Genomic DNA, 41,879 nt, shown 5'->3' with positions numbered 1-41,879 from the left:
TTTCGGCGTCTTTCATAGTAGCCTCAAAACGGGTTTCCTTGCCATCAGGTAGAATTGCTTTACCTGAAATGTTCCTGGAGTTTGTTGGGACATTGGCCACCAGCCTAATGAATTCGGTCTTAGTAGTGTCTGGAGAAGAGATCAAAAGATTCATCCAGTTTTCTGAAATGCTCAATTTTGATCCAATTTTGGTCTCATTTAAAGTCACCTCAGCATTTGGCTTAGCCGGTTCTCCAGTGATGGCCAGCGTATAGGTTTTTCCGTCCAGTTTCAGGTCGTATTTCCCGGTTATATCGGTAACGTCCATACTATTCAGGACCTTCTTCTCTCCCTGAATCCAGTTCTCAAATAAGGTCGTTTCCTTATCAAAAAAGTCTCCGGAAGTGATGAGGAAGTTTGCCCAGGCACCTTCTTTAATAGTACCAATCTTCCCTTCCTGTCCCAGTGTTCTGGCAGGAATAGTAGTAAGAGCGGCTAAAGATGCTTCTTTGCTTAATCCAAATTCCATCGCTTTCATCAAATTAGACTTGAAGTCTTTGGCGGGATCGATGTCATGTGTAGTGATCGTAAATGGAATTTTCTGGTCTTCCAACATGGCTAGGTTTGAAGGAGCCTGGTTCCATTCCCTCATTTCTTCCAGACCAAGATGCTTAGCAAGATATGGATCTTCCACATCGAAAGCTGCAGGGAATTTTAGCGGAATTATATACGTAGCATTGGAGCTTTTTACTTTATCCAGTCGCTGGTATTCTTTCCCACTTCCCAGGAGTACGTATTGGATACCAAATTCGTCACCTACTTTATCTGCTCTAAATTCGTTCAGCAAATTATCTGTAGCAAAGATCTGAACTAGATCCTTATTGTTGTTCAAAGCTTCCAGAGCAAGGTCTTTATTCTTCGCATTTCCTTTTGCATACCAGTCGGCATCAATATAAGTTTGTCTTATAAGTGAAGTGGCACCCATTAGAGAAGTAGGGTAGGACTGTCTTGATAAGACGCTTTTGTCAAAAGAAAGGTACTGCGCAGACCTGTCATCGAGAATTCGGTCACCTTCGCTAACTTCAGGAGTCAACGCAACCAGCATTCCAGTGCCACGTACAATACCATCTGGAACATGAGTATTTACAGCACCAAAACCAGCTTCGAGAAGTTTATTGGCTTCATCAGAATCATACTTGAAATGAGCCACCGCATTAGTTTCAGGGCGAATATGATCGTTCCAGTAGAAACCTTCACGATTAGCGTCATATTGCGGACCATTTCCACCTTCTACGCGTTTTGGTTTACCTATTCCAAAACTGGAATAAAGGTCAATGAAAGAAGGATATACTTCTTTTCCTGTAAGGTCAACAACAATACTGTTTTTTGGAATAGAAATATTCTTTCCAACGGCAGTTATCTTTCCATCCTGAACGGCAAACATTCCATTCTCGATGGTCGTCTTTGGATCCACATGAATCCTGGCGTTTTTAAAAACGGTGTAATTGGTGTTTTCTGTTTTAACACCATCGTTCTTTGGGAAATAATCCTGTGCATAAGCAGAGCTAACACTCAGGACTATTCCCAAAAGCAGAAATTTTAATTTCATAAAAGTGGGTAGTTTTTGAAAATATAGATTGATTAAAATTTTAAGAGCCTTAAAGTACTAAAAATAGCAGAACTGTTAATCTTCCTACAGGTCGTTTCTTGCATCTTTATAGTAATTAACGAGCAAAGCCACCACATAACTGTAACTTTTCATGCCTCCAGCCTGATTATTGGCGATTAAGTAGCGGTTATAGGTCGCAGCGAAGATAGGTTCCAATGGATTCTCATGTTCAAGCCAGAATTCCTGTACTTCCCGGTAATTTTCAATGATTCCAGGGTTCATACTCTCCAGTAATCGTTCTCCTTCCTCTTTATCTCTTCTGAAGATTTCACTTAAACAATAACTCAAAGCAAAAGTATAACCGGAATATCTAAAATGAGGATCTGTATGGTTCATGGTGACCAGGCAGGCGATAAAATTTGCTTCATTTTCCTTGGCGAAACCCAGTTGGTGCCCTATTTCATGGCTGGCTGTAGTTGGGATTTTGTAAGGAACAATAATACTGTTCACCTGTGCTTCGTTGGTCAAAGGATTTAAATAACCGTTAAAACCCATATAGCTTAGAGGGATACTGTATATCGATCTCTTTAGTGAATTACCTTTATAGTTTAATTCAGGATAATTCAGAGCGATATGATCATAACCTTCAATGGTTCTTCGGAAGAGCTCTTTTTTTGAGAGTTCAAACTTTACGGAAGCCGAATCATTTTCAGCTAAATCATCATGCAGTTCATTGGATCTGCTGATGAGTATTTCTGAAAGTGTTACTAATTCTTCAGTAGTATATTCATTATCAATTTCAAGAGTTTTGTGTAATGGCTGGCGGTAATAATTCAAGCCCCAGAAAAGATGAAAGCAAAAATAAATGATGGACAGTGCAGCAAGCGAATCGGGGATCCATTGTTTCGGATTCTTGAATTTCTGACTAAATCTTCTCCAGATCCATTTCAGGAGTAAAATCACCAGGAGTGCGTACATAAGATCACCTAGTGAAAATGGTAGAATCCCAATGCTATATCTCAGAATACTGGAGATCACCGGGTAGATTCCGTTGGAATAATAGGTTTCGATAAAGAGAGATCCTCTATTGAGCAGGCTCAATAACATGACCTGGACAGGTAATAGGATGGCAAGAATGAGGGTCGTTTTCTTATTCACATTTTAAAAGTACAAATAATTCAAATCTGGCCTAACTTCAGTAATGATGAAAGCGCGTAAATTATACAGAATGTCAATGAATTTTTGTTTCAGCAGCTTAAAAGGTATCTTTGAAAACAATTGAAGAATTATAGATATGAACGAAGAAATAAGAGCATTAGAACCAAAAATATTATGGAATAAATTCGCCGATCTTAACGCGGTGCCACGGCCTTCCAAAAAAGAAGAGAGGGTTATTGAATTTATCAAAAAATTTGGAAACGATCTTGACCTTAAGACCGAAGTTGATTCTGTAGGAAATGTAGTGATCTGCAAACCAGCTACGACAGGATTGGAAAACAGGAAAAAGATCGTGCTGCAGGCTCACCTTGACATGGTGCACCAGAAAAATAATGATACAGACTTCAATTTTGATACACAGGGAATCGAGATGTATGTAGATGGAGACTGGGTTAGAGCTAAGGGAACTACCTTAGGAGCCGATAATGGTCTGGGCGTGGCTACCATGATGGCGATTCTGGAAAGCGACTCTATAGAGCACCCTGCGATCGAAGCTTTGTTTACAATAGATGAAGAAACGGGAATGACCGGTGCGAAAGGTTTAAGTCCTGATCTTCTGGAAGGTGATATTTTATTGAACCTTGATACAGAAGAGGATGACGAAATTGGTATAGGTTGTGCCGGTGGTGTGGATATCACAGCGAGCAGAACTTACAAAGTAGAAAGTACTCCAGATTCCTATCGTGCCTTTGCTATCAAGGTAAAAGGACTTATGGGTGGACATTCCGGAATGGACATCATTAAAGGCCTGGCAAATGCTAATAAATTACTGAACCGCCTGCTTATTAATACTACGGAAGAATATAAGCTTAGACTCTCTTCTATTAATGGTGGCGGATTAAGAAATGCGATTCCAAGAGAAAGTGAAGCGATCATTGCTTTGCCCGAAACTGAAGAAGAAAGTTTTAAAAAAGAACTTGATAAGAGGATCAATCTTATTAAAGCTGAATTTTCTTCTCTGGAACCTAATATGAAAATTGAAATTCAAAAAGTTCCTTCTGAAGTTGAGGTTATGGATATTGATTCTCAGGAAAAGCTATTACTGGCACTTGCAGCGGCCCACAACGGAGTTTATAGAATGAGTCCGGAGATCGAAGATCTTGTGGAAGCTTCAAATAATGTTGCGAAAGTTAGTGTAGAGGGTGGAAAGATCGAGATCAAATGTTTGACAAGAAGCTCTGTTGAATCCAGTCGTGATGATCTGGCTGATTCTCTAAAATCTGTCTTTAAACTGGCAGGTTTTGATGTAAAACTGTCTGGAGAATACCCTGGATGGGCTCCAAATAGTGATTCAGATATTCTAAAGACTCTGGATGAGATCTACGAAAGGATGAATGGTGAAAAGGCTAATATCGCAGCATGCCATGCAGGTCTTGAATGTGGTATCATTGGAAGCCATTATCCTGAAATGGATATGATCTCTTTTGGACCAACTATACGCGGAGCTCACTCACCAGATGAACGCGCTAGTATTAGCTCTGCTCAGAAATACTGGAAATTTTTATTAGAGGTTTTAAAGAATATTCCAGAGAACTAGGAATGTTTTCTATAAACAATAAGCCCCGTGCAGATGCACGGGGCTTTTTTTATGACTGATTTTACTTACTATTGCTGATCTTCTCCTGCAATTCCAACTACAGAGATCTTAAATACAAGATCTGAGTTTGGCGGGATTGCTCTGCCATAGCCTCTTTCTCCATAACCTAAATGGCTTGGGATAAAAGCTACAATTTCGTCACCAACCTGCATCTGCTGGATTGCTTCTTTAAATCCAGGGATCATTGGAGCGTCCGGTCCATAAACCACATCCATTGGCTGGTAACCCATAGCCTGGTCTCTTCTATGGTCATAAATTCCAAATTCCTCGGCAAGTTCTTTCTTGTTCGTATCAAAGATCTTCCCGTCTGCGAAATAACCTTCATAGTTCACTTTTACCGTTTGTCCCTGCTTAGGCTGAGTTCCATCACCTTCAGTAATAAAATGTAATTTTAATCCGCTTTCCAGAGAATCTGCTTTGGCTTCAAGAGCAGCGAACTCTTCAATTCTTTTGGATCTTACTTCTTGTAGCTCTTTTTCTTTAGCTTCATTTTCAGCTTCAAGATCGGCAAGTTCCTGTTCAAAAACTTTTGGAGCCTCAAAATTCTTAGCAGCTTTTCCCTTTCTAATGATATTCACCTCATTCATGGTAATATCTTTCACAGGACGATCTCTAGGACCAGTCTCGGTCTTTCCAATCGCTTCAACGACATCCATACCTTTTACTACTTTTCCAAAGACCGTATGTTTACCATCAAGCTGCATTACCGGTTCCAGAGTGATAAAAAACTGACTCCCATTGGTTCCAGGACCTGCATTGGCCATAGATAAAATTCCTTTTTCGTCATGACTCAAAGAATCCTTAAATTCATCAGGGAATTTATAACCCGGTCCACCGCTACCGGTTCCCATAGGATCTCCACCTTGGATCATGAATCCATCGATCACACGGTGAAATACAATACCGTCGTAATATTTTTTGCCTTTAAAAGTACTGTCTACCATAGTGCTGCTTCCTTCAGAAAGCGATACGAAATTAGCAACGGTCATAGGAGTTTCCTCGTGATAAAGCTCAGCGATTATAGGCCCCATAGAGGTGTTAAACTCAACATACATCCCGTCTTCAAGTTCCGGGTATTCTTCTTTACATGAAAATAAGCTAATCGCAACGGCGAAAAGCACAAATAAACTTTTTGTCTTCATTATTGTTCCTTGGTTTCTGTGTTTGATTGTTCTTCTTCCTTTATAGAGTGTAAGGTCACTTTAGCGCTAATAGGTTTATTGCTTCCAATACGTTCCTGATCCCCATAATAGCCGAATGCTTTATGCGAAGGGAATAGGAATGTAACTGTTTCGCCTTCTTTCATTAATTTGAGACCCTGGCGAAGACCGGTAAATAATTTTTCACGATCTATAGCATATTCCCGTGTAGGTTTGTCACCTTCAGCATAAATAGCTTCACCTTCAATTGTAGAGATACTATAATCGAAAGTTACGATATCACCAAATTCGGGCGTTTCAGTATTGAGGCTGTCCAGTGTCTTGTTATTGTAGTAATACCAGAATCCATCTGCTGAGGTTATATATTCCGTACTGGTATTTTCTCCCATTACCTGTTTGATATAATTTTCTTCCTGCGCGATCATTTCCCTGTTCTTTTCTACAGATTGATCGATATACGAGCCACTGCTTTGGGAAACCGGATAACGTGCTTCAGGAGATTTACAGGAAACTATGGCAATCGCCATTACTATTAGAAATAGAAACTTTTTCATTGAGTTAATTCTTGCTCATATTCAGGCAGGATCTTATTGAAACGTAAGATTGTATCATTCATGGAAAGATCACTTTTTCCTCCGGCCGCATTAATATGTCCGCCACCTTCAAAATGTGCACGGGCAAACTTGTTCACATCGAAAGTTCCTTTAGACCTGAAACTAATTTTTATGATCTTCTCACTCTCATTCTCAATAAAAATGACTGCAAATTTAATTCCATCCAGACTTAAACCATAATTTACAAAACCTTCGGTATCACCTTTCTTAAAATTTTGACGGTCTAACTCTTCCTGAGTAAGGCTGATGTAAGCGGTATTAAATTCTGAAATCACTTTTAAATTCTGAAGTGCTGTCCCAAGCAACTGCAGTTTATTTCCAGAATTGGTATCGTAGATATTATTATGGATCTCAGAATTTTTCGCTCCCTTGTCCATCAGGTCTGCGATAACACGATGCGTATCACTGGAAGTAGAGCTAAATCTGAAACTTCCGGTATCTGTCATGATTCCGGTGTATAAACAGGTGGCAATTTCTGGAGTGATCTGTTTGCCAGCGCGTAGCTTTTCAATGAATTTATGTACCATCTCGCAGGTAGAACTCATCGTGGAATCACTATAAGTATAATGAGCGTAATCTGAAGGTTCCTGGTGGTGATCTATCATGACGAAAACAGCATCGGAAGCTCTAAGGGATTCTACCATTCCGCCACATCGGGATAGGTCATTAAAATCAAGTGTAAAAACGATCTGAGCTTCAGCGATCAATTGATCTGAAACTTCTTTTTGCTGCTCATATATATAAACTTCCTCACTACCTGGAAGCCACTTTAAAAAATGTGGATAATCGTTAGGAGCAATAACATTCGCTTTATGACCTTTATCTCTTAAAAAATGCATTAATCCAAGAGTAGAGCCCATCGCATCACCATCAGGTCCTTTGTGCGGGACGATCACGATATTATCTGCCTTTGCCAGTTCTGCCGTGATTTCGAGTATTCTTGTGTCTATCATAATCGAGGTTAAATATACAATATAATAACACTATAGAAACAGTGGAAGCCTTAAATTTGAGCTTGTAAATTACAACTATGAAACAAAGATTACTGGTATTCCTTTTTATATCCATCCTCGTGTCCTGCGGGTCTACCGAAGATATTAAGCTGGAGAAAGAGCCGGATTATATCATTGCTTTTGGAAGCTGTAACCGGGAAGATGCACCCCAGCCTTTATGGAGCGAAATTCTCAAAAATGAACCTGATGTTTTCTTATGGGGAGGTGACAATGTATATGCAGATACAGATGTTCCTGAAGTTTTAGGAGAAGCTTATGCTGTTCAGAAAAGTAATGAAGGATATCAAAAGTTACTTAGCAGCGTGCCAGTCTATGGGGTTTGGGATGATCACGATTACGGCCAGAACGATGGAGGTAGGGATTATGAGATTAAAGAAGAAAGTCAGCAGTATTTCCTTGACTTCATGGGTGTTGCGAAAAATGATCCAAGAAGAGACCGGGAAGGAATCTATAGTTCAGAGATTCTGGAGACGCCCAAAGGCTCAATAAAAGTGATCATGTTAGATACCCGTTATTTTCGAGATGATCTCCTTAGGAATAGTGATGCTAACAGGCGCTATGAGCCTTCGAGCGGCAGCATACTTGGCGAACAGCAGTGGAGCTGGTTGCGAAATGAATTAGAAACTTCGAATGCGCAGTTCAATATTATTCTTTCCAGTATCCAGATACTTTCAGATGAACACGGATTTGAAACCTGGGGTAATTTCCCTTCGGAAGCACAAAGATTAAAAGATCTTATTGTTGCTTCGGAAGCAAAAAATGTCATCCTGTTAAGTGGAGACCGCCATATCTCTGAATTTTCCGAAGAAAGAATCAACGGTCTTAGCTATCCTCTGGTAGATTTTACAAGTAGCGGACTCACCCATACTTATGAAGCTTTTGATGGTGAGCCCAATGAGCACAGAGTAGGAGAGGTAGTGAGCAAAAAGAGTTTTGGCTTATTGAAATTCGACTTTGAGAATTCTAGAGTAAGCATGGAAATGCGCGGACTTAATAACCGTAAGCAGCAGGATTATATCGTTGAATTCCAGTAAGTCAACATATTGGAAGAAAGCACTTGTTTATGCCCATAAATAATTTATTTTTGCACCAAATTTAAAAACCAGATAATGGCAGATAATAGAACATTCACCATGATTAAGCCAGATGCAGTTGAAAACGGGCATATTGGTGGAATATTAGATCAAATCACCGCTTCAGGATTTAGAATCGTAGCGATGAAACTTACTCAAATGACCAAGAGAGATGCTGAAACTTTTTATGCTGTGCATAACGAGCGTCCATTTTTCGGGGAATTAGTTGAATTCATGACTCGCGGACCTATTGTTGCTGCGATCCTTGAGAAGGACAATGCTGTTGAAGATTTCAGAACATTGATTGGTGCTACAAACCCAGAAGATGCTGCTGAAGGAACTATCAGAAAAAAATATGCTACCAGTATTGGTGAGAACGCTGTTCACGGAAGTGATAGCGACGAGAATGCACAAATCGAAGGTGCTTTCCATTTTGCAGGTAGAGAGATGTTCTAATTAGAACTCATCCAAAACAAAAAAAACCCGGACTGAAAAGTCCGGGTTTTTTTTGTTTTATCAAATTTCTAAATCTCAATTGGTTTGGTAAACCAAGACCATTTAAAAATGTAGCTATCGCCCTCCTTTGCGGGGTGTAGCCGTGGAGAAATACATACCGTGATAAGAGCTGTAATTAAAGTATTTGATATGCCGTCCAACTCAAAGAAATATCTTAGAAATTCACTGATCGCCATCATAAGTCCGGTGAAAACCAGCAAAAACGCCAGAAAATATTTCAGTCTCTTATTCATACTGCCAAATTAACGTAAAACCAGCTTTTTAACCAATTCCTGGTTCATTTCCTCGTTAAGGTTTTTAATGATCTTTTCCTTTCCATAACTTAATTCCTCTCTTAGTACAGAAGAACTCAATTGCACGAACAGCGTGTCATGCTTCAGTTTAAGTCCGGTAGTGTATTTTGCAATCGCAGGCCCCATCTGGTTATTCCATACTTCCCGTATCTGTACCTGATTCAATCCCTTTGTGTCAAGCTTGTTCTCGCCTACAAAACTTTTCAGCAGATCACCGAGGACCATTTCTTCATTCTTTCGTCTCTTCTTCATTTGTGCTAATTAAAGGTTCGTATTTTTTATAATAATATTTTTTATCATCGCGATTTTTGATGACCAGTTCATCTTCCGTAGCTACCACAACCGTTTCCTGCCATTCATCGAAAGCTGTACTATAATATAGGTTCAAAACATCATCTTCGATCTTCGCGGTAATTTTTTCTGAATCATTTGAAGCTTTTATATAACCACCATCGATCTTTGGCTGAAGTTTCTTTCGAAAACCAACACTATCCTTGATCTCTATATAATCAATGTATTGGCTCAAACTATATTCTACTACAGAGTCATTCTCAACTTCCACTTTCTCGATCGTCCAGTACCCGGTGAGATTTTGCAATTGCTCATTGGGGTCCGTGTTCGTACAGGAAGTTAGAACTATAGCAACTAATAATAAGTAGAAAGCTTTTTTCAAAGTTTAAAAATTTTATAAGATTGATTACTGCCTTTTACAACCTTCTCGGTTCTATCTGCGTGAGTATCACTAAGAAAGATCTGTCCAAGTTCATTGGTAGCCACTAACGCTACTATATGAGCAACCCTGTTTTCATCAAGTTTGTCAAAGATATCATCCAGCAGGAGAATAGGGTTCACCTGGCTAATTTTTTTTATAAAATCGAACTGTGCCAGTTTTAATGCGATCAAAAAGCTCTTTTGCTGTCCCTGGGAGCCGAACTTTTTAATAGGGTGACCCTCGATTTCAAAACTAAGGTCATCTTTATGGGTTCCCACAGAGGTGTATTGTAAAGCCATATCCTTCTGAAGGTTTTCTTCAAGCAGTGATGATAAAGACTTTTCAGATAACTGACTCTTATAGTTAATATCTACGATCTCTTTATTATTAGTAATATCAGCATAACGTTTATTGAAGATCGGTATGAACTCTTTGAGAAAGCTTTTTCGTTTTTCGAATAGATCCTGTCCAAGGTTACTAATTTGATGGTTGTAAACTTCCAGGGTATCACGATCGAAAGTAGAATTGGCAGCAAAATACTTCAATAATGAATTTCGCTGTGAGATCTGTTTCGTATAATTCAGTAATGATTGGAGATAGGATTGATCGCTTTGAGAAATAACACCGTCCATAAACTTTCTCCTTGTTTCTGAACCTTCAATAATAAGATCACGATCTGCAGGAGATATGATCACGGTAGGAATAAAACCTATATGATCACTCACTTTATCGTAGATTTTATTATTTCGTTTGATCACCTTTTTTTGTCCTTTCTTGGCGCTAACCAGGATCTTTTCAGCTTTATCATTCTTTTCGAATTCTCCATCCACGACGAAAAATTCAGCATCATGATTGATATTCTGAGAAGTGATCGGATTAAAATAGCTTTTTCCGAAGGAGAGATGGTAAATACTATCCAGAACGTTAGTTTTTCCAACGCCGTTATTACCAACCAGGCAATTGATCTTATTGTCAAAAGTAAATTCAGCCGTCTTTAGATTCTTGTAATTGAGAAGGCTAAGATTTTTTAGGTGCATAAATGGCTGTTTTTCAGCTAGAAATATGAGAAATGAAGAAGTATTTTGAAAGCTGCAAAAGGACTTCAAATTATTCAAAAAATACAAATATTTTCTCTTTTAATTTTCACAAAATATTATATTTTTGCCACGCATTAAAAATTTTTTATGGCATCTTATAAGAAAAGAGGATACAAGCCTTCCGGGAAATCTGAGAAGGAACAAATCGAAGAACAGGAATCAACAACTGCTGAAGTTTTTAACAGTTTAGATGAAGGGGCAAGTAGAACCGAAACCTGGGTCGCCGATAATCAAAAGTATATCTACATTATTGTGGGAGTTGCTATCGTTGCTGTACTTGGATACCTTGGATATAATCGTTTTATCCATGAACCAAAACAGAACGAAGCTGCCAATGAGATGGCAATGGCACAGAACTACATGGCTTCAGCTCTTAGAGCAAATGGAGCACAGAGTGATTCCCTTTACAATCTTGCACTTAATGGTGGGGAAGGAAAATACGGATTCCTTGATATTATAGAGAATTATGGTGGTACCGATGCTGCCAATCTTGCACAGTATAATGCTGGTTTCGCTTATCTTAGAACTGGAAAGTATCAGGAAGCTATCGAGCAACTGGAAGGATTTAGTAGTGATGATGAGATTTTCTCTGCACTAGCAACTGGTGGAATTGGAGATGCTTTTCTGCAGCTAGACCAGCCGGAAGAAGCTTTAGGTTATTACGAGAAGGCCGCAGAAATGCGTACAAATTCATTCACCACCCCAAGATTTCTTCTAAAAGCTGCGATCACTGCAATTAATACTGGTGATGCTGATGCTGCGGAAGAATATTTAATGAAGATCGAAGAGGAGTATGCAGATTCTCCTGAAGCAGATAAGGTGGCGGTCTATCTTGGACAGGCTCGCGCTATGAAAAAATAATATATGGCTACAAAAGGTAATAACCTTTCAGAGTACGATAAAAATACGATCCCAAACGCGAAAGACTTTCGGTTTGGGGTTGTTGTTTCTGAATGGAATGAGGAAATTACACAAGGTTTGTTTCAGGGAGCATTTGATGCGTGGATCGAAAACGGAGTGCAAAAGGAGAATATTGTACGCTGGAACGTTCCAGGTAGCTTTGAACTTATTTACGGTTGCAAGAAAATGCAGGAAAGTTTTGAAATGCTGGATGCAATCGTTGCCGTTGGAAATGTGATACAGGGAGAGACTAAGCATTTCGATTTTGTATGTGATGGTGTAACCCAGGGTATTAAAGACCTTAATGTACAAACAGATATCCCGGTCATATTCTGTGTGCTTACAGATAATAATATCGAACAGTCTCGAGCCAGAAGTGGTGGAGAACACGGGAATAAAGGAACAGAAGCTGCAATTGCCGCAATAAAGATGGCTCAGCTTAGAAAGGACGCAAAATTCTACAAAGGATAAGCGGGATTTTCAAAACGGCATTGTCTTTGTGTTCTTATTAATCGAATAAGACTTCGGAATTCTGAAGCATTTTGAGTAAATTTGGAACAGCAAACAATCTACAGTTTTGAAAATCAATTTAGGCAAGATCAGGAAAAATACCAGGTATAATTACACTCCTCGTTATTATAAGGGGAAGGATACCGGGAACGTCTATGATTTTGACTCAAAATTCAACAAATACAGAGAAGCTACAAATGCGATCGATTTTGGTTCTCACTGGGCTGATGCTCGTGAATCCAGTCGAACGCGAGGTAATAGGAGTATTAACCGCCGTGTTGTTTACATCATTGTAGTACTCGTCTTTATTTGCCTGTGGATATTAGATTTTGATTTGTCCATTTTCTCGAATCCCCGTTAGATGAATAACATTATTCAACTGTTGCCCGATCATGTTGCAAACCAGATCGCTGCGGGTGAGGTGGTTCAACGACCGGCTTCAGTAATCAAAGAACTTCTCGAAAATAGCATAGACGCTCATTCTGGTCGTATACAGGTAGTCATTAAAGACGCTGGTAAGACCTTGATTCAAGTCATTGATGATGGTGCTGGAATGAGTATCACAGATGCGCGCATGAGTTTTGAAAGACATGCAACTTCTAAAATAAAAATTGCCGATGATCTTTTTGCTTTGAGAACCAAAGGTTTCCGAGGTGAAGCCCTCGCATCTATTGCTGCGATCGCGCACGTGGAGTTAAAGACGAAGACAGAGAACGACGAGGTTGGCACATGCATTAAGATCGAAGGAAGTAAGATCTCTGCCCAGGATCCCTGCGTAACTCCACAGGGAACCTGTATCAGTGTTAAAAATCTTTTTTACAATATACCAGCCCGGAGAAATTTTTTAAAGTCTGATAATGTTGAAACCCGGCATATCATTGATGAATTTCAACGTGTGGCGCTGGCGCATCCAGATATTAGTTTTTCACTTACACATAACGGGAACGAATTATTTCAATTGCCTGCTGCCAATCATCGCCAGAGAATCACCAACATTCTTGGTGGAAAAACGAACGAAAAACTTGTTCCGGTTGAAGAAGATACTGGTATCGTCAAAATTTCCGGATTCGTAGGAAAACCTGAATTCGCAAAAAAGAGCAGGGGAGAACAGTTCTTCTTCGTGAATAATCGTTTTATTAAAAGTCCGTATTTAAATCATGCTGTTGTAGCATCTTTTGAAGGGCTGCTGAAAGATAAAAGCTACCCGAGCTATTTTCTTTATCTGGATGTAGATCCAAAAACGATCGATATTAACATTCATCCTACTAAAACTGAGATCAAGTTTGATGATGAGCATGCCTTGTATGCTATTTTAAAAAGTGCGATCAAGCATTCGCTCGGGCAGTTTAATGTAGCGCCTATTCTGGATTTTGATCGGGACTCTGAATTGGATACACCGTATAATTATCAGTCAAAACAGGCGAGTGCGCCGCAGATCGAGGTAGATCGAAATTTTAATCCATTTCAATCTGAAAACTCTGCACGTTCCTATAACCCTTCAAATTCTGGATACAGGAGAGAAAAGCCTGCGGAATGGGAAAGTTTGTACTCCGGTTTGGAATCTGAGTCAACTTCAGAAGTAGATGTTCGGCAAATAGAATTTGAAAGTGAAGAAGTTACCGGTAATCTTTTTGCCGGGAAAGAGGATGAGATCGAGAAATCCACCTTTCAGCTTCATAAAAAATATATTATTTCCACTTTAAAGAGCGGTATACTCGTTATTGATCAACACCGTGCTCATACACGCATCCTATACGAGGAATTATTAAAGAATATTACTGTTTCTGCAGCAGTTAGTCAGCAATTATTATTTCCTTTGAAACTTCAGTTCAATCATCAGGAAATGGAGATGCTGCAGGAGATCAAAGAATCGCTGGAACAGACCGGTTTTATCTTTTCATCATTCGATAAGGATGAAGTGGAGATCTCTGGGATTCCAACGCTGATCTCAGAAAGTGAAGTAGAAATGTTACTGGAACAGCTCATTGCCGACTTTGAAAAAGACGTTCCTGATAATGGATTTTCTCAAACCGATCTATTATCAAAATCCTTGGCAAATTCAATGGCAGTACGTTCTGGAACCATGTTGAATTCAGCTGAGCAACAACATATTGTTAACCGACTTTTTGCCTGTAAAGAACCGGCTCTAAGTCCTTCAAATAGAACCATTTTCACTACGCTATCTATAGAGGAACTGGACAAAAAATTTGCCTGATGGGAAGAATTACGGATACGGTAAAGACGTTATTGATTATCAATGTGATATTTTTCATTGGGAGTCAGTTATTAGGTGATGTAGCCTACGAGTATTTCGCACTCTGGTTCGTCAAGAATCCGAACTTCCAGGTTTGGCAGATTGTAACCCATATGTTCATGCATGGTAGTTTTACACATATTCTTTTTAATATGTATGCATTGTGGGCTTTTGGTGGACCTATAGAGCAAATGCTGGGACAGAAAAGATTTTTATTTTTTTACTTCACCGCCGGGATTGGAGCCGCTTTGCTACATACGCTAGTGAATTTTTATGGGTACCAGTCGGGAGTTCAGGATTTACTGGATGCCGGGATGAATATGACCCAGGTGGATAACTTCTTTTTAACCGGGGAGTATCCCAAAGCTATTCTGGACACTGTTCCCATGGATACTTTACAAAGTGCCTACGAAGCCTTCACTACGCCAGCTGTTGGGGCTTCCGGAGCAATATATGGGATTCTGGTAGCGTTTGGTATGATGTTTCCTAATGTAGAATTATTTCTGTTATTCGTGCCCGTACCAATTAAAGCTAAATATTTTATCCCTGCGATCATTCTATTAGACCTGTTCTCAGGGGTGACTGGCTATTCATTATTTGGAGGGTCTATAGCACATTTTGCCCACGTTGGAGGCGCCCTTTTCGGGTTCCTGATGATGTATTACTGGAAAAAGAATCAGTTTAACGACAATCGCTGGTACTAATGAGCGCAGCAGACAAAATAAGATTTAAGTTACAAACTGCTACGGTAGTGGAGAAGCTTATTGCGGTGAACGTACTGGCGTTCCTTGTTTTCTACCTATTCAGAACCATTGCCTATTTATTCAATATACCTTCAGATTTTTTACTGGAATGGTTAGTTTTTCCGAAGGAGCCGCTGGAATATATTATGAAGCCATGGTCGATCATTACCTATGCATTTCTACATAGCGGGATCTGGCATATTGCATCCAACATGCTTATTCTATATTTTTCGGGAATCTATTTTCTGAATTATTTTTCACCTAAAAGACTACTGAATTACTATTTCCTGGGGATTATCATTGGAGCGTTGGTCTATATGCTTAGCTATAACCTTTTTCCAGCATTCCAGGGTACAGGTAAATCTTATCTGATAGGAGCTTCCGCAGGAGTGATGGCTGTACTTATAGGAATAGCCACACACGTCCCGAACATGAGAGTGAGATTAATGCTGATAGGCAGTGTGAAATTCTGGTATATCGCCGCATTTCTGGTTGCACTTGATGTCATACAAATTCCAATGGGTAACGCAGGGGGTCATTTTGCGCATCTTGGAGGTGCAGCTCTAGGGTATATTTATACTAAACAGCTTCAGAAAGGAAATGATATTGGAAAATGGTTCGAGAATATTATGGATAGTGTGGCGGCTTTATTTAAACCAGCCGAACGCAAGCCAAAAATGAAAACCGTTCATCGTAACAAGACTCAGGCTGCAAAACCACGCAATATAAAAACGAAAACTTCCTCAAGTAAAAATGAGAAACAACAAAAAATAGATAACATCCTTGACAAGATCAGCAAAAGCGGATATGAAAGTTTGTCCAAGGCTGAAAAAGACTATTTATTTCAGGCCGGTAAAGAAGATTAGATGAAGAATCTAAATCTTTTCGACAAGCTTGTCTTTGTACTTAATTCGCTTGCAGCTACGGCCTTACTGTTCTCCTACTTATTACCTCATGTTCCTCCAAAGACCTTTCCGCTACTTTCTGTACTAAGTCTGGGAGTTCCGGTACTCATTATTTTAAATACACTTTTTCTTGTTTACTGGTTGATAAGACTTAAAAGACAATTATTGCTTTCCCTGATCGTGCTTTTACTAGGCTATAATTATATCTCTGTCTTTGTAAACTTCGGAAATGATATCGATGAAGAACTGGAAGCAGATCTTACGTTAATGAGTTATAACGTTCGAATGTTCAACGCCTATAACTGGACCGAAAGGACCGATATTCCTGAAAAGATCACTGCTTTTGTAAAAGAAAAGGATCCGGATATTCTTAGTGTGCAGGAACATTATGTTGGTGCTGCCGAATTATCGAAAATCTATCCATATAAGTACGTTAAGCTGAAGGGTAAGAATTCAGAATTTGGATCGGCGATCTTTTCTAAATATCCAATTTTAAAGGAGCATTCCGTAGACTTCCCCCATGATGGGAATAACAATGCAATATATGCGGATGTTCTGGTTAATAATGATACACTGCGTATTTTTAATGTGCATTTCCAGTCATTAAATATTAAACCAGGGATCACCGATCTTAAGAGCGAAGATTCTAAGAAATTACTTGGTAGAATTGGTTATGGCTTCTCTTTGCAGCAGGAACAGGCAGAAATGATGATGAAAGAAGTAGAAAGATCCCCTTTTAAGACCATTATTATGGGTGATTTTAATAATACCAGTTTCTCTTATATTTATGACCTGGTGCGTCAGGATGGTCGATTTAACGATGCATTTTTATCGGCAGGTACAGGCTTCGGAAAAAGCTTTAAACTGAATTATTTTCCACTTCGTATCGATTTCTTATTGATAGAAAAGCAAATGGAAATACTCGAATTTGAAAGATTTGAAGTTGACTTCTCAGATCATTTCCCAGTAACTACTTCAATTAAACTATAAAGTTTGTTCCTTTAGGTAAGCCAGTGATGCTGGCCCTTCATTAAAGATAAGGTCGAGAACACAAAGGTTGTTTAAAAAACCTTGCTTCTCTTCAAAAACCTGGTGATACCTCTCACTTTCAAACCCAGAATCTGATTTTGCATCTATAAGGTTTCTAAGGTCAACAGTTCCCTCCGGCTTCAGTTCAAATTCCGATGTTTGATCAAAAGTCCATTCTATCTGCAAGGAATTGGCGACAAATTCCATACAGCGATAATTGAAATCCAGTAGGTATTTGAACTTATTTTTGTAAAGTGGTCTTAATTCATCTTCGTAAAACTCGAAGAAAGGAGAGGTCTGGTACGACGCTTTAAACGCTCGCCAGTGTTGCAACTGCCAAGGGAAGTCATTCTCGATCTGTATATCCCGATATTTTTGCCTGGTTTTTTTTGGGAGCCCCAAAGCAGCACTGTGCTTAATTGGAATATTCAGAGTCAGTTTTCCGTTCGCGTCATATATATACATGCGGTTGCGATAGGTTTGTTTCTGGTAATTATCTTCAGATTCAAATACTACTGCTTCAGCTTTGGTAAAAGCAACCCATTGGCTCACAGGTCCAAAATAGGAGGGATGTAATAAAACCGGATCCATTTCTATGCTTCTCTACGTTGTTTGAAAAATTTCCACCCAAAGAAAATAACCAGGGCGATCAGGAAATATGGTAAGAACGAAGTTGGATCACCATCGCCTTTAACCGTGGTAAATACACGCTCCCAGCGTATTTTATCAAAACCGCTGGCATTGGAATCCCAGCTCAACCAGATGAATACAGGTTTACCTACCACATGATTTTCTGGGACATAACCCCAGGTTCTGCTATCTTCAGAATTGTTCCTGTTATCTCCCATCATCCAGTAATAATTCTGGTGGAACGTGTATTCAGAGATCGGGCTTCCATTCAACAATACCTGGGTTCCATTAAGGCTTAGTTTATGATTCAAACCATATTCAGAACCTTCATAAGTTTCGATGATCTCCTTGTAAAACGGCATACTTTCAGGAGTGATGTCTACCGTAACACCTTTTTTCGGAATATAGATGGGACCAAAATTATCATTGTTCCAGCGTGCGCGGTCATTTGGAAACAACCTGCTGCTTTTAGATAAAGTATCTGCCGCTCTTTTGATGCTGGCCACATTGGGATGATTCTTAAGTCTTTCAAAAGTCTCTTCTGTAATAGCAACGAAAGTAAATTCATTTGTGGCTGGATTATATCCAAAACCATCTGTAATATCATAAACTTTGTATAGCGTTTGAGGATTGAATGGTTGCCCTTTAGTAACACCGGTATAAGTAAACTGAGGCTTTGCTCTTTCTGGTAATTGTAGTTGCTCTCCGTTAATATATACCAATCCATTCTTTACTGATAATGAATCTCCCGGAACACCCACCGCACGCTTCACATAATTGGATTTTTTATCGATGGGTTTTTCGTAATACTTCCCATCTCCATATTGCTGAAAAGCATTTACGGTATCTACTGGCCAGTTGAATACGACAATATCGTTACGTTCTATATCTTCAAAACCGGGAAATCTAAGGTACGGGATCTGTGGATCATTAAGATATGACTTTGTATTTACTACAGGAATTGTATCGTGTACCATTGGAAAGGCCACTGCAGTCTTCGGTATTCTTGCACCGTAATGGAATTTGCTAACCAACAGAAAGTCACCTACAAGCAAAGTTTTTTCGAGAGAGGATGTAGGAATGGTAAAAGGCTGCATAAAGTAAGTATGCACGATAGTTGCTGCAATTACCGCAAAGAGGATGGAACTAACCCATTCACCAACTTCAGATCGCGGCTTAAGGTCTCTATCTACGATATATGAATCGTTGGTAGCATAATTGACATAGTAAATATAAAATCCTAAGGTTAGAATTACCGCAAAGGTCTCGGCAGTAGAATTTCTACCGAAGCTTCGAATCGTTTCCACCCAGGTAACTGGTATGATGATCAGGTTTACGATGGGAATAAAGAAAAGTACAACCCACCATTTTGGTCGGTTGATAATCTGCATTAGAACTACCGCATTATAAACCGGAATCGCAGCTTCCCATGCTTCTCTACCTGCACGCTGATAAAGTTTCCAGGTCCCTAAAAAATGAACCACCTGTATGATCAGGAAAAAAATGAACCATTCGGTAAATGTCATATTGATTTCTTTTACTGGTTAGGCTGAAAACGCCTGCATTTGTTACAATTTAGTTCTTAAAAAGATCTGCAAGTACATCTTTCATGCTATAAATACCTGTTTTGTCTTGAAGATATTCTGCAGCGACCACAGCTCCAAGGGCGAATCCCTGCCTGCTTTTAGCGGTATGTTTAATCTCTATAGTATCGATTTCAGAATCGTAGCTAACCACGTGGGTTCCTGGAACATCTTCAATACGCTTGGCATGGATCGGGATTTTATTCTCATCTACCGAGTCTAATTGCCAGCCCTTTAATTGCTTGTTTTCATGAATGATTTGTTCAGCAAGGCTAATTGCGGTACCACTAGGGGCATCCAGTTTTTTAGTATGATGAATTTCCTCGATCTCTACGGAATAATCTTCCAGACCTTGCATCATTCCGGCTAATTTTCGGTTCAATTCAAAAAATACGTTGACCCCTAGACTAAAATTTGAAGCGTATATAAATGCTGAATTTTCTTCGGAACAGATTTTCGTTGCCTTTTCATAATCATCTAGCCATCCGGTAGTTCCGCTTACAACGGGTACTCCAGCTTTAAAACAAGTAGTAATATTTTTGAATGCAGCATTGGGTACACTGAAATCTATAGCAACATCTACCTTAGTGAGATCACTATTTTCGATGCCATCACTTACTTTCAGTACAATCTTGTGACCTCTGTTTTTCGCGATTTCTTCAATGGTTTTACCCATTCTTCCGTAGCCTAAAAGAGCAATTTTCATTTAAAAATTAAAGTTTAAAGTAAGTCCGTAATTAGTTTTTCCGGTAAGTGAATTGAAATCGAAATTAGGTTGAAGCGTTAGATCTTCATCTACGTTAAACTGTCGTAAATGAGCCTCTACGTTGGCGTCGATGATATTCAGAATATAAACGCCAACCGTCACCAGCAATGAGATCTCTTTATTTTTCTGATAGAATTCCTGCGCACTAATAAGTCTGTCTGTACTAACTAGAACCCGGTCACCCTTACCATTAAATTCGTCTTCCCGACCTGCGATCCGGTTCTTATAGGCGTCACGAAACCTGTTATATTCTTTATCATTATCGAGATAAAAATATATTCCTGTAGCCAGTCCGCCGTAAGCGATAGGAATTTTCCAGTAGCTGCCATTGTAAGCCTGTCCTAACCCGGGAAGTATCGCCGAGTAGAATGCAGCTTTTGCCGGGGCAAGTGCGTTGTAAGGTTCGTAATCCTTCTCAACAACTTCAGTTTCTACACCTTTCTTTGCCTGAATGCTTAAAGAGTCGGTTTGCGCCTGTATTCCTGAAAAAGTGATCAGAACTAGAAATATACAAAGTAGTGATCTATTCTTCACTTTTGATCAGGTTTTTGATACGCTCAAAATCTTCTTCCGAAGAAAATGGAATAGTAAGTTTTCCACTTCCTTTTTTGGTCACCTTTACATCAACCTTGGTTCCCAGGTATTCTGAAAATTCCTTGATTCCTTTTTTATAGGTTTTTGGTACGCTGGTCTTAGCAGTGGTATTGGCTGAAGTCTTGCCCTTGCCATTAAGCTCACGAACTAATTGCTCGGTTTCTCGAACCGACAATGATTTTTGTAGGATCTTCTCGTAAATATCAAGCTGTTGCTGCGTGTCATCAATATTTATGAGCGCACGGCCATGTCCCATGCTAAGGAAACCATCTCTCATTCCAGTCTGGATGATAGGATCCAATTTTAAAAGCCTGAGGTAATTAGCAACTGTAGACCTGTTTTTCCCAATACGGTCACTTAACTGTTCCTGGGTTAACTGGATCTCATCGATCAATCTCTGGTATGAAATGGCAATTTCTATAGGATCCAGATCCTGTCTCTGAATATTCTCTACAAGCGCCATTTCCAGCGATTCCTGGTCGTTTGCGATTCGAATATAGGAAGGGATGGTCTTTAGACCTACCAGTTTTGATGCTCTAAATCTTCTTTCTCCAGATACCAGCTGGTATTTGTCAAACTCAAGTTTTCTTACCGTAATTGGCTGGATCACGCCAAGCTCCCGAATGGAAGTAGCAAGTTCCTTAAGCGAATCTTCGTTAAAACTGGTTCTTGGCTGAAATGGGTTTACTTCAATGGAAGATAGTTCCAGTTCAACTATGTGCCCAACGAGTTTATCGGCATTTTTATCTTCTGCAGATTTTATATCGTTATCAGGATCTTTTAATAAGGCTGAAAGTCCTCTCCCCAATGCCTGTTTTCTGGTAGCCTTAGCCATTTCTATTCGTTTTTCTTAATAATTTCATGTGCCAGGCTTAGGTAATTGCTGGCTCCTTTACTGGAAGCGTCATAGTTAATGATACTTTCACCATAACTTGGTGCTTCACTTAAACGAACATTTCGCTGAATGATTGTTTCGAAAACCATCTCATCAAAATGTTTTTTAACCTCATCTACCACCTGGTTAGACAAACGTAATCTTGAATCATACATAGTTAATAGCAAGCCTTCAATATCGAGCTTGTTATTATGCAATTTTTGAACGCTTTTAATGGTGTTGAGTAATTTTCCCAGACCTTCCAGTGCAAAATATTCACATTGAATAGGTATGATCACAGAATCTGAAGCAGTAAGTGCATTTAGCGTAAGTAGCCCAAGAGAAGGAGCGCAATCTATCAGGATATAATCATACAATTCTTTCAAAGGAGTAATAGCCCGTTTCAACATGCTTTCCCTGTTCTCCTGGTCTACCAATTCAATTTCTATGGCAACAAGATCAATATGTGCCGGGATAATATCCAGGTTTGGAGAGTTGGTTTTTTGAATGGCATCTTCTGCTTTTACCGAGTGCTCCAATAGTTGATAAGTTCCATTTTCCACTTCCTCAACATCTATCCCCAATCCCGACGTGGCATTGGCCTGTGGATCGGCATCAATCAATAAGATCTTTTTCTCTAAAACCCCAAGTGAAGCTGCAAGGTTTACAGATGTTGTGGTTTTACCCACTCCTCCCTTTTGGTTGGCAATAGCAATGATTTTACCCATTAATTCAGTCTGATTTTTGAAAGGTAAAAATACAATTTATTATAGGTTTAGAAAATGTATTTGTTAACAGCTTCTGAAGAATTCATAAAATAAAAAACCGCCGTCAGGTTAATTCTGGCGGCGGTCAATTAAACAAAAATTTTCTCTATTTATTCTGCTGAAGCTTCTTCAGTTTCTGGCATTAGAACTCCCAGTAAATAATTTGAACCTAAGAATTCTTCCGCTAGTTCCTGAAGCTCTTCTGCTTCAAGATCATCAACCATTTCATTGAATTTGCTGATCTCGCTCAATTTGAAACCTTCTTCTTCAGCTTTTCTAAGCTGTTGCATCCAGAATCTGTTTTCCTGTAACTGTTCCTTGCGTTGTACCTTAAAGGTCTCTTTCACTTTTGCAAGATCTTCTTCTGTAGGACCTTCAGTTCTTAGCTTTTCAACTTCAGCAAGAGCAGCTTTAGTAAGCTTGTCTACGTTCTCAGGGCCACAAGGGAAGGAGATCGAAAAGTTGTAGCTGTTATAAGGAATTTTAGACATGTTTCCGCGAGCTCCAACTCCGTAAACACCTCCTTCTTCTTCACGCAGTTGTTCCACCAGTTTAATGGTAAGAACTTCTCCAAGTGCAGAAAATGCAAGATCATCTTCTTTGTCGTATTCAGTCTCACCATTCCAGATAATGCTTACCTGGCTTTTAGGATCTGAACCTTTATAGACAGTTTTAGTCCGCTGCTCGTCGGTTTTCTCTCTAAAAACTGGCGCTTTGTACTCTTCATCAGAATTGGAAGCAGGAAGACTTGCAATATAAGTGCTGGCGTATTCCTTTAATTGAGCTTCATCTACATTTCCAACAAAGAAAAATGTAAAGTCTGAAGCATCAGCAAAACGTTCCTGGTATTTCTGGTAAGCAAGATCGTAATCCATTTCGTCATACTTTTCTGGAGTAGGGAAACCTACATATCTCGTATTACCTTCATTTCTGAATTTACTTAACTCATTCTGAAAATAGAAGTTTGGATTGGACATCAGGTTACCTAGAAAATTCTTCTGTTTAGTCACAAAAGACTGGTATGCCTCTTCATCTTTGTTAAGATCTGTAAAATACAAATGGATCATTTGCATCAGGGTCTCGAAATCCTTAGGAGTAGCAGATCCATTTAAACCTTCAGAATAAGTAGATATCTGCGGATTCACATTCACGATCTTACCGCTCATCATTTTATTCATGTCATTCTTATCTAAACCTCCTACACCAGCTTCATTAAGACCAGCATTGGCATAAACTGTGGACATGTATTCATCGTCTGAGTATAAAGAGTTTCCTCCTTCACTATAAGCTGAAAACAGGATCTCATCATTTTTGAAATCAGTTTTCTTCAGCATTATTTTAGCACCGTTGCTAAGAATCATTGTCGTAATACCCAATTCTTCATTGGTAGTTGATTCTTTTACAAATCCCTTTTCGGGCATTTCAGTAATCAGATTTTCGCGGACTTCTTCATCTGCATACTTCTCGATCTCTGAGTTTTTAACTTCATTAAGAACGGCAAGTACTTGCTCTTCAGAAATCTTTTTAACCGATTCTTTTTCTGGACCAGTGAAAACGATCACTCTATTTTCATCATGCAGGAAGTTGTTTATCAATCCATTGATGTTGTCCAGCTTAATGTCATCAAGATTGTTCTTAGCAAATTCATAGGTCCATTCTGCTCCAGGTATTGGTGAATCTTCCAGGAAATGACTTACATATTGTCCAATAATTCTATTACTTTCCTGCTTGTCACGATCCTTGTAGGCTTTCTCAAGACGGGCAAGATATTCTTTCTTGGCTCTTTCAAATTCAGCTTCGCTAAAACCATATCTTTTTACTCGCTCATTTTCTGTTACCAATGCTTTTAGAGCTTCCATTTGTGAATTCTCTCCTGTCATAGCAAAGGACTGGTATGCGTTTTTCTTAGGGGAATATGTTCCGCCGTAATAAGAAAAACCATAAGTAAATGGAGGAGTAGAGGAATTAGCAAGTTCCTGCAGCCTGTTATTTATCATAGAAGAAAACATGTTTTTCTCCACTTGTTTTTTGTAATCTGCTATAGTCACTACATCTTCCGCTTCTTCCATATCCTTATAATAGATACTAACCTGGCTGAAATTAGCCTCAGGGTCTGATGCGATAGCTACAAAAGTTGAATCATGGTTAGGTACACCATATTCTTTACGTTCTACCGGGTTTTCTCTGGCTTCAAGATTTGAGAAATGAGATTTGATCTTTTGTTCGATAGTTTCCACATCAAGATCACCAACGGCAATAACCGCCATAAGTCCTGGACGGTACCAGTCCTTATAGTAGTTACGAATAGTTTCGTAATCTGCATTCTCGATCACATCTTTCTTTCCTATTGGAAGTCTTTCAGCATATCTTGAATTGTACATCACCTTCGGAAGGTATTCCTGCATCATTCTTTTATCTGGCCCAAGTCCAAGTCTGTATTCTTCCAATACAACTCCACGTTCGCCGTCGATAGCTTCTTCAGTAAGTAGAGCATTATGCGCCCAGTCTTCAAGAATGGTGAATCCTTTTTCAAGTTTTTCAGCATCATCACTAGGAATTGGCAGAATATACACTGTTTCATCAAAGCTGGTGTAAGCGTTAAGATCTGCTCCAAATTTTACTCCAATGCTTTGCAGGTAATCTACCAGTTCATTTTTTTCAAAATTCTTGGTACCGTTAAAGTTCATGTGTTCGATAAAATGAGCAAGACCTTGCTGATCATCGTTTTCCAGAATAGAGCCTGCTTTAAGGGCGAGACGTAGTTCTAATTTGTCTTCCGGCTTCCCATTGTTGCGAATGTAATAGGTTAGACCATTGTCAAGTTTCCCGATCTTCACATTTGGATCCATTGGGATTTTATCGGTATCGCTAGTTTGAGCGAAACCAATACCAGTAAATACCAGGAACAGCATCCATAGGTTGCCTGTTAGGTTTTTTTTCATAATAATTTGAAATAGGTGTTAATTAATTGCGTACAAGATAATATTTCAAATTAATTAATACATATTAATAATACGGTAATGTCTAAAAATAACATTGAGCTTCATAAAAAAACCGGGCTTCCAAGGCCCGGTTTAAATTAAGGAGTGTATAACTAATTTCCTTTTTTAGATTTGATCATTTGTTCCAGCATGTCCCACATTTCTTCAGGAACATCTTCCAGTAAATTAAACTGTCCGGCGCCTTTCAACCATTCACCACCATCTATGGTGATCACTTCGCCATTTACATATGCAGAGAAATCTGAAACAAGATATGCGGCGAGATTTGCCAGTTCCTGGTGATCGCCAACTCTCTTAAGAGGTACCTTTTTAGCCAGATCGAACTTTTCCTTCAAGTCTCCTGGTAGCAATCTGTCCCATGCGCCTTTAGTTGGAAAAGGTCCGGGGGCAATGGCGTTGGATCTAATCCCGTATTTCGCCCATTCTACTGCCAGAGATCTGGTCATGGCAAGTACTCCAGCTTTTGCGGTAGCACTTGGAACTACATAAGCAGATCCCGTCCAGGCATAGGTAGTAACGATATTAAGAATATTTTTGTTTTCTTGCTTTTCGTCGATCCAGTGTTTCCCGAACGCAAGCGTACAGTTTTTACTACCTTTTAAAACGATATCTATAATAGTGTCAAAAGCATTGGCACTCAAACGTTCTGTTGGAGATATAAAATTACCAGCTGCGTTGTTCAGGAGAATGTCTACAGATCCAAATTCGGCGACAGCTTTATCACGCATAGCTTCCACCTGATCATAATGTCTAACATCACACTGCAATGGTAAACATCTTCCACCGGTTTGTTCTTCCAGTTCTTTTGCTACTTTCTCCAGCTTTTCCATATTTCTGGAAGTGATCGCAACATTTGCTCCCAGTTCGAGGAAATAAGTAGTCATCGATTTTCCAAGACCACTACCACCGCCGGTTACAACTATCGTTTTTCCGGCTAAAGCATCATCACGGAGCATTTTTTTCTTTAAATCCATATTTTGGTTGATTATATGATTATTCGTCGATTAATATTTCTAGTAATTGTATCGCAGCATCACTAATCTTGGTTCCCGGGCCAAATACAGCCACGGCTCCAGAATCGAAAAGAAACTGATAATCCTGAGATGGGATCACACCTCCAACGATAACCATGATATCATCACGTCCTAACTTCTGAAGTTCTTCAATAACCTGCGGAACAAGAGTTTTGTGTCCAGCGGCTAGTGAAGATACCCCAAGAATATGAACGTCATTTTCCACGGCCTGTTGTGCTGCCTCGGCAGGAGTCTGGAACAATGGTCCAATATCTACGTCAAAACCAAGATCGGCATATCCGGTAGCTACTACTTTCGCTCCACGATCGTGACCGTCCTGTCCCATTTTCGCAACCATGATCCTAGGTCGGCGACCTTCCATTTCAGCGAACTTGTCGGCCATTTCACGAGCCTTTTTAAATGAGCTGTTGTCTTTCATTTCTTTTGAATATACTCCGCTGAATGACTGAATCTTAGCTTTATATCTACCATAAACGCTTTCCAGAGCATCACTTATTTCACCTAATGTAGCACGATCACGTGCTGCTTCAACGGCAAGTTCCAGTAAGTTAGCATTTTCTTCTTTAGCAGCTCTGGTCAGGTTTTCAAGGCTATTTTTCACCTTATCTGAATCTCTCTCTGATCTTATTTTTTCTAACCTGGCGACCTGTTGTTTTCGCACGGTTTGATTGTCTACTTCCAGAGTAACCATATCATCTTCCTTATCCAGACGATATTTGTTCACACCTATGATCACATCTGTTTCGCTGTCTATCCTGGCCTGCTTTTTTGCTGCAGCTTCTTCGATCCTCATTTTTGGAATCCCGGCCTCAATAGCTTTGGTCATCCCTCCAAGTTCTTCAACTTCTTCAATGAGCTTCCAGGCCTTGGCAGCGATCTCTTCGGTAAGCTTTTCAACATAATAGCTTCCAGCCCATGGATCCACCGTCTTGGTAATATTCGTCTCCTGTTGAAGATAAAGTTGCGTATTTCGAGCTATTCTGGCGGAAAAGTCGGTTGGGAGTGCAATCGCTTCGTCGAGAGCATTGGTATGTAAACTCTGGGTTCCACCAAAGGCAGCTGCCGCTGCTTCGATACAGGTTCTCGCCACGTTATTAAATGGATCTTGCTCGGTCAAACTCCAGCCACTTGTTTGTGAATGCGTTCTTAGACTTAAAGATTTAGGATTGGTAGGATTAAATTGCTTTACCAGTTTTGCCCATAACATTCTTCCTGCGCGCATTTTGGCGATCTCCATAAAATGGTTCATTCCAATCGCCCAGAAAAACGAGAGTCTTGGCGCGAAACTGTCTATTTTCATTCCTGCATCAAGACCTTTACGAATATATTCCAGACCATCAGCCAGCGTATAGGCAAGCTCGATATCGCAGGTAGCACCGGCTTCCTGCATATGATAACCGGAAATACTAATGCTATTAAACTTCGGCATTTTTTGAGATGAATACTCAAATATGTCTGAAATGATCTTCATGGAAGGAGTAGGAGGGTAGATATAAGTATTCCTTACCATAAACTCCTTTAATATATCATTCTGAATCGTACCTGACAATAATTCTGGTTTTACGCCCTGTTCTTCCGCAGCAACGATGTAGAACGCCATAATGGGCAGAACTGCTCCATTCATAGTCATGGAAACCGACATTTTATCCAGCGGAATCTGGTCGAAAAGGATCTTCATGTCCTCTACCGAATCTATCGCAACCCCGGCTTTACCAACATCTCCAACTACACGTTCATGATTGCTGTCATATCCTCGATGGGTGGGCAAGTCGAAGGCTACCGATAGTCCTTTTTGTCCTGCAGCAAGATTTCTTCTATAAAAAGCATTACTTTCTTCGGCGGTGGAAAAGCCTGCATATTGTCTTATCGTCCATGGTCTGCTCACGTACATCGTGCTGTAGGGTCCACGTAAATAGGGAGGGATTCCGGCGGCGAATTCAAGATGTTCTGCTTCTGAAAGGTCTTCTTTCGAGTAAGATGTTTTGATCTCTATCTCTTCGGGAGTCTCAAAGGTCTCCGCACTTATTTTCTTTGCTGAAGATAGATCTTTATCGTTCAAGCTTATATGTTGAAGGTCTTTACGTGACATCGTTCTTAATTTTGAGAGGTTTCTGCAGCGGTTTCCTTTTCCAGTCGTTTTTGCTCCATCGCTTCACTTAATCTTCTTTCCAGGATTGGCTGTAAAAGCGTTTTTCTTGGATCCTGCTTTAAAAAAGGGAACAACTCAAGATCATCTTTCATCCTGTCTTCAGGATTTTCAAATTTGTTAGTTCCAATAAGGATCAATTCTCCCGAATCAAATTTAAGTTGTTCTTCTTTCGCGCTTTGTTTGATCTTTCTCTGAATAATTCCTTCTTTAAGCTCCTTTAAAAAACCGCCACCTTTTTCGATATCCTTGAATATCTGTAAAGCTTTTTCAGCAATTTGGCGTGTGATGGTTTCTATATAATAAGTGCCTTCAGCAACATTTCCTACTTTTCCAAAATAGCTTTCGTGTCTCATCACCAGCAATTGATTGCGGGCAATGCGGTCACCAAACTCGTTATTTTTATGGTAGATCGCATCGTAAGGCAAATTGCAAATGCTGTCTGCACCTCCAAGGATCGCACTCATACTTTCTGTGGTGGTTCTAAGCAGGTTGACATTGAAATCATATAAGGTTTTGGTGCGTTTGGTTGGTTCGGCAACAATATGACAATCTTTATGGAATCCAAATTCTGAAGCGATAGTAGCAAATAGCCAGCGTAATGCTCTTATTTTTGAAATTTCGAAAAAATAATCTGATCCTACCGAAACGTAAAATTGAATTTTAAAATTCGCCTTCTTTTCTAATTCCAGTCCTTCAAAATGATGTAGATACTCTGAAACCTGGGCAAGTGAATATGCCAGTTGCTGAGGGATATTTGCCCCCGCATTTTGATATAATCCCAGGTCTATGCTCAATACTGAAGCAAAACCTGAACTTTTTTGAATAATTTTTTCTAATTCTGAATGATCAGATTTCAGGTTTTTAAACCAGTTTCCAGATCGCGCAAGGTTGCCTATAATATCATTTCGTAGGTAAACTTTTCTATTAGTTTTACTAGTTTCCTTATCCAGATTCAGTATAAAATCTGAATTCAGGAATTCGCATTGCAGGTAAACCGGAACTTCATTGGGTAGCGACTCTAGAATTTCTACGAAATCGATTTCTTCAGAAGCTAAAATGAACCATAAAGATTCAGTTCCCTTTTGTAGTTTATCCTTGGCTTTGTTCACTGCGGAAGCTTCAGAAGTGATATAGATCTTTTCACAGATGTTCCAGTGAGCCGGGTTAGGGATCGAAAGGCTTTCTGAAATATCTTCCGAAGAATAGAAGGGTTTTATATCAATGCCGTGAAGAGTCTTAGTAACCAGTTTCTCGTTATAATCGGCACCTTTAAGATCTGCCTGGATCTTTTGTTTCCATTGCTTTGCAGAAACATTTTCAAATTCCTGAAATAACAATTGCTTCATGATTTTAATTTTTTGGCGGGCGAGATCAATCTATAGTATCGTACTCGATAATATAAATATCTTCATTGGGTCTTTTCATATAGTACTTCTGGCGGGCAAAACGTTCTAGTTGCACCGAATCCTGAAGATCTTCGATGATAGCCTTGTCTTTCGCGATCTCTTCCTGATAATAGCTTTTATTTCGCTGAAGTTCTTCTATTTCCAAATCCAGTTCATGATGTATGAACCAGGAATTAGTATCCAGAAAGAACATCCAGCCTATGAAAATAATGCTTATCAGTACATATTTGTTACTGATAAACCGGAACCATCGTTTTTTACGCAGGTCTTTTAATTTCATAGTTTTTAAAGATACAAAATTAGCTTAAGCGATCTTTGATAATAGTCTGAACGATGTCAACAGCCACCGTATTGTAGCGATTGGTAGGAATGATGATATCAGCAAATTCTTTGGTAGGTTCTATAAACTGCTGATGCATTGGTTTTAAAGTCGTCTGGTATCTCCAGAGCACTTCTTCAAGATCACGACCGCGATCTGCAATATCACGTTTTAAACGGCGAATTAATCGCTCATCACTGTCTGCATGAACGTAGATCTTGATGTCAAAAAGATCGCGAATTTCAGGATGGGTGAGGATAAGGATCCCTTCAACGATCACTACTTTTCGAGGATGTATCTCTACAAACTCTCCGGTTCTATTGTGTTCTTTAAAAGAATAAACTGGTTGCTGAATGTTATGACCCGCTCGTAACTGTCTTAAATGTTCAGCCAGAAGATCGAAATCTATTGATTTGGGATGGTCAAAATTTATCTTTTTACGCTCTTCAAAAGTAAGATGAGAGGTGTCCTGGTAGTAAGAATCCTGAGAGATTACATCTACCTCTTCATGTTTTAGTTCATCGATGATTTGATTTACAACCGTAGTCTTACCACTCCCGGTACCACCGGCGATCCCAATAATTAGCATGTTTCTAGAATTTTTGCAAAGGTAATATTACTTTTTAAAAATCTTCGGAAAGTGGAGCACGCCTTTCGAAATAAAAAAACCGACTTGTAAAAGTCGGTTTTGAAATTGTTGATGGTATGCTATTCAGCACTTTCTTTGACAGCAGCTACTTCTTCAACCGTCACCATATCATCAATATTATTGCTCCACGAGTTCATAACGTAGTTCATTGCATCTGCAACTTCCTGATCACTCAAGCCCATAGGAGTCATCACGTTATCATATTTCTCGCCATTTACTTCAATAGGACCTTTCATTCCATACTTAACACCTCGAATACTTTCTTCACGCTTTTCTGTAAGCCAGTTAGAGCCATCGAGTGGAGGGTAGGTGCCGGCGATCCCTTTCCCATTTGGTAAATGACAGGTCACACAAAGATCTGAATAAATACCTTTTCCTCTTTTGATGCTTGCAGTTAGCGGTGTTTGTTCGCTGGACTTTTCCGAAGAAGGAATTACGTAGGATTCATCTTCGGTTTCATTTTCTTTTTTATCAGATTTACAAGCCACCATCGCGGCCAATCCAAATACGAAAAGTAGTTTCTTCATGTGATTATTTGTTGGTTAATTTTGCAATTCCTTTACCCTCAATAGCTACATAGATATCTCCATCTGGTCCTTGTCTTACGTCGCGCATGCGTCCTGCACCATCAATAAGTTTGGTTCTCTTGGTGATCTTTTTACCATCAAGTTCAAGGAGTTCAAGATATTGAAATTTTAGAGATCCCACTAAAAGGTTGCCTTTCAATTCTGGAAATTTTTCTGAAGTTACATAAGCGAATCCGCTAGGAGCAATAGAAGGTAGCCAGTAGAAAATAGGATCTTTCATTCCTGGTTTGCTGCGTTCGTCGGTAATAGGCGTCCCGCTGTAATTTTCACCATAAGTCACTACAGGCCATCCATAATTAGCGCCTTTCTCTACAACATTGATCTCGTCTCCACCTTTTGGTCCATGCTCATGTACCCAGATCTCTCCGGTTTCAGGATTTAGGATCATTCCCTGCGGATTTCTATGTCCGTAAGAATAGATCGCTTCAACAGCATTCTCTTCACCAACGAAAGGATTGTCTGATGGAATAGAACCATCATCATTTAACCTGTAAACTTTTCCGTTGTCACGAGAGATATCCTGTGGGTTTACATCGCGCTCACCTCTTTCACCAGCACTAAAGAACAGGTAACCGTTTTTATTAAAAGCTATCCTGGAGCCAAAATGCTGACCTTTGGTTGTATTTGGAGAAGCTTTGTAAAGCACCTCTTTAGATGTTAGTTCGTTGCCTTCAAGTTTCGCGCGCATAATGGCAGTATTCCCTCCATCTGCACTTCCTTCCGGGGAAGCATAGGAGAAATAGATCCAGCCATTAGATTCGTATTCTGGGTGAAGCACCACATCAAGTAAACCTCCCTGACCGCGATCATAAACCTCAGGACCACCGGAAATCTGGATCTTTTCACCATTTTTAAAATGAATGATATCACCGTTTTTTTCAGTAATAAGTATGCTCTTATCCGGCATAAATGTAAAACCCCATGGAATATTCAGCCCTTCAACAACCATTTCAAATCCATAAGCATTTGAAACTCCAGCTTCAATAGGATCTGGAACCTGTTGGTTTTCTTCGGAAGTATCTCCGGGCTCGGCAACAGGGTCATTTGTATTTTCTGAAAGATCGCTTTCAGACTTAGAATCACCGCAGGCATAAACTGAAAGTAGAATACCTATGGATGCAATATAATTTTTCATATATCTTTTCTTTTTTACAGCAATGTTTGAACTAAGATATAAAAAAATGAAACTTTCCATGGTAGGATATGATTTATTCTTATATTTGCCGCCCAATTAATGCTAAATAAAGCATTTTCGGGGTGTAGCGTAGCCCGGTTATCGCGCCTGCTTTGGGAGCAGGAGGCCGCAGGTTCGAATCCTGCCACCCCGACTTATTAAAGAAGATTAAAAAGGTAATTTCATGAAGATCATGTTGTTACCTTTTTTTATGTCCAGGTTTCTTGAAGTGTCTGTATCTACTTTTGATATTTAAGGATGAAAGTCTTTCTATTTACTGCTAAACCACAATACCTTGAATTAGAATAAATTAATGGCATCGTGAATATTCAGGGACGAAATCAATAACTCCATAGTATTTTTTTTATTTTTTAATTTCGAAACTCAAAGCCTAATTCCACAATTCTTAAAATTATATCATAATTTAGCAAGCTAATCTCTATGGCTATGATCGATCAAAGTGACATATTAAAACGCAATAATGTTACTATTAGGGGAAATGGTCGGCAGCCTATTGTTTTTGCGCATGGTTATGGTTGTGATCACTATATGTGGAGATTCGTTTATCCTGCCTTTCTAGATGATTATAAAGTCATTTTATTCGATCATGTAGGTTCTGGAAACTCTGATGAAGCCTATTATGATATACAGAAATACAATAGCCTGCAAGGTTATGCAGACGATATTCTGGAAATCTGCCATGCATTGGACCTGGAAAATGTTATCCTCGTTGGTCACTCCGTTAGTTCAATGATCTCATTACTGGCAGCTAATAAGGAGCCAACATTATTTTCTAATATCATCATGATTGGACCTTCTCCATGCTATATAGATAAAGGAGAGTATAAAGGTGGATTTAGTCAGCAGGACATCGATGAATTACTGGAAACCCTGGAAAGCAATTACCTTGGCTGGGCATCTGCAATGGCGCCGGTAATTATGGGAAATCCAGAGACACCAGAATTAGGGGAAGAATTAACCAATAGTTTTTGTAGAACAAACCCGGAGATAGCAAAGCATTTTGCGAAAGTTACTTTCCTTTCAGACAATCGTGAAGATCTTAATGATCTTAAAATACCTACTTTGATCATTCAATGTGAAGAAGATGCTATCGCACCACTCACAGTTGCTGAATATGTTAGCGACAAAATTACGAGCAGTACCTTAAAATTGATCGATGCAACCGGACACTGTCCAAACTTAAGTGCTCCGGAAGAAACGATTTCTGCGATAAAACATTACCTGGAAAAGAAGGACTAAATGCAAGAGGAAACCCAAAAGAATCCTGAAATATTTGAATCTGCTGAAGATTTGTATCATGACGCACCATGCGGATATGTTTCATTCAGAAATGATGGTACGATATATAATATAAATAAGACCTTACTGGGATGGCTGGAATTCGACAGAAATGAAATTCTGGGAGAGAAAAAGATCTATGAGCTTTTTAAAATGGGTGGAAGAATGTATTTCGAAACTCATTTTTTTCCATTAATAAGGATCCAGGGTTTTGCAAATGAAATCAATTTCGAAATTCGAAAAAATGATGGATCCACTTTTCCGGCACTCATTAATGTCAAGGAATTAAAAGGGCCTACTGTTCGTGAGAATCGCTACAGAGCTTCAGTTTATGATATTTCTGATAGAAAGAAGTACGAACAGGAATTGATGAATGCAAAACTAAAGGCAGAAAAACTTGCCCAGGTAAAAGCAGAATTTCTTGCAACCATTAGTCATGAAATAAGAACGCCGTTGAACGCCATTGTTGGAATTGGCGATCTATTAACTAAAACGTCCTTAGACCAGAAACAGAAAGAATATGCTGATATTCTCAGGTTATCTTCTGAGAATCTGCTAGGCTTGGTAAACAACATTCTTGATCTTAGTAAATTGGAAGCTAAAGCTCTTCAGTTGGAAAAAAAGGCTTTCGCCATTCGCACTCTAGTCAATAGCTTGATCCATACCTTTAAATTGAAATGCAATGAAAAAGGTATTGAACTCCTTGCTGAAATAGATGAGAATATACCCAATTACATTTCAGGAGATCCCATAAAGCTTAGCCAGGTACTTACAAATTTACTGGGAAACGCAATAAAATTTACCTGCGAAGGTCATGTAAAATTAATCGTAAAACTTACTGCATCAACTTCAGAAAAACTAGATCTTAACTTCAGTGTAATTGATACCGGTACTGGAATTCCACAAGATAAGTTGCAAAGTATTTTTGAAGAATTTTCACAGGCTAGTTATGAAGTGAATCTGGAATACGGTGGTACAGGTCTGGGCCTAACAATTTCCCAGCAATTATTGAAGCTTCATGGAAGTGAAATTAAAGTAGCGAGTGTACTGGGAGAAGGCTCTGAATTTAGCTTCGATATCACTTATGAGAAGTACACCAATTCAGTAAATGAAATGGATGCAAATGACAGCATTCAAAGAAAAAAATTGGATTTAGCAAAATTACTGATCGTTGAAGATAATCCTGTCAATATTTTTGTTATTTCAGAGTATCTTAAGGAATGGAAGATCAATTTTGATACCGCCAAAAATGGTAAAAAAGCCATCGAAGCCGCGAAGAAAAAAAATTACGATGTAATTCTTATGGATCTTCATATGCCTATTATTAACGGTTTTGAAGCTTCCTCTACCATTAGAAACCTTAATCTTGAAAAACAACCTGTGATCCTGGCATTATCGGCTACGAGCAGGGAGGCAATAGAAGCTGAGCTCAATCGTGCAGGAATAGATGATTTTATTTCCAAGCCATTTGGACCGGAGGACTTGCATAAACTTATTTCAAATTATATAGTTACTGCTTCAGATCGTATAAAGAGTAGCGAATTGGAAAAGGACAAACTCGGTGTGATTTCTTCGGAAGAAAATAAAATAGCCTCTGAGAATTCTATTGATTTAAGCCGATTCGTAAAAATGGCGAATAATAAGCCCGAATTTCTACGGAAGTTTATAAACAATACCCTGACAGCTTTTCAAGACTATTTAGAAGATTTTCAGAAAGCTGCAAATTTGCGGGATGCTAATCAAATCTCAGAGCTTATTCATAAAAGCACCATGTCGGTATACTACATTCAGTCTGATAAACTGGTGAAATTACTAAGAGACTGCCAGAGTTGTTTTGAAGATAAGAACGCAAGTTCTGAAGAAATAGAAGCTGTCATTAAAAATGCCACTGCAGAATTCCACCAGGTAATCATCTCCTTAAAAAATTCAGATTCAGAATCTTTACAGATAAAGTCCCAGAGTGAGGCATAGTGATATAACTTAAAATTTCAGGTTTGAATTAATCAGCCTTAAGTTCATCTTTATCTTTTTTAAATACAAGCGTTCTGTGAGGGAAAGGTATTTCCACGCCTTCTGCATCAAATCTTTTTTTGATACTCTCGTATAGTTCACATTTCATCACAAAGGCTGAAGCGTAATCCCACGCCCAGGCCCACGCTCTAATGGTAATGGATGAATCTCCCAGGTTGGTCACTCTTACTATAACCAGAGGAACTCCGTTCCTAAGATCCTGATTAGATCTGTTATCAAATAGATTTGGATGCGCTTCACATTCTTCTTTCATGATCTTTTTAGCGAGATCGATGTCACTGTCGTATGAAATTCCAATTTCAATCCACTGGCAAATTTTCTTTTCATCCAGATCGTAATTGGTTACTTTTTCTTTATTAATTATGGCATTAGGAATCACGATCATCTTATTCTGATAGTTTCTAATTACTGTATGCCGAAGGGTAATGTCTGTCACAGTACCTACGAGATCATCTGTGATTTTGATAACATCACCAACTCTAAAGGGTTTAAAAGCAATTATAAATACCCCACCAATCAGGTTTGCCAGTGCTTCCTGGGAGGCCACACCTATTACCAGGGCCAGTATACCAGCACCACCAAGGGCAGTTTGAGCAATTCCTCTAAGTGCGGGAAAAGCCAGGGTGGCTAGTATAGCACCAATAAAATAAACGCCGAACACACTTAAGTATCGCAAAAACTTATAGCTGGTGGGATCACCACCAGAAGCAGTTGTTTTCTTGATCGTTCTTGCAAATAAAGCTTCAACAATGCTAGCTCCAATGATCGTGAAAATAAGTACGAAACCAACATAAAGTATGAGTTCGAAATTCCTGGTAGCAATACCATATTTGTCTTCAGAAATAAAGATAAAACTCAATGCAATCATTCCCAGGATTACCCATAATGTATTCAGGATACGCTTTATCAATTTCAGCCTGGTATGCTCTTCATTGGGAAACTTTGCCGTAGCCTTTTTTAAAAGCCATCGAAGAAGATATTTGGTTGCAACCAGCAATAGTAAAACCGATCCAACCACAATTAGGGCGTAGATAATAGAATCACGGTAAGTATTCCAGAAATTGATCATTGTTAGTTTTAATTACAGGATCTTATTTATTCTTCTGCAATTTAGTGAAGACTAATTAGATAAAATATTTAATTGCTAAGGAGAATATTCAACAGGCTTTAGGGGTGAGCTCTGTTATCAATTTAGTGGTCTAGAAAAGTTTGACCCAATAGATTGATTGCTAGTTAAAGACCCAGGCATAGGTCTTGGATACAGGTATGATGAAGCAATGACGGGTATGCTTGGTTTTCAAATTTTTGATAATCTTTTTGCTGGTCATTCTTATGATTACGCGACCAATGACTTTGGGGAAGATCATAACGGCTCACATGAAATCGTAGTGAAGTTTAAATTTGATAAATCTGGATATCAATCCAGTCGAGCATTGAACTCTTATCAATATTAAAGTTTACAGTAGGGAAATAGCCGTCCAGTATTCTACACATATGGGCGGCTATTTATTTTTTATTTAGAAATGATCTATGCGACCTGGTGATTAACATTAGTTTTTTTATTCGCCTTATGACTACTTCCAAAGTTATAGCTCCAGTAGATACTCATTAGTTGGAAACCTATTTTTAAGGAGTCCTTCATAGACAATTTAGAACCATCTTCATGTACCCATCTTTTTAATGGTTGTTCGCAGATCATCTCCTGAGCTTTATTTTTGCCGAAGTGTTTTTTCATCCTCATAAAGATCTCTACATCAAACAGCCATTTGGTTAGAAAAGGCTTTTCGAAAGCGATCGGGATCAATTCCTTTCTCATGATCTTAGCCCCACACTGCGTATCTTTAAATGGCATTCCCAGGATGGAAACAATGATGAAATTAATGGTCATACTAATGACCTGTCTGGCGCTTTCTTTAGCAATATTAGCACCCATTCTACTAATTCTCGAACCATTTACGATCTGGAAACCTGTAGTTTCAATGGTTTTTACGAGATCATCGAAATCCTGAAAATCTGTAGAAAGATCGGCATCAAGAAAGCCTATATAATCGAGGTCTTCAAATTTGGAAAGATGCAGTAAGCCGGCTCTAACTGCTTCAGCTTTACCTCCATTTTCAGGGCAGTCGTAAATACTAATAAAATCTTCTCTTCCTTTTTGTAATTCCTTTAATACCTGCATCGTTTTGTCTGTACTTCCATCATTGACAAAGCACAAATGATATCCGGAAGTCTTCTCCAGGAATGATATAAATTCTGCAGATTTCAACCTGTTTTCTTCATTGTAGCATGGGATCACCACTCCAACACATCTATTCTGAATAATACTATTTCCTACCGTCTTTGGACTTGCAGATTCGGTATGACCAATCAATCTCTTTACCCTGGCGCAAACTTCGACCAGGCTTAGAGGTTTTTTCATAAAATCCTGAATTCCAAGTTCGAATCCCTGAACGATCAAGTTCTCATCTGTATTTCCGGAAAGAACCATGATTGGCGTTTCAACCTTCATTTCATTTCTAAGAACTCTTACAATGTCCAATCCATTTGAATTGGGCATATTAATATCGATAATCAATAGGTCAGGCTGAAAACTCTGAAATATCTCGATAGCCTTTTCAGCCTTAGTGGTCGTTCTAACTTCATATCCTTCATCGGTCAATCTTTTCTCTAGTGGCATTAGAACTAACTGCTGATCGTCTACGGCTAAAATTTTCATGGTGATTGGTTTTAGATTATGGGTCAAATTTAAATGTTGAATGCCATCATTTTCAGCATTTTAGATAAGTCGGTTTATTGGCGTAGATGAATGGTAAAAAACTATCGATGAATGAGTTTGACACTCTTCAAAGCCGCAGTAATTTTATTTTGAATAAATTACCATACTATTCGCATGAAAGAAACTACGAACAAATACCTGATCGCAGCTCTTATTATAGGAGTCGTATTTCATTCTTCCACCATATTTTTCACTTTGGAGAATACGTACGATGCGCTTATTCATTTGTTTTTCGCAGAGCATTATTCAAACAACTGGTTCGAACCCTGGAACTATAAATGGTATACCGGCTTTACGGTGATGGGATACCCGCCGCTGGTGCACCAGGCTATTGGTTTGTTTTCTTATGTTGGCGGATTAAAATTCGGAATGTTTCTGGTTGCGATCATAGGGGTGATCTTATTTATTACCGGGATCTATCGATTTGCCCTATTAATGACCGGCAATAGAAAAGTAGCCGGTTATGCCGCACTGCTGGCAGTTTTCTCTTCCTCATTTGTGGAAACACTTCATATTTTTGGTCAACTTCCTAGCATCGTAGGTGTTTCCATATTAATGCATTCATTACCAGAGATCTATCTCTACATCAAAACCGGGAAGCGCAAATATTTTTTAAGAGCATTATCCTTACTGGCGGTTACCGTTACATCACACCATGTAACCCCTATTTTTGGAATGGTGTTTTTTATATTTCCGTTAATAGGTATGGTCATTATGGATGTTTCCAAAGAAAGAGTGGGGGCTTTTAGTGAGATCACCTTTAAAGTTTTCCTGGATACATTTCTGAAATTATTCTGGAGGATAGTAACTTTTGGGATGTCCTCGCTTGCGGCAATCATTATTTGTATCCTACCATACTGGGTAAACACTAAAAAGAACCCGATCACCCAGGTGCCTATTCCGCATGGGAGCAGGGATAGTTTTATAGAAGTGACTTCCAGCGGACTCGTATTCTTTGTCATTCCATGGGGAATTATCTTTTTCCTATTCCCTTATATTCTTTATCGCTACTACTCTAAGCGCTACCTTTTCTTCGGATTATCCTTTACCATATTATTTATACTGGGAACCGGTGGAACAACGCCAATTCCTAGAATGGTTTTAGGTGATACCGCGTTCAATATCCTTACGCTGGATAGATTTACACTATGGGGGTCTATCATGGCGTTGCCAATATTCGGGGAATTTGCTTACAGGTTTTCTGAAGGAGATCTAAAGCAACTCATCCAGAGAAAATTTGGAGCAGTTTATCACCGGGTTATCGGAGCTTTTCTAGTCGGGTTATTTCTATTCATTTCTGTCTTTACGCTAAGTCTGGGGTATTTCAGGCCTATGCAGCCACAGAGTATCAAAATGCTTCCAATAGTAAATTTTCTAAATCAGGATCAACATGATCACTGGAGATTTCTTACCCTGGGCTTTGGAGATCAAATGGCATGGCTCTCGGCCCAAACCAGGGCACTTACTGTGGACGGCAATTATCATTCTGCCCGCAGATTACCTGAACTTACAACTCGTGCCGTAGAACGCCTTGAAAACTCAAAATTCCGGGGAGTGGAAGGGATAGGGTCTTTACAGCAGTTCCTGGCAGTTCCGGAAAAGTACAATCTTAAGTATATTTTCTCCAATGATAAATTCTATGATCCGCTACTATACTTTAGTGGCTGGCAGCGTTTGCAGCAACTGGAAAATGGGATTATGGTATGGGAAAAACTGAATATTCCGCCACTTTCCAAGATCATTGGCTACGAAGACGTACCCATGTTTTTAAAGCTAATGTGGGGAATTATCCCATTGCTGACCGTACTTATTGCCGTCTTTATAAACCTTCAATTGATCTGGTATCATACGATCAAAACCGGCAATCCCGATAAACCTGATTTTTTAAACTACAGGATAGAATATAAGCGCTTTCGAACGGGAGTTCTACACGTCAACCAGATCTATGCACTTATATTAAGCGTGGTCATTCTGGTCTCACTGTATTATATCTACCGGGACAATCAAGATCAGCTTTCAGAAAAGAATGTGGTTGAAGCTTACTACGATGCTATCGATTTCAAGGAATTTGAAAGAGCTCATTCATATTTTGATCCCGCCGGAGATAAAACGATCGCCCAGTTCATGCTGGAGGTAGCGGTAAGTGACGGGATTTTAAGTAGTTATGCTAAACTTGATAGCATTCGGGTTGAAGTAACCAATATTAATGATTCTACAGCCCTCGCAAATGCCTATACCAGCTGGGTGACTCCAATTGATATTATTGAGCAAATAGAAATACACCAGCTACGGAAGATCGATGGTCGCTGGTTTATAACCCCAAAGGAACAGGATACAGATCTACCACCAGATCAGTTATTTTCTGAAAATCAAACGGAGTTTTATAACCATGGAAGAAGAAAGATAAGTACCCAGCAAACGTATCATGAAGATGTCCTGAAACAACCGGTGCTTGAGGTGCTTTCCGCGAAACTGGTGCAGTTTGAAGATAGGTATGCCATCGTAGGAGAGATACAGAATGTTGATCATGTTCCTGCAGATGTGGTGATCAAGGGAACTTTGTACGACAAAAATAATCACGAACTGGCCAGTTATAACGCCCGGCAGGTTTTAAAGCATAAGTTAATGCCGAAGGAAATAAGCAGCTTTCGTGTAGATTTTGAAGGTATTGCCTGGCTGGCACAGGATTCTAAAATCCCCGAAACGTTCGATCCAGACCAGTTTACGCCACTTGAACTGGACGATATTCCGGTTACCTTCAACCTGCAATGTGCGGGCAATGTAGCTATAACCGACCTCTATAAAAGTACCAGTATTAATGATCTTCAGCTTGAAAATAATGTGCTGGATGGAACAATTTTTAATTACGGAGTTCAGGAAGTTACTATTCCTCAATTGCTGGTTTCCTATTATAATAACGGGAGTTTGGTTTGGGTAGAACATGATTATCTTGAAAACGGGATCAGGGTGCAGCGAAAGCAGGATTTTAATTATGAGCTTAAGAATCTATCCGGTTT

The 41,879-nt window shown here is 39.2% G+C and carries 38 protein-coding genes, 1 tRNA gene and 1 pseudogene; 15 read left to right on the top strand and 25 right to left on the bottom strand.

The features are described 5' to 3' along the window. Together ACNI3T_RS14280 and ACNI3T_RS14275 are read right to left on the bottom strand one after the other, a co-directional pair. The coding region (locus ACNI3T_RS14280; RefSeq protein ID WP_418228404.1) for an amidohydrolase family protein at positions 1-1,588 on the bottom strand (1,588 nt) is incomplete at its 3' end. An 84-nt stretch (positions 1,589-1,672) separates the two neighbouring features. Continuing rightward, positions 1,673-2,746, bottom strand: a complete 1,074-nt coding sequence (locus ACNI3T_RS14275; protein ID WP_418228403.1) for a DUF3810 domain-containing protein — start codon at positions 2,744-2,746, stop codon at positions 1,673-1,675. A 136-nt stretch (positions 2,747-2,882) separates the two neighbouring features. Between ACNI3T_RS14275 and ACNI3T_RS14270 the strand changes: the two genes are divergently transcribed. Then, positions 2,883-4,343 (top strand): aminoacyl-histidine dipeptidase, encoded by a 1,461-nt coding sequence (locus tag ACNI3T_RS14270; protein ID WP_418228402.1) that lies wholly within the window; start codon positions 2,883-2,885, stop codon positions 4,341-4,343. 68 nt (positions 4,344-4,411) lie between these two features. Here ACNI3T_RS14270 and ACNI3T_RS14265 read toward each other — a convergent pair whose 3' ends face one another. Genes ACNI3T_RS14265 through ACNI3T_RS14255 form a run of 3 tightly spaced genes read right to left on the bottom strand, consistent with a single transcriptional unit; the run spans position 4,412 to position 7,130 of the window. Next, entirely contained in the window at positions 4,412-5,545 is a 1,134-nt protein-coding gene (locus tag ACNI3T_RS14265) for a peptidylprolyl isomerase (protein WP_418228401.1), read from the bottom strand. Beyond that, complete coding sequence (gldI, locus tag ACNI3T_RS14260) at positions 5,545-6,117, bottom strand: gliding motility-associated peptidyl-prolyl isomerase GldI (RefSeq protein WP_418228400.1); 573 nt, start codon at positions 6,115-6,117, stop codon at positions 5,545-5,547. The genes ACNI3T_RS14265 and gldI overlap by 1 nt, the downstream gene beginning before the upstream one ends. Further along, positions 6,114-7,130, bottom strand: a complete 1,017-nt coding sequence (locus ACNI3T_RS14255) for a DHH family phosphoesterase (protein WP_418228399.1) — start codon at positions 7,128-7,130, stop codon at positions 6,114-6,116. Before ACNI3T_RS14255 ends, gldI begins: the two co-directional genes overlap by 4 nt. A 77-nt stretch (positions 7,131-7,207) precedes the next feature. Between ACNI3T_RS14255 and ACNI3T_RS14250 the strand changes: the two genes are divergently transcribed. Together ACNI3T_RS14250 and ACNI3T_RS14245 are read left to right on the top strand one after the other, a co-directional pair. Further along, the gene (locus tag ACNI3T_RS14250) at positions 7,208-8,224 is read left to right on the top strand and encodes an alkaline phosphatase D family protein (RefSeq protein WP_418228398.1); all 1,017 of its coding nucleotides are present in this window, start codon (positions 7,208-7,210) and stop codon (positions 8,222-8,224) included. 75 nt (positions 8,225-8,299) lie between these two features. After that, the gene (locus ACNI3T_RS14245; RefSeq protein ID WP_026914833.1) at positions 8,300-8,719 is read left to right on the top strand and encodes a nucleoside-diphosphate kinase; all 420 of its coding nucleotides are present in this window, start codon (positions 8,300-8,302) and stop codon (positions 8,717-8,719) included. A 68-nt stretch (positions 8,720-8,787) separates the two neighbouring features. Here the strand turns inward: ACNI3T_RS14245 and ACNI3T_RS14240 are convergent, their stop codons facing one another. From ACNI3T_RS14240 to recF, 4 genes are read right to left on the bottom strand one after another with little or no spacing between them, the layout of a single operon-like run. Then, on the bottom strand, positions 8,788-9,012 hold the full coding sequence (locus tag ACNI3T_RS14240) for a hypothetical protein (protein WP_418228397.1): 225 nt from the start codon (positions 9,010-9,012) through the stop codon (positions 8,788-8,790). A gap of 9 nt (positions 9,013-9,021) precedes the next feature. After that, positions 9,022-9,324, bottom strand: coding sequence for a DciA family protein (locus tag ACNI3T_RS14235; protein ID WP_322300691.1), 303 nt, complete (start codon positions 9,322-9,324; stop codon positions 9,022-9,024). Then, entirely contained in the window at positions 9,302-9,745 is a 444-nt protein-coding gene (locus ACNI3T_RS14230) for a lipocalin-like domain-containing protein (protein ID WP_418228396.1), read from the bottom strand. The genes ACNI3T_RS14235 and ACNI3T_RS14230 overlap by 23 nt, the downstream gene beginning before the upstream one ends. Then, positions 9,742-10,821: a DNA replication/repair protein RecF gene (gene recF, locus ACNI3T_RS14225; protein ID WP_418228395.1), complete on the bottom strand. Its 1,080-nt coding sequence runs from the start codon at positions 10,819-10,821 to the stop codon at positions 9,742-9,744. The genes ACNI3T_RS14230 and recF overlap by 4 nt, the downstream gene beginning before the upstream one ends. 147 nt (positions 10,822-10,968) lie before the next feature. Between recF and ACNI3T_RS14220 the strand changes: the two genes are divergently transcribed. The 7 genes from ACNI3T_RS14220 (at position 10,969) to ACNI3T_RS14190 (ending at position 17,183) form a co-directional block, all read left to right on the top strand. Further along, positions 10,969-11,742 (top strand): tetratricopeptide repeat protein, encoded by a 774-nt coding sequence (locus tag ACNI3T_RS14220; RefSeq protein ID WP_418228394.1) that lies wholly within the window; start codon positions 10,969-10,971, stop codon positions 11,740-11,742. Positions 11,743-11,745: 3 nt separating this feature from the next. Continuing rightward, on the top strand, positions 11,746-12,252 hold the full coding sequence (gene ribH / locus ACNI3T_RS14215; RefSeq protein ID WP_418228393.1) for a 6,7-dimethyl-8-ribityllumazine synthase: 507 nt from the start codon (positions 11,746-11,748) through the stop codon (positions 12,250-12,252). 106 nt (positions 12,253-12,358) lie between these two features. Beyond that, positions 12,359-12,652 (top strand): hypothetical protein, encoded by a 294-nt coding sequence (locus tag ACNI3T_RS14210; protein ID WP_418228392.1) that lies wholly within the window; start codon positions 12,359-12,361, stop codon positions 12,650-12,652. Next, a complete protein-coding gene (mutL, locus tag ACNI3T_RS14205) occupies positions 12,653-14,506 on the top strand; it encodes a DNA mismatch repair endonuclease MutL (RefSeq protein ID WP_418228391.1) in 1,854 nt (617 codons plus the stop codon). Further along, a complete protein-coding gene (locus tag ACNI3T_RS14200; RefSeq protein ID WP_418228390.1) occupies positions 14,506-15,249 on the top strand; it encodes a rhomboid family intramembrane serine protease in 744 nt (247 codons plus the stop codon). The genes mutL and ACNI3T_RS14200 overlap by 1 nt, the downstream gene beginning before the upstream one ends. Next, positions 15,249-16,154: a rhomboid family intramembrane serine protease gene (locus ACNI3T_RS14195; RefSeq protein WP_418228389.1), complete on the top strand. Its 906-nt coding sequence runs from the start codon at positions 15,249-15,251 to the stop codon at positions 16,152-16,154. Before ACNI3T_RS14200 ends, ACNI3T_RS14195 begins: the two co-directional genes overlap by 1 nt. Next, the gene (locus ACNI3T_RS14190) at positions 16,155-17,183 is read left to right on the top strand and encodes an endonuclease/exonuclease/phosphatase family protein (protein ID WP_418228388.1); all 1,029 of its coding nucleotides are present in this window, start codon (positions 16,155-16,157) and stop codon (positions 17,181-17,183) included. It abuts the gene before it with no gap. Here ACNI3T_RS14190 and ACNI3T_RS14185 read toward each other — a convergent pair. From ACNI3T_RS14185 to ACNI3T_RS14120, 14 genes and pseudogenes are all read right to left on the bottom strand, one after another. After that, a complete protein-coding gene (locus ACNI3T_RS14185; RefSeq protein ID WP_418228387.1) occupies positions 17,178-17,813 on the bottom strand; it encodes a WbqC family protein in 636 nt (211 codons plus the stop codon). The two genes, ACNI3T_RS14190 and ACNI3T_RS14185, sit on opposite strands and share 6 nt — an antisense overlap. Before the next feature lie 2 nt (positions 17,814-17,815). Next, entirely contained in the window at positions 17,816-19,378 is a 1,563-nt protein-coding gene (gene lepB, locus ACNI3T_RS14180; protein ID WP_418228386.1) for a signal peptidase I, read from the bottom strand. A gap of 49 nt (positions 19,379-19,427) precedes the next feature. Further along, entirely contained in the window at positions 19,428-20,141 is a 714-nt protein-coding gene (gene dapB, locus ACNI3T_RS14175) for a 4-hydroxy-tetrahydrodipicolinate reductase (protein WP_418228385.1), read from the bottom strand. Beyond that, entirely contained in the window at positions 20,142-20,735 is a 594-nt protein-coding gene (locus ACNI3T_RS14170) for a DUF5683 domain-containing protein (RefSeq protein ID WP_418228384.1), read from the bottom strand. Next, positions 20,725-21,630 (bottom strand): ParB/RepB/Spo0J family partition protein, encoded by a 906-nt coding sequence (locus tag ACNI3T_RS14165; RefSeq protein ID WP_418228383.1) that lies wholly within the window; start codon positions 21,628-21,630, stop codon positions 20,725-20,727. Before ACNI3T_RS14165 ends, ACNI3T_RS14170 begins: the two co-directional genes overlap by 11 nt. A gap of 2 nt (positions 21,631-21,632) precedes the next feature. After that, positions 21,633-22,397, bottom strand: a complete 765-nt coding sequence (locus ACNI3T_RS14160) for a ParA family protein (RefSeq protein ID WP_141878241.1) — start codon at positions 22,395-22,397, stop codon at positions 21,633-21,635. A 149-nt stretch (positions 22,398-22,546) separates the two neighbouring features. Beyond that, positions 22,547-25,378 carry a M16 family metallopeptidase gene (locus ACNI3T_RS14155; protein WP_418228382.1) on the bottom strand — a complete coding sequence of 944 codons (2,832 nt, stop codon included), beginning with the start codon at positions 25,376-25,378 and terminating at the stop codon, positions 22,547-22,549. A gap of 152 nt (positions 25,379-25,530) precedes the next feature. Continuing rightward, complete coding sequence (locus ACNI3T_RS14150) at positions 25,531-26,412, bottom strand: SDR family oxidoreductase (protein ID WP_418228381.1); 882 nt, start codon at positions 26,410-26,412, stop codon at positions 25,531-25,533. A 19-nt stretch (positions 26,413-26,431) separates the two neighbouring features. After that, on the bottom strand, positions 26,432-28,561 hold the full coding sequence (gene scpA / locus ACNI3T_RS14145) for a methylmalonyl-CoA mutase (RefSeq protein ID WP_418228380.1): 2,130 nt from the start codon (positions 28,559-28,561) through the stop codon (positions 26,432-26,434). A gap of 5 nt (positions 28,562-28,566) precedes the next feature. Beyond that, positions 28,567-29,967 carry a methylmalonyl-CoA mutase subunit beta gene (locus tag ACNI3T_RS14140; RefSeq protein ID WP_418228379.1) on the bottom strand — a complete coding sequence of 467 codons (1,401 nt, stop codon included), beginning with the start codon at positions 29,965-29,967 and terminating at the stop codon, positions 28,567-28,569. Between the two features lie 25 nt (positions 29,968-29,992). Beyond that, positions 29,993-30,307 (bottom strand): FtsB family cell division protein, encoded by a 315-nt coding sequence (locus ACNI3T_RS14135; protein ID WP_322300674.1) that lies wholly within the window; start codon positions 30,305-30,307, stop codon positions 29,993-29,995. 19 nt (positions 30,308-30,326) lie between these two features. Next, a pseudogene (gene udk, locus ACNI3T_RS14130) lies at positions 30,327-30,947 on the bottom strand (uridine kinase); the annotation flags it as partial. A 107-nt stretch (positions 30,948-31,054) separates the two neighbouring features. Next, positions 31,055-31,522, bottom strand: coding sequence for a c-type cytochrome (locus tag ACNI3T_RS14125; protein ID WP_141878234.1), 468 nt, complete (start codon positions 31,520-31,522; stop codon positions 31,055-31,057). A 4-nt stretch (positions 31,523-31,526) separates the two neighbouring features. After that, positions 31,527-32,717, bottom strand: coding sequence for a PQQ-dependent sugar dehydrogenase (locus ACNI3T_RS14120; protein ID WP_418228378.1), 1,191 nt, complete (start codon positions 32,715-32,717; stop codon positions 31,527-31,529). Positions 32,718-32,835: 118 nt separating this feature from the next. On the opposite strand from ACNI3T_RS14120, the gene ACNI3T_RS14115 reads away from it, so the two are divergent. The 3 genes from ACNI3T_RS14115 to ACNI3T_RS14105 all read left to right on the top strand — a co-directional run bounded on the left by ACNI3T_RS14115 (position 32,836) and on the right by ACNI3T_RS14105 (position 36,026). After that, positions 32,836-32,910 (top strand) — tRNA-Pro (locus tag ACNI3T_RS14115). Between the two features lie 293 nt (positions 32,911-33,203). Next, complete coding sequence (locus tag ACNI3T_RS14110; protein ID WP_418228377.1) at positions 33,204-34,016, top strand: alpha/beta fold hydrolase; 813 nt, start codon at positions 33,204-33,206, stop codon at positions 34,014-34,016. After that, positions 34,017-36,026, top strand: coding sequence for a response regulator (locus tag ACNI3T_RS14105; protein ID WP_418228376.1), 2,010 nt, complete (start codon positions 34,017-34,019; stop codon positions 36,024-36,026). It abuts the gene before it with no gap. A gap of 28 nt (positions 36,027-36,054) precedes the next feature. Here ACNI3T_RS14105 and ACNI3T_RS14100 read toward each other — a convergent pair whose 3' ends face one another. Continuing rightward, positions 36,055-37,155 carry a mechanosensitive ion channel family protein gene (locus ACNI3T_RS14100; protein WP_418228375.1) on the bottom strand — a complete coding sequence of 367 codons (1,101 nt, stop codon included), beginning with the start codon at positions 37,153-37,155 and terminating at the stop codon, positions 36,055-36,057. Between the two features lie 157 nt (positions 37,156-37,312). Between ACNI3T_RS14100 and ACNI3T_RS14095 the strand changes: the two genes are divergently transcribed. Then, complete coding sequence (locus ACNI3T_RS14095; RefSeq protein WP_418228374.1) at positions 37,313-37,540, top strand: type IX secretion system membrane protein PorP/SprF; 228 nt, start codon at positions 37,313-37,315, stop codon at positions 37,538-37,540. Positions 37,541-37,614: 74 nt separating this feature from the next. Here ACNI3T_RS14095 and ACNI3T_RS14090 read toward each other — a convergent pair whose 3' ends face one another. Then, positions 37,615-38,802 (bottom strand): response regulator, encoded by a 1,188-nt coding sequence (locus ACNI3T_RS14090; RefSeq protein WP_418228373.1) that lies wholly within the window; start codon positions 38,800-38,802, stop codon positions 37,615-37,617. Between the two features lie 174 nt (positions 38,803-38,976). Between ACNI3T_RS14090 and ACNI3T_RS14085 the strand changes: the two genes are divergently transcribed. Next, the coding region (locus ACNI3T_RS14085; RefSeq protein WP_418228372.1) for a hypothetical protein at positions 38,977-41,879 on the top strand (2,903 nt) is incomplete at its 3' end.

This window comes from Christiangramia qingdaonensis (assembly GCF_048381525.1).
GTDB lineage: Bacteria > Bacteroidota > Bacteroidia > Flavobacteriales > Flavobacteriaceae > Christiangramia.
The sequence above is the reverse complement of the archived record's forward strand: the minus strand, read 5'-3'. Positions and strand labels throughout refer to the sequence as shown.

Coding starts and splice junctions, on each gene's coding strand:
- ACNI3T_RS14270 (WP_418228402.1), top strand. CDS start 2,883: ATGAACGAAGAAATAAGAGCATTAGAACCAAAAATATTATGGAATAAA.
- ACNI3T_RS14265 (WP_418228401.1), bottom strand. CDS start 5,545: ATGAAGACAAAAAGTTTATTTGTGCTTTTCGCCGTTGCGATTAGCTTA.
- gldI (WP_418228400.1), bottom strand. CDS start 6,117: ATGAAAAAGTTTCTATTTCTAATAGTAATGGCGATTGCCATAGTTTCC.
- ACNI3T_RS14255 (WP_418228399.1), bottom strand. CDS start 7,130: ATGATAGACACAAGAATACTCGAAATCACGGCAGAACTGGCAAAGGCA.
- ACNI3T_RS14250 (WP_418228398.1), top strand. CDS start 7,208: ATGAAACAAAGATTACTGGTATTCCTTTTTATATCCATCCTCGTGTCC.
- ACNI3T_RS14245 (WP_026914833.1), top strand. CDS start 8,300: ATGGCAGATAATAGAACATTCACCATGATTAAGCCAGATGCAGTTGAA.
- ACNI3T_RS14240 (WP_418228397.1), bottom strand. CDS start 9,012: ATGAATAAGAGACTGAAATATTTTCTGGCGTTTTTGCTGGTTTTCACC.
- ACNI3T_RS14235 (WP_322300691.1), bottom strand. CDS start 9,324: ATGAAGAAGAGACGAAAGAATGAAGAAATGGTCCTCGGTGATCTGCTG.
- recF (WP_418228395.1), bottom strand. CDS start 10,821: ATGCACCTAAAAAATCTTAGCCTTCTCAATTACAAGAATCTAAAGACG.
- ACNI3T_RS14220 (WP_418228394.1), top strand. CDS start 10,969: ATGGCATCTTATAAGAAAAGAGGATACAAGCCTTCCGGGAAATCTGAG.
- ribH (WP_418228393.1), top strand. CDS start 11,746: ATGGCTACAAAAGGTAATAACCTTTCAGAGTACGATAAAAATACGATC.
- mutL (WP_418228391.1), top strand. CDS start 12,653: ATGAATAACATTATTCAACTGTTGCCCGATCATGTTGCAAACCAGATC.
- ACNI3T_RS14200 (WP_418228390.1), top strand. CDS start 14,506: ATGGGAAGAATTACGGATACGGTAAAGACGTTATTGATTATCAATGTG.
- ACNI3T_RS14195 (WP_418228389.1), top strand. CDS start 15,249: ATGAGCGCAGCAGACAAAATAAGATTTAAGTTACAAACTGCTACGGTA.
- ACNI3T_RS14190 (WP_418228388.1), top strand. CDS start 16,155: ATGAAGAATCTAAATCTTTTCGACAAGCTTGTCTTTGTACTTAATTCG.
- ACNI3T_RS14185 (WP_418228387.1), bottom strand. CDS start 17,813: ATGGATCCGGTTTTATTACATCCCTCCTATTTTGGACCTGTGAGCCAA.
- lepB (WP_418228386.1), bottom strand. CDS start 19,378: ATGACATTTACCGAATGGTTCATTTTTTTCCTGATCATACAGGTGGTT.
- dapB (WP_418228385.1), bottom strand. CDS start 20,141: ATGAAAATTGCTCTTTTAGGCTACGGAAGAATGGGTAAAACCATTGAA.
- ACNI3T_RS14165 (WP_418228383.1), bottom strand. CDS start 21,630: ATGGCTAAGGCTACCAGAAAACAGGCATTGGGGAGAGGACTTTCAGCC.
- ACNI3T_RS14160 (WP_141878241.1), bottom strand. CDS start 22,397: ATGGGTAAAATCATTGCTATTGCCAACCAAAAGGGAGGAGTGGGTAAA.
- ACNI3T_RS14155 (WP_418228382.1), bottom strand. CDS start 25,378: ATGAAAAAAAACCTAACAGGCAACCTATGGATGCTGTTCCTGGTATTT.
- ACNI3T_RS14150 (WP_418228381.1), bottom strand. CDS start 26,412: ATGGATTTAAAGAAAAAAATGCTCCGTGATGATGCTTTAGCCGGAAAA.
- scpA (WP_418228380.1), bottom strand. CDS start 28,561: ATGTCACGTAAAGACCTTCAACATATAAGCTTGAACGATAAAGATCTA.
- ACNI3T_RS14140 (WP_418228379.1), bottom strand. CDS start 29,967: ATGAAGCAATTGTTATTTCAGGAATTTGAAAATGTTTCTGCAAAGCAA.
- ACNI3T_RS14135 (WP_322300674.1), bottom strand. CDS start 30,307: ATGAAATTAAAAGACCTGCGTAAAAAACGATGGTTCCGGTTTATCAGT.
- ACNI3T_RS14125 (WP_141878234.1), bottom strand. CDS start 31,522: ATGAAGAAACTACTTTTCGTATTTGGATTGGCCGCGATGGTGGCTTGT.
- ACNI3T_RS14120 (WP_418228378.1), bottom strand. CDS start 32,717: ATGAAAAATTATATTGCATCCATAGGTATTCTACTTTCAGTTTATGCC.
- ACNI3T_RS14110 (WP_418228377.1), top strand. CDS start 33,204: ATGATCGATCAAAGTGACATATTAAAACGCAATAATGTTACTATTAGG.
- ACNI3T_RS14105 (WP_418228376.1), top strand. CDS start 34,017: ATGCAAGAGGAAACCCAAAAGAATCCTGAAATATTTGAATCTGCTGAA.
- ACNI3T_RS14100 (WP_418228375.1), bottom strand. CDS start 37,155: ATGATCAATTTCTGGAATACTTACCGTGATTCTATTATCTACGCCCTA.
- ACNI3T_RS14090 (WP_418228373.1), bottom strand. CDS start 38,802: ATGAAAATTTTAGCCGTAGACGATCAGCAGTTAGTTCTAATGCCACTA.